Source organism: Enterobacter cloacae complex sp. S3 (assembly GCF_014930495.1).
Classification (GTDB): Bacteria; Pseudomonadota; Gammaproteobacteria; order Enterobacterales; family Enterobacteriaceae; genus Enterobacter; species Enterobacter asburiae_B.
In genome coordinates this window covers 1-56424 of record NZ_JADBRD010000052.1, presented here as the reverse complement: position 1 = coordinate 56424, position 56424 = coordinate 1, and the positions used below count along the sequence as shown (strand labels likewise).

At 56.4% G+C, this 56424-nt stretch carries 58 protein-coding genes (1 of these 58 only partly in view); 17 read left to right on the top strand and 41 right to left on the bottom strand.

What is annotated here, in order from left to right; all coding sequences use genetic code 11:
* A protein-coding gene (gene aphA, locus IM317_RS22015) for an acid phosphatase AphA (protein ID WP_032662578.1) crosses the window boundary here: on the bottom strand, positions 1-207 show its beginning. It extends 507 nt beyond the left edge of the window; 207 of the gene's 714 nt are visible here — the first part of the coding sequence; it begins with the start codon at positions 205-207; its stop codon lies beyond the left edge, outside the window.
* A 217-nt stretch (positions 208-424) separates the two neighbouring features.
* Positions 425-1618: an aromatic amino acid transaminase gene (gene tyrB / locus IM317_RS22010; protein WP_033144415.1), complete on the bottom strand. Its 1194-nt coding sequence runs from the start codon at positions 1616-1618 to the stop codon at positions 425-427.
* A gap of 206 nt (positions 1619-1824) precedes the next feature.
* On the opposite strand from tyrB, the gene IM317_RS22005 reads away from it, so the two are divergent.
* The 6 genes from IM317_RS22005 to IM317_RS21980 all read left to right on the top strand — a co-directional run bounded on the left by IM317_RS22005 (position 1825) and on the right by IM317_RS21980 (position 4774).
* Complete coding sequence (locus IM317_RS22005) at positions 1825-2382, top strand: DUF2589 domain-containing protein (RefSeq protein ID WP_023334176.1); 558 nt, start codon at positions 1825-1827, stop codon at positions 2380-2382.
* A 75-nt stretch (positions 2383-2457) separates the two neighbouring features.
* Positions 2458-3060, top strand: coding sequence for a DUF2589 domain-containing protein (locus IM317_RS22000; RefSeq protein WP_033144414.1), 603 nt, complete (start codon positions 2458-2460; stop codon positions 3058-3060).
* Positions 3060-3509 (top strand): lysozyme, encoded by a 450-nt coding sequence (locus tag IM317_RS21995; protein ID WP_033144413.1) that lies wholly within the window; start codon positions 3060-3062, stop codon positions 3507-3509. Before IM317_RS22000 ends, IM317_RS21995 begins: the two co-directional genes overlap by 1 nt.
* Before the next feature lie 18 nt (positions 3510-3527).
* Positions 3528-4010 carry a ribonuclease domain-containing protein gene (locus IM317_RS21990; protein ID WP_033144412.1) on the top strand — a complete coding sequence of 161 codons (483 nt, stop codon included), beginning with the start codon at positions 3528-3530 and terminating at the stop codon, positions 4008-4010.
* A gap of 65 nt (positions 4011-4075) precedes the next feature.
* Positions 4076-4483 carry a hypothetical protein gene (locus IM317_RS21985; RefSeq protein ID WP_033144411.1) on the top strand — a complete coding sequence of 136 codons (408 nt, stop codon included), beginning with the start codon at positions 4076-4078 and terminating at the stop codon, positions 4481-4483.
* Positions 4484-4774 (top strand): hypothetical protein, encoded by a 291-nt coding sequence (locus IM317_RS21980; RefSeq protein ID WP_033144410.1) that lies wholly within the window; start codon positions 4484-4486, stop codon positions 4772-4774.
* Positions 4775-4859: 85 nt separating this feature from the next.
* Here the strand turns inward: IM317_RS21980 and IM317_RS21975 are convergent, their stop codons facing one another.
* Entirely contained in the window at positions 4860-5453 is a 594-nt protein-coding gene (locus tag IM317_RS21975; protein ID WP_223998077.1) for a response regulator transcription factor, read from the bottom strand.
* 317 nt (positions 5454-5770) lie between these two features.
* On the opposite strand from IM317_RS21975, the gene IM317_RS21970 reads away from it, so the two are divergent.
* Positions 5771-6901 carry a hypothetical protein gene (locus tag IM317_RS21970; protein ID WP_032662597.1) on the top strand — a complete coding sequence of 377 codons (1131 nt, stop codon included), beginning with the start codon at positions 5771-5773 and terminating at the stop codon, positions 6899-6901.
* Positions 6902-6952: 51 nt separating this feature from the next.
* Here IM317_RS21970 and alr read toward each other — a convergent pair whose 3' ends face one another.
* Positions 6953-8032, bottom strand: a complete 1080-nt coding sequence (gene alr / locus IM317_RS21965; protein WP_033144408.1) for an alanine racemase — start codon at positions 8030-8032, stop codon at positions 6953-6955.
* A gap of 16 nt (positions 8033-8048) precedes the next feature.
* Positions 8049-9461, bottom strand: a complete 1413-nt coding sequence (gene dnaB / locus IM317_RS21960; protein WP_033144407.1) for a replicative DNA helicase — start codon at positions 9459-9461, stop codon at positions 8049-8051.
* 66 nt (positions 9462-9527) lie between these two features.
* On the opposite strand from dnaB, the gene IM317_RS21955 reads away from it, so the two are divergent.
* The gene (locus IM317_RS21955; protein ID WP_033144406.1) at positions 9528-10511 is read left to right on the top strand and encodes a quinone oxidoreductase; all 984 of its coding nucleotides are present in this window, start codon (positions 9528-9530) and stop codon (positions 10509-10511) included.
* 184 nt (positions 10512-10695) lie between these two features.
* On the opposite strand, the gene pspG is transcribed toward IM317_RS21955, so the two are convergent.
* From pspG to IM317_RS21935, 4 genes are all read right to left on the bottom strand, one after another.
* A complete protein-coding gene (gene pspG / locus IM317_RS21950; protein WP_023310044.1) occupies positions 10696-10938 on the bottom strand; it encodes an envelope stress response protein PspG in 243 nt (80 codons plus the stop codon).
* Between the two features lie 136 nt (positions 10939-11074).
* On the bottom strand, positions 11075-12070 hold the full coding sequence (dusA, locus tag IM317_RS21945; protein WP_033144405.1) for a tRNA dihydrouridine(20/20a) synthase DusA: 996 nt from the start codon (positions 12068-12070) through the stop codon (positions 11075-11077).
* A gap of 82 nt (positions 12071-12152) precedes the next feature.
* Complete coding sequence (locus IM317_RS21940) at positions 12153-13463, bottom strand: conjugal transfer protein TraF (RefSeq protein WP_033144404.1); 1311 nt, start codon at positions 13461-13463, stop codon at positions 12153-12155.
* 172 nt (positions 13464-13635) lie between these two features.
* Positions 13636-14124: a cupin domain-containing protein gene (locus IM317_RS21935; RefSeq protein WP_023310041.1), complete on the bottom strand. Its 489-nt coding sequence runs from the start codon at positions 14122-14124 to the stop codon at positions 13636-13638.
* Positions 14125-14239: 115 nt separating this feature from the next.
* On the opposite strand from IM317_RS21935, the gene zur reads away from it, so the two are divergent.
* A complete protein-coding gene (gene zur, locus IM317_RS21930; RefSeq protein ID WP_008503369.1) occupies positions 14240-14752 on the top strand; it encodes a zinc uptake transcriptional repressor Zur in 513 nt (170 codons plus the stop codon).
* Positions 14753-14824: 72 nt separating this feature from the next.
* Here the strand turns inward: zur and IM317_RS21925 are convergent, their stop codons facing one another.
* The 4 genes from IM317_RS21925 to IM317_RS21910 form a co-directional block, all read right to left on the bottom strand.
* Complete coding sequence (locus tag IM317_RS21925) at positions 14825-15034, bottom strand: CsbD family protein (RefSeq protein ID WP_014830284.1); 210 nt, start codon at positions 15032-15034, stop codon at positions 14825-14827.
* 120 nt (positions 15035-15154) lie between these two features.
* On the bottom strand, positions 15155-16492 hold the full coding sequence (dinF, locus tag IM317_RS21920; RefSeq protein WP_033144403.1) for an MATE family efflux transporter DinF: 1338 nt from the start codon (positions 16490-16492) through the stop codon (positions 15155-15157).
* A gap of 63 nt (positions 16493-16555) precedes the next feature.
* Entirely contained in the window at positions 16556-17164 is a 609-nt protein-coding gene (lexA, locus tag IM317_RS21915) for a transcriptional repressor LexA (RefSeq protein WP_023310039.1), read from the bottom strand.
* Between the two features lie 108 nt (positions 17165-17272).
* Positions 17273-17641: a diacylglycerol kinase gene (locus tag IM317_RS21910; RefSeq protein WP_023334158.1), complete on the bottom strand. Its 369-nt coding sequence runs from the start codon at positions 17639-17641 to the stop codon at positions 17273-17275.
* A 154-nt stretch (positions 17642-17795) separates the two neighbouring features.
* Between IM317_RS21910 and plsB the strand changes: the two genes are divergently transcribed.
* On the top strand, positions 17796-20216 hold the full coding sequence (plsB, locus tag IM317_RS21905; protein WP_033144402.1) for a glycerol-3-phosphate 1-O-acyltransferase PlsB: 2421 nt from the start codon (positions 17796-17798) through the stop codon (positions 20214-20216).
* Between the two features lie 119 nt (positions 20217-20335).
* Here plsB and gntU read toward each other — a convergent pair whose 3' ends face one another.
* From gntU to IM317_RS21880, 5 genes are all read right to left on the bottom strand, one after another.
* Positions 20336-21676 (bottom strand): gluconate transporter, encoded by a 1341-nt coding sequence (gene gntU / locus IM317_RS21900; RefSeq protein WP_010436459.1) that lies wholly within the window; start codon positions 21674-21676, stop codon positions 20336-20338.
* Between the two features lie 3 nt (positions 21677-21679).
* Positions 21680-22207, bottom strand: a complete 528-nt coding sequence (gene gntK / locus IM317_RS21895; protein WP_008503362.1) for a gluconokinase — start codon at positions 22205-22207, stop codon at positions 21680-21682.
* A gap of 126 nt (positions 22208-22333) precedes the next feature.
* Positions 22334-23329: a gluconate operon transcriptional repressor GntR gene (gene gntR, locus IM317_RS21890; RefSeq protein WP_021242747.1), complete on the bottom strand. Its 996-nt coding sequence runs from the start codon at positions 23327-23329 to the stop codon at positions 22334-22336.
* 101 nt (positions 23330-23430) lie between these two features.
* Positions 23431-24126 carry a pirin family protein gene (locus IM317_RS21885; protein ID WP_003861565.1) on the bottom strand — a complete coding sequence of 232 codons (696 nt, stop codon included), beginning with the start codon at positions 24124-24126 and terminating at the stop codon, positions 23431-23433.
* Between the two features lie 122 nt (positions 24127-24248).
* The gene (locus IM317_RS21880) at positions 24249-25286 is read right to left on the bottom strand and encodes an oxidoreductase (protein ID WP_033144401.1); all 1038 of its coding nucleotides are present in this window, start codon (positions 25284-25286) and stop codon (positions 24249-24251) included.
* A 256-nt stretch (positions 25287-25542) separates the two neighbouring features.
* Between IM317_RS21880 and yhhY the strand changes: the two genes are divergently transcribed.
* On the top strand, positions 25543-26031 hold the full coding sequence (gene yhhY, locus IM317_RS21875) for an N-acetyltransferase (RefSeq protein WP_033144400.1): 489 nt from the start codon (positions 25543-25545) through the stop codon (positions 26029-26031).
* Between the two features lie 88 nt (positions 26032-26119).
* On the opposite strand, the gene ggt is transcribed toward yhhY, so the two are convergent.
* Positions 26120-27865, bottom strand: a complete 1746-nt coding sequence (gene ggt, locus IM317_RS21870; RefSeq protein WP_072196567.1) for a gamma-glutamyltransferase — start codon at positions 27863-27865, stop codon at positions 26120-26122.
* Between the two features lie 123 nt (positions 27866-27988).
* On the opposite strand from ggt, the gene IM317_RS21865 reads away from it, so the two are divergent.
* Positions 27989-28366: a DUF2756 family protein gene (locus IM317_RS21865; RefSeq protein ID WP_033144399.1), complete on the top strand. Its 378-nt coding sequence runs from the start codon at positions 27989-27991 to the stop codon at positions 28364-28366.
* Here IM317_RS21865 and ugpQ read toward each other — a convergent pair.
* From ugpQ to livK, 10 genes are all read right to left on the bottom strand, one after another.
* A complete protein-coding gene (gene ugpQ / locus IM317_RS21860; RefSeq protein WP_029742186.1) occupies positions 28350-29096 on the bottom strand; it encodes a glycerophosphodiester phosphodiesterase in 747 nt (248 codons plus the stop codon). The two genes, IM317_RS21865 and ugpQ, sit on opposite strands and share 17 nt — an antisense overlap.
* Positions 29093-30163 carry a sn-glycerol-3-phosphate import ATP-binding protein UgpC gene (locus IM317_RS21855; protein ID WP_033144398.1) on the bottom strand — a complete coding sequence of 357 codons (1071 nt, stop codon included), beginning with the start codon at positions 30161-30163 and terminating at the stop codon, positions 29093-29095. The genes ugpQ and IM317_RS21855 overlap by 4 nt, the downstream gene beginning before the upstream one ends.
* Before the next feature lies 1 nt (position 30164).
* Entirely contained in the window at positions 30165-31010 is an 846-nt protein-coding gene (gene ugpE, locus IM317_RS21850; RefSeq protein WP_033144397.1) for a sn-glycerol-3-phosphate ABC transporter permease UgpE, read from the bottom strand.
* Complete coding sequence (gene ugpA, locus IM317_RS21845; protein WP_033144396.1) at positions 31007-31894, bottom strand: sn-glycerol-3-phosphate ABC transporter permease UgpA; 888 nt, start codon at positions 31892-31894, stop codon at positions 31007-31009. The genes ugpE and ugpA overlap by 4 nt, the downstream gene beginning before the upstream one ends.
* A gap of 125 nt (positions 31895-32019) precedes the next feature.
* Positions 32020-33336: a sn-glycerol-3-phosphate ABC transporter substrate-binding protein UgpB gene (gene ugpB, locus IM317_RS21840; RefSeq protein ID WP_023310025.1), complete on the bottom strand. Its 1317-nt coding sequence runs from the start codon at positions 33334-33336 to the stop codon at positions 32020-32022.
* A 351-nt stretch (positions 33337-33687) separates the two neighbouring features.
* Positions 33688-34401, bottom strand: a complete 714-nt coding sequence (gene livF / locus IM317_RS21835; protein ID WP_008500102.1) for a high-affinity branched-chain amino acid ABC transporter ATP-binding protein LivF — start codon at positions 34399-34401, stop codon at positions 33688-33690.
* 1 nt (position 34402) lies between these two features.
* Complete coding sequence (gene livG, locus IM317_RS21830) at positions 34403-35170, bottom strand: high-affinity branched-chain amino acid ABC transporter ATP-binding protein LivG (RefSeq protein ID WP_023310024.1); 768 nt, start codon at positions 35168-35170, stop codon at positions 34403-34405.
* Positions 35167-36444, bottom strand: a complete 1278-nt coding sequence (locus tag IM317_RS21825) for a high-affinity branched-chain amino acid ABC transporter permease LivM (protein ID WP_033144395.1) — start codon at positions 36442-36444, stop codon at positions 35167-35169. Before IM317_RS21825 ends, livG begins: the two co-directional genes overlap by 4 nt.
* Positions 36441-37367 (bottom strand): high-affinity branched-chain amino acid ABC transporter permease LivH, encoded by a 927-nt coding sequence (livH, locus tag IM317_RS21820; RefSeq protein ID WP_008500099.1) that lies wholly within the window; start codon positions 37365-37367, stop codon positions 36441-36443. The genes IM317_RS21825 and livH overlap by 4 nt, the downstream gene beginning before the upstream one ends.
* Before the next feature lie 46 nt (positions 37368-37413).
* Entirely contained in the window at positions 37414-38523 is a 1110-nt protein-coding gene (livK, locus tag IM317_RS21815) for a high-affinity branched-chain amino acid ABC transporter substrate-binding protein LivK (protein WP_033144394.1), read from the bottom strand.
* Between the two features lie 424 nt (positions 38524-38947).
* Between livK and panM the strand changes: the two genes are divergently transcribed.
* A complete protein-coding gene (gene panM, locus IM317_RS21810; RefSeq protein ID WP_033144393.1) occupies positions 38948-39331 on the top strand; it encodes an aspartate 1-decarboxylase autocleavage activator PanM in 384 nt (127 codons plus the stop codon).
* A gap of 177 nt (positions 39332-39508) precedes the next feature.
* Here panM and livJ read toward each other — a convergent pair whose 3' ends face one another.
* From livJ to ftsY, 6 genes are all read right to left on the bottom strand, one after another.
* Positions 39509-40609, bottom strand: coding sequence for a branched chain amino acid ABC transporter substrate-binding protein LivJ (gene livJ, locus IM317_RS21805; protein WP_072163886.1), 1101 nt, complete (start codon positions 40607-40609; stop codon positions 39509-39511).
* Between the two features lie 197 nt (positions 40610-40806).
* Positions 40807-42072 (bottom strand): 4-aminobutyrate--2-oxoglutarate transaminase, encoded by a 1266-nt coding sequence (locus IM317_RS21800; RefSeq protein ID WP_029741816.1) that lies wholly within the window; start codon positions 42070-42072, stop codon positions 40807-40809.
* A 136-nt stretch (positions 42073-42208) separates the two neighbouring features.
* Positions 42209-43066, bottom strand: a complete 858-nt coding sequence (rpoH, locus tag IM317_RS21795; RefSeq protein ID WP_033144392.1) for an RNA polymerase sigma factor RpoH — start codon at positions 43064-43066, stop codon at positions 42209-42211.
* A 251-nt stretch (positions 43067-43317) separates the two neighbouring features.
* A complete protein-coding gene (gene ftsX, locus IM317_RS21790; RefSeq protein WP_032662628.1) occupies positions 43318-44373 on the bottom strand; it encodes a permease-like cell division protein FtsX in 1056 nt (351 codons plus the stop codon).
* On the bottom strand, positions 44366-45031 hold the full coding sequence (gene ftsE / locus IM317_RS21785) for a cell division ATP-binding protein FtsE (RefSeq protein ID WP_025758973.1): 666 nt from the start codon (positions 45029-45031) through the stop codon (positions 44366-44368). Before ftsE ends, ftsX begins: the two co-directional genes overlap by 8 nt.
* Before the next feature lie 2 nt (positions 45032-45033).
* The gene (gene ftsY, locus IM317_RS21780) at positions 45034-46494 is read right to left on the bottom strand and encodes a signal recognition particle-docking protein FtsY (RefSeq protein WP_033144390.1); all 1461 of its coding nucleotides are present in this window, start codon (positions 46492-46494) and stop codon (positions 45034-45036) included.
* A gap of 127 nt (positions 46495-46621) precedes the next feature.
* Here ftsY and rsmD point away from each other — a divergent pair, with 127 nt between their 5' ends.
* Together rsmD and IM317_RS21770 are read left to right on the top strand one after the other, a co-directional pair.
* Positions 46622-47224 carry a 16S rRNA (guanine(966)-N(2))-methyltransferase gene (gene rsmD, locus IM317_RS21775; RefSeq protein WP_023334140.1) on the top strand — a complete coding sequence of 201 codons (603 nt, stop codon included), beginning with the start codon at positions 46622-46624 and terminating at the stop codon, positions 47222-47224.
* Positions 47208-47489, top strand: a complete 282-nt coding sequence (locus IM317_RS21770; RefSeq protein ID WP_010436509.1) for a DUF1145 family protein — start codon at positions 47208-47210, stop codon at positions 47487-47489. The genes rsmD and IM317_RS21770 overlap by 17 nt, the downstream gene beginning before the upstream one ends.
* 60 nt (positions 47490-47549) lie before the next feature.
* On the opposite strand, the gene IM317_RS21765 is transcribed toward IM317_RS21770, so the two are convergent.
* A complete protein-coding gene (locus tag IM317_RS21765) occupies positions 47550-47906 on the bottom strand; it encodes a DUF2500 domain-containing protein (protein ID WP_033144389.1) in 357 nt (118 codons plus the stop codon).
* A 129-nt stretch (positions 47907-48035) separates the two neighbouring features.
* On the opposite strand from IM317_RS21765, the gene IM317_RS21760 reads away from it, so the two are divergent.
* Complete coding sequence (locus tag IM317_RS21760; RefSeq protein WP_029741976.1) at positions 48036-48662, top strand: lysoplasmalogenase; 627 nt, start codon at positions 48036-48038, stop codon at positions 48660-48662.
* A 76-nt stretch (positions 48663-48738) separates the two neighbouring features.
* Complete coding sequence (zntA, locus tag IM317_RS21755; protein WP_033144388.1) at positions 48739-50910, top strand: Zn(II)/Cd(II)/Pb(II) translocating P-type ATPase ZntA; 2172 nt, start codon at positions 48739-48741, stop codon at positions 50908-50910.
* Between the two features lie 87 nt (positions 50911-50997).
* Here the strand turns inward: zntA and ubiA are convergent, their stop codons facing one another.
* The 5 genes from ubiA to malK all read right to left on the bottom strand — a co-directional run bounded on the left by ubiA (position 50998) and on the right by malK (position 56149).
* Positions 50998-51867: a 4-hydroxybenzoate octaprenyltransferase gene (gene ubiA / locus IM317_RS21750; RefSeq protein WP_033144387.1), complete on the bottom strand. Its 870-nt coding sequence runs from the start codon at positions 51865-51867 to the stop codon at positions 50998-51000.
* 12 nt (positions 51868-51879) lie between these two features.
* Positions 51880-52377, bottom strand: coding sequence for a chorismate lyase (gene ubiC / locus IM317_RS21745; RefSeq protein WP_023334136.1), 498 nt, complete (start codon positions 52375-52377; stop codon positions 51880-51882).
* 180 nt (positions 52378-52557) lie between these two features.
* Positions 52558-53511 (bottom strand): maltose operon protein MalM, encoded by a 954-nt coding sequence (malM, locus tag IM317_RS21740; RefSeq protein ID WP_033144386.1) that lies wholly within the window; start codon positions 53509-53511, stop codon positions 52558-52560.
* 113 nt (positions 53512-53624) lie between these two features.
* On the bottom strand, positions 53625-54968 hold the full coding sequence (locus tag IM317_RS21735; protein WP_033144385.1) for a maltoporin: 1344 nt from the start codon (positions 54966-54968) through the stop codon (positions 53625-53627).
* Between the two features lie 71 nt (positions 54969-55039).
* Positions 55040-56149, bottom strand: coding sequence for a maltose/maltodextrin ABC transporter ATP-binding protein MalK (gene malK, locus IM317_RS21730; RefSeq protein WP_023310005.1), 1110 nt, complete (start codon positions 56147-56149; stop codon positions 55040-55042).
* Positions 56150-56424: the final 275 nt, after the last annotated feature.

Sequence of the window (56424 nt, the reverse complement as noted above, 5' to 3'; positions counted from 1 at the left end):
GTCAAAACCCACGGCCATTGGCGCGCGGCCGATCAGGCTGTTTTCGATTTGAGCCACGGAAACCCAGTGAATGGGCGCCTGCTCGGCGAGAATGGCGGCGGTGGTGCCGGTGTAAAGCGGCGTCGGGGCAGAAGCTCGCGCGACGACGGCGCTGTTAAGCGAGAACAATAAGCAGGCGGCGCTGAGCGCCAGTGTGATCTTGCGCATATTTTCCCCTGAATATTCAGTTTGTTATCGTTTTAATTTGAGCGGATGGTCAAAAAACTATCCGACCATAACCCCAGCGGGAGGTGAAGGGAAGGAGTTTTTGCTTATGAAGCGGAATAAAAAGAAGACGATCACAGAATGCCGGGCAACGTTTTTGTGCGGCCTGATACCCTCACCCCAGCCCTCTCCCACGGGGAGAGGGTCGGTTGGTAAGTGCTTACATTACAGCAGCAAACGCCTGCGCCACGCGATGAACGTTGCTGGCATTCAGGCCCGCCACGCACATACGGCCGCTGGCGATCAGGTAGACGCCGAACTCTTCCCGCAGACGATCGACCTGCGCCGCGCTCAGACCGGTATAGCTGAACATCCCGCGCTGCTTGAGCAGATAGTCGAAGTTATGTCCCGGCACGGCCTCTTTCAGCACGTTAACCAGCTCCTGACGCATGGACAGGATGCGCTTACGCATCGCTTCCACTTCGGCAAGCCAGGACGCTTTCAGCTGTTCGTCACCGAGAACCGTCGCCACCACCTGCGCACCAAAGTTTGGCGGGCTGGAGTAAATACGGCGCACCGTCGCCTTCAGCTGGCCCAGGACGCGACCCGCCGCTTCGGCGTCTTCACAGACCACGGACAGACCGCCAACGCGTTCACCGTACAGGGAGAAGATTTTAGAGAAGGAGTTGCTGACCAGCGCTGGCAGCCCGGCGCTGGTCACGGCGCGGATGGCGTAAGCATCTTCTTCCATGCCCGCGCCAAAGCCCTGGTAGGCAATGTCGAGGAACGGAATCAGGTCGCGGGCCTTCAGTACCTCAATCACCGCATCCCACTGGGCGTTGGTGAGATCCGCCCCGGTCGGGTTATGGCAGCATGGGTGCAGCAGCACAATGCTGCGCGCCGGCAGGGTGTTCAGTTTTTCCAGCAGCGCTTCGACGCGCACGCCGTTCGTTTCGCTGTCGAACCACGGATAGGTCGCCACGTTGAAACCTGCGCCCTCGAAGATCGCAACGTGGTTTTCCCACGTCGGGTCACTGACCCATACGCCTGAATCCGGGAAGTATTTTTTCAGGAAGTCTGCACCCACTTTCAGCGCACCCGAGCCGCCCAACGTCTGGATGGTCGCCACGCGCTTTTGCGCGAGCACCGCGTGATCGGCACCGAATAACAGCGGAGCGATGGTGTTGCGGTAGGCGTTTAACCCTTCCATCGGCAGATAAAGAGAAGCACCGTGTGGAACAGCATTCAGACGCGCCTCAGCTTCGGCAACGGCTTTTAATTGAGGAATGATGCCATCCTCGTTGTAATACAGACCGATGCTGAGGTTCACTTTGTCGCTGCGAGGATCTTCTTTGAAACGCTCCATTAAGGAGAGGATAGGGTCGCCGGCATAGGCGTCAACTTTCTGAAACACGCGATGGTTCTCCGGAATTCGATGAGGCAGGGATTTCAACAATAAACCGGAATATCACTCAACACCACCCCTTAAGATTATCCTGCGATCGGCATAGGTTTTTTGCGTCCTCTCGCCATGACATTTACCCAATATTTTCCCCTTCTCGCTTTCCGTAATGTGGCTCCTGCGCAACCGCGCATTCACTGATTCAAGGAGTTCACATCATGGATTCACAATTTATTGGTTCAGTTATTAACGCCCTGCCGCTGGAACATATGATCGGCGGTCCGCTGCAGGCGATGATCAAAGCACAGGTCCAGGCGAGCAAGGCCTATACCGACTTCCTGCTCTCCGTCTGTATTAAAGACGGCAAAGCTGTCGCGATCGAGTTCGATTACGACGAAACCGTGGTAGACGAACAGGGGGTCAATAAAGGCAGCGTGACTCGCAAGATGAGTATTCCGCTCCTGGCGGCGGTCACCCACCCTATCATCTGCATTGAGGACGGCACTATCGACTTTGAGCTGGAAGTGAGCCAGAGCGAAGCCAGTTCCAGCAGCACCGAAGCGGAGGCCTCCGTGGAAGCGTCCGTCGGCTGGGGTGTTTTCAAAGCGAAAATGACCGGCAAGGTCTCCCATAAATCGGAGCAGACCCGTTCGACCGATACACGCGCGAAATATTCCATTCATACCCAGATTAAACGCCAGGAGCCACCTGAAGCTCTGCAGCGCGTGATTGATTACCTGACCAACGCCAAAACCAAGCCTGTCGCCGCGCAATAATCTTCCACGCCGCGACATACGTGCGATTCCGTAACGCAGGGGCTACCCGGGTAGCCCTTTTTCCAGGAGCGAAATATGTCTTTTAAAAAATGGCTGCGCGGCGGCAAGGATGAGGAGCCGGAAAACAGGGCGGGCAAAGAGGATGAAGGCACGCCACCGGTACAGGAAAACACGCCTCCAGCGCCTCCAGCCGATATTCCCGGCGTGCCGATCTCGCTTGAAGATATCACGCGTGGGATGCAGTACGCGGCCACTGCGGCCAACGAACTGATTGCTCAGCAGTATATGAAGGCATTGGATCCCTTTTTCGAACCCGCAGAAGACGGTTCGTTAATTCCACGCACGGTACAGCTGGCGCTGGATGAAAAGCACTACTTTGACCTGCCCTTAGTCGCGCTTTCGACACCGCGCGGGCTGATGCTGGAAAAGATGAAGGTCAACCTGACGATCCGTACGGAAGGCATGCAGGCGCCTTCCCGCCAGTCCGGTGAAAACGAATTTGGCCGCTTTCACGTCAGCCTTTCGCCTTCCAGCGATAACAAAGGCGGGCGTGACAGCCGCCACGTCGATGTAGAGATGCAATTTACCGCACTTGAGCCACCGGAAAGCGTCATGCGTTTGATTGACGAATACACCAACAAGGTGATTCCCCGCCCGAAAGCAGAGGAGACTCCGTAATGCAAAAAAAACCAGAACGTACAGGTGACAAGGGCATTCAGCTTATTTGCCAGTTTGAAGGGCTGAGGCTGGAGCGTTATCGCGATGCCGTAGGTTTATGGACCATCGGCTACGGCCATTTGATCCTCAAAGAGGAGATGGAAAAGCTCACCAAAATTACCACCGGTGAAGCCAAAGATCTGCTGCGCAAAGATCTGAAACGCACCGAGGACGGCGTGAAAAAACTGCTGAACAACGCTTCGACACAGAACCAATTCGACGCGCTGGTTTCGTTCGCCTTCAACCTTGGCGTGGGCAATTTAAAGAAATCCACGCTGCTCAAAAAATTCAACGCTGGCGATATCCAGGGCGCCGCACTGCAGTTCAAAAGCTGGAATAAGGCAGGCGGTAAGGTTTTGACCGGGCTTACCCGACGCCGCGAGGCGGAAATGAAGCTATTTCTTAGTTAATTCAACAGGAAAATTACAATGAAACCACTATCCATAGTGAAAATGGCCGTACTGTCTGTTTCGTTATTCAACGTGTTACAGGCAACCGCCGCCATGCCAACCTGCGAAGAGGAAATAAAGGAAGCCAACGCCTTTTTATCTTCTCAGGGTATGGTGCCCGTCAATAACGTGACCGATCTGGCGACAACGCTTCGTCATATAAAAAATTTTGGGCGCCTGCCCGACCGCTATATCACCTCGGATGAGGCCAAACGCCTCGGCTGGTCGGGAAGTGAAAGCGAATCGCTTTGGGGTCTTAAACCCACCAATCAAAAATGGATCGGTGGCGATAAATACAGCCATCGCGCTCTTCCTGCCAGTCAGCCCTGGCTTAGCGCGGATGTTGATGTCGTGAAGGGATATCGCTCTCCCAAGCGTTTGATTTACAGCCTGTCAGGGCAACAGCGTTTTATTACGACCGATAAGTATCAGCATATTGTTGAGCTGGATCCCTGCCAATAATAAGCGCCCGTTACGATAATAAATCCCCTTTTCCGAGGGGATTTATCCTTGCAGAGGATGAACGTATGTCTGACATCTATCTCCCGACCCTCATCAGTGAAGCCTTGCTGGCTTTTTCAGGTTTATTTGGCGGCGTCAGTATCTCGTTTTTCTGGCAACCGCAGCGATTGCACCAGCACAGCCGATTTATGGCAGGCATTATTTTTGGTGGAATCAGCATGGGCGCGGCCGTCGCATTAGGTGGATTAGCAGCCCGCTGGTTAAAGATAGACCTTAATCAGGCCGATATCACGCTTGGTTTAGGGTATATCCTCGGGGCAATGAGTAATGGCCTGATCGTCTGGCTGGCAAACTTTTTTCGCCGGCATGAGCAGCGCGATATTTTTGATGTTGCAAGCGTCATTAAAAGTAAAGTCAGACATGAGTCACTTTCTCCGCCTGATTTAACCCACAACAAACCCGATGGAGAATAAATGCTTAACATAATGAATGGCTGGGTGCTTCCCTTTATTATCTTCGTCGACCTGGTAACATCGCTGCTGATTTTGTTTGCCGCCTATAGCCGAAGAGTCCATGCCCTGCCGGTAATGTGTAAAATTGGCTTAGCCGCCCTCGCCTTTGGTTTTTTTGGTGAGAGCAGCTTAAACATGAAATTTATTCTTACCGGTGCTGATATACTGAGTGACAGCTTTCCATTCTGGCTATTGCAGGACTTCGGAACGCTGGTGGTGGTGATATATTATTTCAAATCTCAGTACCGTTAAAAAAACAAAGCGCAACAGAGGTCCATCTGTTGCGCTTTTCTTTTAACGCATTTTGGCTGCAGCCCTTCGCTTTGCTGAAAATCGGCTAATTAGTCATATATTTAAAATAGAGCATTGCGGCCTGTGTCCGATTGTTGACCTGTAGTCGGTGAAAGATGGATTCCAGATGCACTTTGACCGTACCTGCGCTGATATTCAATTGCCGGCTGATCTGCTTATTTGTTCCTCCATTCGCCAGCAGCTTAAGAACTTCCTTCTGCCGACGACTCAGGGAATAGATTGGCAAACCGCCAGTGGGTTGTTCTCGCTGGACCACGGCTTGCTCCGGAAAACAGACCACCCCCGAGGAAACCATGCAAAGTATCTGGCTGATTTTCTCCGCGGGGAGATCCTTGGTAAAAATGCCCTTAATGCTTTGGCGGATGTAGAAGTTGAATATCTTATCCGTCGTTTTTCGTAACATCACCACGATCGGTAGCTCAGGCCAGTTTGTCATCAAATTAGTGATAAAATCACGGCACTTCATTTCACCATCCAGCAAAATAATGCTGACCGGCATAGAGGTTAAAATTGCGTGTGCATCTTCAAAGTTGTTCGCTGCAAAAACAGTGCATTCCGGCATGACGCGTTCCAGCTCTGTTTTCATACCGTGAATGAAGATCGGTAATTCATCGATCATTAATATATTCATCGTAGCATAACCCCGTGTGAAATCTATTTTCTTAGGTTATTCAACCAACTTATTCCGAAATTAAGTATGCGTGCTATTACAAAACTGTAAAAACAGCATTCGGCATAAGGCAAACGTCATATACCCAAAGCAAAAAGTTAAGCAGTACTACACATTAAACATAGCCATATTTAATTAAGAACGATCTTATCGTTATTAAAAACAGCCTGGGCTCAATAGCATATTCCCAGAAATATTGCTGGCACTTATTATTTTACTGCACGCGTGCCATCCACCTACATATTAATATTTCAATGAGGTCATTTATGACAATACTAACAGTGTATTTCTGTGGTACTGGATCTAATAAATTTGATGAGTCTCATGCTAATTACTGGAACGGCGAGCTCATCTCTTCTCTGGCAGCCAATAACAAGGGTAAAGAGTTCGCCGAATGGGTCATTCTTGATGGTCCGGGGAGCGGCAATCTACAAAGCGATGAGCTTTGGGTCAAAAGCGGAGAATATTCTCAGCTTCGCGCCCAGCTTCTGGGCAGCGGCTGGAATGAGAATGTTCAGCATGCGATCAATATTATCAAAGGACACGTTGACTGGCAGCGTGAGAAGCTCACAAAAGAAAACTATGAGCAGCTTAAAAAGGCGGGCGTACCGATTCAGGACGTTGAGGTTACCGGCTCATTTTGGTGGCGCAAATATGACTATGGCGATCGTAAAGTGACCCAGCAGGCGCTGCAGCAGCAAATCATCAAAACCTTCCGCCAGGGTCAGATCCTGCCCACTCAGGTGAACCTTGTTGGGTGGAGCCGGGGCGGAATTAGCTGCCATATGCTTGCCAATGCAATGCTGGCCGACCCCCTTTTAACGACGATTCCGGTGAATATTTTTGCGGTCGATCCGGTTCCGGGTATGGGTAATTTCCAGGCGGACAAAGTCACTCTGGGCAGCAACGTGAAGGAGTATGTGGCTTTCTATGCCAGACATGAGCGATCAAAAGGTTTCTCGTGCGTCATTCCACAGACCGATAGCGCGACAAAAGTCCATATTTATCCCATGTCTGGTCGCCACGCTACGCTGGTAGGGAATGCTTCGGCCAATGGGAATAGCGGGGAAAAAGTGGTCCATGAGCCCGGCACGATCGTGCGTCATTTTGCAGAAGTTTGCCTGCAAAGATGGGGCGTCACGCTGGATAAAAAGCTCAATCTGGATGGAGTGCAGCTGCTGGAATTGCATCAGGCCATTCAGCGTAACGCTCCGCTATTCGCCGAAATGCAGAAAACGGTGTACACCATTTCGGAAAACGATGGGGGGGAGCGTTATGTCTCGTTGGGCAGCACCGGAAAACGGTTCTCGTCCATCCAGGGTTCGCGCTTCAGTCCGGAGTCAGGGCTCGCGTCGGATTATTTGACTAATCAGGCGATCTATAACGTGTTGAAATAAGCGTTACGCGTCCAACGGCAGCTAATGCCGTTGGACGACTATCTGCGAGTCTCAGTCGATGTACTTCATCGCAACCCTTGACGTCAGGCGCGTGATAAGTTCGTAAGCACTCACTTTCGTAATTTCAGCAATGCGTTCGACGGGCAAACCTTCACCCCACATCACGACATCGTTGCCGGGCTTATCCTGGGCTTCAGGCCCCAGATCGACACAAATCATGTCCATCGCCACGCGGCCGACGATCTTCACCTCGCGACCGTTGACCAGAACCGGCGTACCCGACGGCGCGGCGCGCGGATAGCCGTCACCATAGCCCATCGCCACCACTCCGAGACGGGTATCACGCTCGCTGGTCCAGGTACCGCCGTAGCCCACCGGCTCGCCCGCTTTATGGTCACGCACGGCAATCAGGTTAGAGACCAGCGACATGACCGGCTGGAAGCCAAAGTCCGGCCCCCAGGGTTTGTTCTCCAGCGGCGACACGCCGTAGAGAATGATGCCCGGTCGCGCCCAGTCGAAGTGCGACTGCGGCCACAGCAGAATACCGCCGGATGCCGCAATCGAGCGCATCCCCGGCTTGCCTTCGCAAAAGGTGTTAAAGATATCCAGCTGGCGCTCGGTCGCACCGCACTCGGGCTCATCGGCGCGGGCGAAGTGGCTGACGATATTCACCGGCTGGCGCACGTTTTTGCACCGGCATAAACGCTGATAAAACGCTTCCGCGCTTTCCGGACGCACGCCCAGACGATGCATGCCCGTGTCGAGCTTCATCCAGACGGTCACCGGCTCGCTCAGTTCGGCGGTTTCGAGTGCGGTTAGCTGTTCTTCGTTATGTACCGCCGTGTGCAGATGCTGGTCAGCAATGGTCGGTAAATCTGTGGCTTCGAAAAAGCCTTCGAGGAGCAAAATGGGTTGAGTAATGCCGCCCGCACGCAGGCGGAGGGCTTCTTCAAGACGGGCGACGCCAAAGGCGTCGGCATCGGGGAGCGTTCGCGCGGTCTCAAGAAGACCGTGTCCGTAAGCGTTCGCTTTCACGACTGCAACGAGCTTGCTGGCAGGCGCCAGTTCACGCAGACGTTGCAGGTTGTGTCGCAGAGCGCGGCGGTTAATAACAACAGTTGCCGCTTGCATTTGAATTCCTTAGAAATTACTCATCATCATATTGAGGACCGGCATAGTTGTCGAAACGCGACCACTGTCCGTTAAAGGTCAGACGCACCGTCCCGATTGGGCCGTTACGTTGTTTACCAATAATAATTTCGGCGATCCCTTTCAGGTCGCTGTTCTCGTGATAAACCTCATCACGGTAGATAAACATGATTAAGTCGGCATCCTGCTCAATGGAGCCGGACTCACGCAGGTCAGAGTTGACCGGGCGCTTGTCGGCACGTTGTTCCAGAGAGCGGTTCAGCTGAGACAGCGCGACGACCGGTACGTGCAGCTCTTTGGCTAACGCCTTGAGCGAGCGGGAAATCTCCGCGATTTCCAGCGTACGGTTGTCGGAAAGCGACGGGACGCGCATCAGCTGAAGGTAGTCGATCATGATGAGGCCGATGCCGCCGTGTTCACGGGCGATACGGCGCGCGCGGGAACGCACTTCCGTCGGCGTCAGGCCGGAGGAGTCATCGATATAGATGTTACGTTTTTCCAGCAGAATGCCCATGGTGCCGGAGATGCGCGCCCAGTCTTCATCATCGAGCTGGCCGGTACGAATGCGGGTCTGATCCACGCGCGACAGCGACGCCAGAGAACGCATCATAATCTGCTCGGAGGGCATCTCAAGGCTGAAGATCAATACCGGCTTATCCTGCAACATCGCCGCGTTTTCGACGAGGTTCATCGCAAAGGTAGTTTTACCCATCGACGGACGCGCGGCGACGATAATCAAATCCGACGGCTGCAGACCGGCGGTTTTCTTGTTCAAATCGTCATAGCCGGTGTTTACCCCGGTCACACCGTCGTGCGGCTGCTGGAACAGCTGTTCGATACGGGCAACGGTGGCGTCGAGGACATCGGCGATGTTTTTTGGACCTTCGTCTTTATTGGCGCGGCTTTCGGCGATTTTAAAGACGCGGGATTCAGCCAGATCGAGCAGGTCTTCGCTGGTGCGACCCTGCGGATCAAAACCGGCTTCGGCGATCTCATTCGCCACCGAAATCATCTCGCGGACGACGGCTCGTTCGCGCACGATATCGGCATACGCGCTGATGTTCGCCGCACTAGGCGTGTTTTTTGACAGTTCCGCCAGATAGGCAAACCCGCCGCAGCTGTCGAGCTGACCAAGGCGCTCCAGCGATTCCGCGAGCGTGATCAGGTCAATTGGGCTGCCCGACTCCTGCAGACGCGCCATTTCGGTAAAGATGTGGCGGTGCGGGCGGGTGTAGAAATCTTCCGCCACGACGCGCTCGGCGACGTCGTCCCAGCGCTCGTTATCCAGCATTAAACCGCCCAACACCGACTGTTCCGCTTCAATCGAGTGCGGCGGGACCTTTAACCCTGCGACCTGGAAATCACGCTCGCGAGATTCAGTCTGTTTGTTGAAGGGTTTGTTTCCTGCCATAGTGAATGGAGTTACCGAGATAAAGAGTGGGTCGAAAGATTACCATATTTTTCTTACGGAGGGAGCATGGCAACGCGCATTGAATTCCAGAAACACGGTGGGCCAGACGTACTGAAAGCGGTGGAGTTCACCCCTGCCGCGCCTGGCGAAAACGAAGTGCAGGTTGAAAACAAAGCCATCGGCATTAACTACATCGACACCTATATTCGCGGAGGTCTCTACCCGCCGCCGTCAATGCCGAGCGGCCTGGGCACCGAGGCCGCCGGGGTCGTCGTCAAAGTGGGCAGCGCGGTTAAGCATATTAAAGAGGGCGACCGCGTGGTGTACGCGCAGTCTGCGCTGGGCGCTTACAGCTCCGTCCACAACATTCCGGCGGATAAAGCCGCCCTGCTGCCTAACGCCATCTCCTTTGAGCAGGCGGCGGCCTCGTTCCTGAAAGGTCTGACGGTTTACTACCTGCTGCGCAAAACCTATGAAATTAAGCCCGACGAGCAGTTCCTGTTCCATGCCGCAGCGGGTGGCGTCGGGCTCATCGCCTGTCAGTGGGCAAAGGCGCTGGGCGCGAAGCTGATCGGCACCGTCGGAAATGCACAAAAAGCGCAGCGCGCGCTGCAGGCGGGCGCCTGGCAGGTGATTAACTATCGTGAAGAGAGCATTGTTGAGCGGCTGAAGGAGATCACCAGCGGCAAAAAAGTGCGCGTGGTGTATGACTCGGTGGGGAAAGACACGTGGGAAGCGTCGCTGGACTGTCTGCAGCGCCGTGGTCTGATGGTCAGCTTCGGCAATGCATCAGGCGCGGTAACCGGCGTTAACCTCGGTATTCTGAATCAGAAAGGTTCGCTGTATGTGACTCGCCCTTCCCTGCAAGGATACATCACCAACCGGGAAGAACTTGAGGAAGCCAGCAACGAGCTGTTCTCGCTGATCGCCAGCGGCGTCATCAAAGTGGATGTGGCAGATGCGCAGAAATTCGCGCTGACCGATGCGCAGCGTGCGCATGAGGTGCTGGAGAGCCGGGCAACGCAGGGGTCGAGCTTGTTGATTCCCTGAGCCCCAAAAAGAAATTGGGCTTCCCGTGGGAAGCCCTTTCTTTTTTTAGTTCGGCTGTATGTAGGGTACAGCTCGATGAATTCTTTAACGGCAGTCATAGTGACAGATTCGATAACTAAATCCTATTCTGTTCTAAGCCATGCCGCCGGAAAAGTTACAAGTATGTGACGAACCCCTCAATACCTTAGTAACGGAAGCGGTTATTGCGCTGATAACTGGGCACTTTTGGCGCTTTAATCGCCCGAATCACCCACACGACCGCAATGGCCAGCAGTAGCCACGGCAATAGTTTGATCGTCAGCGCAAACAGTCCGCCAATAAACATGACCACCGTCGCCACCACGATAGCCGCCAGAATGCCGAGCAGCGAAACGCCTGTCGCTAACAGCATGACAAAAAAGCCAATCACAAAAAGTAGTTCCAGCATGGTGATCTCCCACGAGTTCCCGAGTAATGAAGTAAGCATTACAAGAATCATGCCAGTATTAACCTGTTGTTATTAAAGCAAAACGCCCCGCGAACGTTCGCAGGGCGTGGTGAATTTGACGAACTTTTAGCGAAAGTTATCGCTTGTCTGCCACCAGTCGCAGCGCATGTTCCAGCACCTCAATATCGGCTCCGGCTTTATGCGCATTCTCGCTCAGGTAGCGGCGCCACTGACGCGCGCCCGGAATACCCTGGAACAGGCCAAGCATATGGCGGGTGATATGGCCAAGATAAGTGCCATTGCTCAACTCGCGCTCAATGTAGGGGTACATCGCACGCACGACGGCAACCGGATCGGTGTCCGCGCCTTCGATGCCAAAGATTTCGCGATCGACCGTCGCCAGAATGCCCGGGTTCTGATACGCCTCGCGGCCGACCATCACACCATCCATATGCGCCAGATGCGCTCTGGCCTCTTCCAGCGACTTGATGCCGCCGTTGATGGACATCGTCAGGTGCGGGAAGTCACGCTTCAGTTGATACACGCGCGGATAGTCCAGCGGCGGGATCTCACGGTTCTCTTTCGGGCTGAGGCCGGAGAGCCAGGCTTTTCGCGCGTGGATGATGAACATCTCGCACTCGCCTTTCCCGGATACCGTGTTGATGAAGTCGCACAGGAATTCGTAGCTGTCCTGGTCGTCAATGCCGATACGGGTTTTGACCGTGACCGGAATGGAGACCACATCGCGCATCGCCTTGATACAGTCCGCTACAAGCTGTGCATTCCCCATCAGACAGGCGCCAAACATGCCGTTCTGCACGCGGTCGGACGGGCAGCCAACGTTCAGGTTGATCTCGTCGTAGCCGCGTTCTTCCGCCAGCTTCGCGCACTGCGCCAGCGCGGCCGGATCGCTGCCGCCCAGCTGCAGGGCAACCGGATGCTCTTCTTCGCTATAGGCCAGATAGTCGCCCTTCCCGTGAATGATTGCGCCCGTGGTCACCATTTCGGTGTACAGCAGCGTATGGCGGGAGAGCTGGCGCAGGAAGTAGCGACAGTGTCTGTCCGTCCAGTCGAGCATCGGCGCAATGGAGAAACGGTGTGCAGGGAAAGCGGTCTGTAATTCTGACGACATGGCGAAGTTTTAAGCATCTGGTGGAAAAGGGGCGCTACTATAGCACAAAGAAAAGCCGGAGGCGCAGCGCCTCCGGTGGACTTTAGAACGTCATGCTCAGCTGAGCCCCGGCGCCCCAGGTTTCGTCCTCGCCGTACAGGCCCATCAGGTCAACATGAACGGTACTGAACGGCGCGAAGCCGACACCGCCGGTAAAGACATTGCTGTCGTTACCCTTCACGTCCGCGCGATAGCCCGCACGCACCGCCAGCCAGCTGAGCGGCGTAACCTCAGCACCGACGCCCACGTACTGCGACGTATCTTCGCTCTTGAAGCCTTTGGTTTCCGTCAGATCGCCATCGGCGGTCAGCGTCACCAGGTCGTTATGCCAGGCGGCGCCGGCGGTCACCAGCGGACGGATCTGGTAGGTGTCTTTGTAGCTCACCACTTCTCCCGTCCGGCCGTTGCGGATACGGATATCTTTGGTGTCGATATCGCGCGACATCAGGTTTTGCCCGCTCACGCCAACCGTCCAGTGTTCGCCGAAATCAGCCGCAATACCGGCATCGACGTTAAAGCCCGTGTCGTCCGTGCGGTAGCGGCTGTCGTTCCACTTGTTACTGTCGTAATCGTAGATTGACGTGGTGTAGTTATAGACCCAGGTTTTTTGCAGTTTTGGCGTCACCCCCACGGAAACCGGGACGCCGCCGAGGTCAAACTGACGGGCAACGGCAACACCATAGTCGGACACAATCGCTGCCCGGCCAGACGCCGTTGAGTTGAGATTTTTAGTGATCTGATCCGTGCCGTTCAGCGCAGCGTCCAGGGCAACACCGGCAGCCACCACCTTGCTTTGTTGAATACCGCGCAGATAATCAATATCTTGCTGATCGATAGACGAACTCACCCGGCCATGGGCGTAGCCTTTCGCCATAAAGGCCACGGAAAGCACATCGTTAGGGATACTCACGGCAAGCCCGGCACCTGCCGTCGCGCGTGCGGTTTTACCCTTGAGATAGTCCAGCTCATCGGCCAGATCTTTGGCCGCGCCCTGGAATTGATTAATGGAACCTAACGGATTGGTGATGATCTCCCTTGGCGTGAGGTCATCAACCACATCCTTATAGTGATTGATTTTGTCGTTGATGGTATCAATCTCGTCCTGAAGATTGTCCTCATCCGTCACCTGTACGCCAACGGACGGCAAAATGACCGTCACATCATCGTCCGGTTTTGCCTTTGCCAGCAACGCGGGGTTGATTAACGCCCCGCTACCATAGCTCCCGGAGGCAACGCCAGTGCCACCCATTGCGTCGCTACGTGATTCTGTCCAGGTATTGGCTGCTCCCGCCTGATTTGCCATAAACAAGGAAACAGCGATACTAACCACCGAAAATTTAAAATTTTTTTTCACAGTATGCCCGTTATAGTCTGTTATGAAATAACCCCTGTCTGTTATCACCCAAACAGGAACGAACTATTGCTGTGAATAAGTAGTAAAAGACCCGCTATTTCTATCCCTAAGTAAAACTCCCTTACGGCCTGTTATATTTTGTGACGGCCCTCAATATTTATAGAAGAGGAAATTATTTTTTCCCAGGTTTTCCATCATGCGGTCCAAAAAACTGGGGCGGGTGGTCTACCCAGCGATCCTCACGCGTGGCGGCATACACGGGGTTAAGCGGATAGTAGATGCGGTTGTGCTTTTTGTTGGCCTCGCCAACGACCAGTAACCGCACCTCTTCGTCCGTGTTGTTGATAAAGGTGTGGCAAATACCGGTTCCGGCAGGAAACCCCACGCTGTCGCCCGGTTCAAGTTTCCATAAATAGCCATTAATCCACGCTTCTGGATGACCTTCGAGCACATAAACGAACTCTTCTTCATCGCTTTCCGCATGCGGATAGGACGTCCTGCGCCCGGGCGGTAAACGCTCGTGATGGATACCAATGCGCCCGAGCCCAAGCTTGCGAGCCAACGGGGCGCCGATAGAAAAACGCTCATCGCTATCTGGATAGGTCGAATCATCCGCGCCTTCAACGTCGCGCCAGTGCCGAATACAGTCAGGTTTTTTCATTGTTTATTTCCCGTTTTGCAATGGGTCAGGTATAGCACAGACTGGCGGACCTCGGCGTTTTTACCAGAACATGATAAAGTGAGGGTTTTCCGTCCTATAACATCCGGGGTGCTAAATGGATAAGTCCACAAAAGAGCTGTTAGCGCAGGCCGAAAAGCTGTGTGCGCAACGCAATGTGCGCCTGACTCCGCAGCGCCTTGAAGTCTTACGTCTGATGAGCCTGCAGCAGGGTGCTATCAGCGCCTACGATCTGCTGGACCTGCTCCGCGAAAGCGAGCCGCAGGCGAAACCTCCGACCGTGTATCGCGCCCTGGATTTCCTGCTGGAACAAGGATTCGTGCACAAAGTTGAGTCCACAAACAGCTACGTGTTGTGCCATCTGTTCGATCAGCCCACCCATACATCGGCGATGTTTATCTGCGACCGCTGCGGCGTGGTGAAAGAAGAGGCTGCGGAAGGCGTGGAAGATATTATGCATACGCTGGCGGCGAAAATGGGTTTTGCCCTACGTCATAACGTGATTGAAGCGCACGGACTGTGCTCTGCCTGCGTGGAAGTGGAAGCCTGCCGTCATCAGGACGCATGTCAGCACGACCACTCTATTCTTGTGAAGAAAAAACCGCGTTAGCAGTAGTAAAAGCAAAGGCGGCTCATGGCCGCCCTCAGGGTGTACTTCCTTGTACTTGCGGGTATAGCCCGGTTACCAGCGGTAGTCGTTGCGTTTTTCCCAGTCGCCCACTTCTTTTTCCGCCTGGTCTTTTGCGTAGCCGTAACGCTCCTGGATTTTACCGACAAGCTGATCGCGTTTACCTTCAATGACGGTCATATCGTCATCGGTCAGCTTACCCCACTGTTCTTTCGCTTTACCTTTGAACTGCTTCCAGTTGCCGCCGATTTCGTCTTTATTCATCATCGTGTCCTCTTAGTTAAGCGTCGGGTCGTAACGTCCGTTACGTTCTTTTCTGCTGGACGTGATAATTATTGTAGTTAAGGATTCGGCAGTTGATTTGATATTCGGAATCTTTAACCGTCACGATATATCGTGACGTGAAGGGAACCAGGTATTGTTTTGCCAGTGGCGGTGCCAGATAAAAGCCAGCGATATCCCTCGCAGCGAGAGGAAAACGGCCAGGGCCAGCCACAAACCGTGATTACCCAGCCAGGGAAGCGTCAGCAGCGTCAGACCAAACCCGGCCGCCGCGACCGCCATGCTGTTACGCATTTCCGCTCCGCGCGTCGCACCAATGAACATACCGTCCAGCAGATAACACCAGACGCCGACCACCGGTAAGATGACTTGCCAGATGAGATAGTGACTCGCCAGCTCGCGCAGCGCAGGAAGAGACGTAAGCAACGCGACGATTTGCTCACCAAAGCAGGCGTAAACCAGGCCGAACGCCAGCGCCACCAGCCCAGACTGGCGGCAGGCTGCCCGCCAGACGTCCCTAAGCTGCCCGCTTTCGCGCGCCCCGTACGCCTGCCCGGAATGCGCTTCTACCGCATAGGCAAATCCGTCCAGCGCGTAGGCGGTAAAGGTCAGCAGCGTCATCAATACCGCGTTGACCGCGACGATTTCTGGCCCCAGTCGGGCCCCGAAAACCGTCAGCGCGCCGAAGCAGAGCTGAAGCAGCAGCGAGCGCAGCATGATGTCACGATTGAGCGCCAGCAGCCTACGGATATTGCCGCGCCATGCGGTTTTGAACAGCGCCAGGGAGATCCCGCGCATCGCCAGCACGCGCCAGACCATCCACAGACCGATAATCAAGGTTCCGTATTCGGCAATCGCCGTCGCCAGCGCCGCGCCCTGCACGTTCATATGCAGGCCCATTACCAGCCAGACATCCAGCACAATGTTGAGAAGGTTGCCTACCACCAGCAAAATCACCGGTGCACGGGCGTACTGAACGCCCAGTAGCCACCCCAGCAGAACCAGGTTTGCCAGCGAGGCGGGCGCGCTGAGCCAGCGAATTTCAAGGAAACGGCGCGCCTGAGCCAGTACCGCCTCGCTGCCGCCGACAACATGGAGCGCAAGGTCGATCAGGGGCGTACGTAATAAAACGATTAACACTCCCGCGCCAAGCGCAAGGATCAGCGGCTGGACCAGCGCGCGCGCCAGACGCAGCGGATCTTTTGCACCATAAGCCTGTGCCGTGAGCCCGGTGGTGCTCATGCGCAAAAAGAGCAGCAGCATAAACAGGAAGCTGGTTGCCGTCGCGCCAATCGCCACGCCGCCAAGATAAACAGGCGAATCAAGATGACCAATAACGGCAGTATCGACCAGCCCCAGCAAGGGCACGGTGATATTGGAGAAAATCATCGGCAGAGCGAGACGCCACAATGCCTTATCTGATTCCGTCAGCAGTGACATGAAAAATACCGGGAGTGGAGAATGAAGCAGGCTACAGCGGCGCCATAGCCTGTCAGGAAGAGATTACAGCCATTCACCGTTGCGAATGACCCCAACCGCCAGTCCTTCGATAGAGAAGTTGTGTTCGCGGAGATCGACCACAATCGGGGAGAACTCGTTGTTTTCAGGCAGCAGCTGAACGGTGTTACCCTGTTTTTTCAGACGCTTGACGGTAACTTCATCATCAATGCGCGCGACAACTACCTGGCCGTTACGCACATCCTGCGTTTTGTGCACCGCAAGCAGATCGCCATCAAGAATACCGATGTCTTTCATCGACATACCGCTAACGCGCAGCAGGAAATCTGCGCTCGGTTTGAACATGCCAGGATCGACCTGGTAGTGGCCTTCAATATGTTGCTGTGCCAGTAAAGGCTCACCGGCGGCAACACGGCCTATCAGCGGAATACCCGTCTCTTCTTCCACCAGCAGGCGGATACCGCGTGACGCGCCTGAAACAATCTCAATCACGCCTTTACGCGCCAGCGCTTTCAGGTGTTCTTCGGCAGCATTCGGAGAACGGAAGCCCAGACGCTGCGCGATTTCCGCACGCGTGGGTGGCATACCCGTCTGGCCGATATGATCCCGGATGAGATCAAACACCTCTTGCTGCCTGGTCGTTAACGCTTTCATTCCGCCCCCTGGGTGTATATACAGTTATGCTGTGAGTATATACAGTCAAAGGCGATTTTGGAACCAAAAACTGCACAAAAAACCAGGGACTTAATTATTCCTCGAGGCTCATCGGAAATGCGACCAAAGCAGCGTGACCCAGGTGATAACGGCAGTGATAATCGCCAGCAACACGGCAGCAGACCCCATGTCTTTTGCGCGGCCAGAAAGCTCGTGGAAATCTGAACCAATGCGATCAACAACGGCTTCAATAGCGCTATTAAGAATTTCCACTATCATCACCAGAAGCACGGAACCGATTAGAAGTACGCGGGTAATAGCATCAACATCAAGGAAACAGGCGATGATCACCGCGATGATAGCGGCGACGCCCTCCTGGCGAAAGGCGGCTTCGTTGATCCACGCGGCACGGAAACCTTTCCATGAATAGCCGGCGGCTTTGATGATACGCGTTAACCCAGTGGTATTATTGGCCATTAAAAGAACCTTTTATGAAAAAAAGCGTCAGTAACAGGAACTGTAGCGCGTTTCGCTACAGCCTGAAGTATGACGGGTAACAACAGAAATTTTGCGCGCTTTCTGTTATCCTTGCGCCGCAATTGCATTATTAACCAGAGGCTTTACATCGTTTATGTCCGGCTGGCCACGAATTTACTACAAATTACTTAATTTACCATTAAGCATCCTGGTAAAAAGCAAGTCTATCCCAGCAGAACCCGCGCTGGAATTGGGGCTCGATACCTCGCGTCCTATTATGTACGTTTTGCCTTATAACTCGAAGGCAGACTTACTGACGCTGCGCGCCCAGTGTCTGGCGCATGACTTACCGGACCCGCTTGAACCGCTTGAAGTTGACGGTACGCTGCTGCCGCGCTACGTGTTCATTCACGGTGGACCGCGCGTGTTTACCTACTACACGCCAAAAGAAGAGTCCATCAAGCTGTTCCATGACTATCTCGACCTGCACCGCAGCAACCCCGATCTGGATGTGCAGATGGTGCCGGTGTCGGTGATGTTTGGTCGTCGTCCGGGCCGTGAAAAAGGTGAAGAGAACCCGCCGCTGCGCATGCTTAACGGCATTCAGAAGTTCTTCGCGGTCTCCTGGCTGGGACGCGACAGCTTTGTGCGTTTCTCCCCTTCCGTTTCGCTGCGTCGTATGGCGGACGAGCACGGTACCGACAAGATAATCGCGCAAAAACTGGCGCGCGTGGCGCGTATGCACTTCGCCCGCCAGCGCCTCGCTGCCGTAGGGCCGCGTCTCCCGGCGCGTCAGGATCTGTTCAACAAGCTTTTGGCCTCCAAAGCGATTGCCCGCGCCGTTGAAGACGAAGCGCGCAGCAAGAAAATATCGCATGAGAAAGCCCAGCAGAACGCCATTGCGCTGATGGAAGAGATTGCAGCGAACTTCTCTTACGAGATGATTCGCCTGTCCGATCGTATTCTCGGCTTTACCTGGAACCGCCTGTATCAGGGCATCAACGTTCATAATGCTGAACGTGTGCGTCAGCTGGCGCACGATGGCCATGAGATTGTCTATGTTCCCTGCCACCGCAGCCACATGGACTACCTGCTTCTTTCCTACGTGCTCTATCACCAGGGGCTGGTACCGCCGCACATTGCTGCCGGTATCAACCTGAATTTCTGGCCAGCAGGTCCGATTTTCCGCCGCCTGGGCGCGTTCTTTATCCGTCGCACCTTCAAGGGCAACAAGCTCTACTCCACCGTGTTCCGCGAATATCTGGGCGAGCTGTTCAGCCGCGGCTATTCCGTGGAGTACTTCGTGGAGGGCGGTCGTTCCCGTACCGGACGTCTGCTCGATCCGAAGACCGGCACGCTGTCGATGACCATTCAGGCGATGCTGCGCGGAGGAACCCGTCCAATCACGCTGGTGCCAATCTACATTGGCTATGAGCACGTGATGGAAGTGGGCACGTACGCCAAAGAGCTGCGCGGTGCGACCAAAGAGAAAGAGAGCCTGCCGCAGATGCTTCGCGGCTTGAGCAAGCTACGCAATCTCGGTCAGGGCTACGTGAACTTCGGCGAACCGATGCCGCTGATGACGTATCTGAACCATCACGTTCCCGAGTGGCGTGAATCCATCGATCCTATCGAAGCGATTCGTCCGGCCTGGCTGACGCCAACGGTCAACGGCATCGCGTCCGAGTTGATGGTGCGTATTAACAACGCCGGTGCGGCTAACGCCATGAACCTGTGCTGTACGGCGCTTCTGGCTTCGCGTCAGCGCTCGCTGACCCGCGAACAGCTCACGGAGCAGCTGGATTGCTATCTGGACATGATGCGCAACGTGCCGTATTCCGTTGATTCAACCGTGCCTTCTGCTACCGCCAGTGAGCTTATCGATCACGCGCTGCAGATGAACAAGTTTGAAGTCGAAAAGGACACGATCGGCGACATCATTATTCTGCCGCGCGAGCAGGCAGTGCTGATGACCTACTACCGCAACAACATCACCCATATGCTGATGCTGCCGTCACTCATGGCGGCTATCATCACCCAGCATCGCCGTATTTCGCGTCAGGAGCTATTGCGTCACGTTGAGACGCTCTATCCGATGCTGAAAGCGGAGCTGTTCCTGCGCTGGAGCAAAGACGAGCTGGCGGGCGAACTGGACAAACTGACGGAAGAGCTGCGTCGTCAGGGGCTGATCACCGTCTCAAACGACGAGCTGCACATCAATCCGTCGCGTTCCCGAACCCTGCAACTGCTTGCGGCCGGTGCGCGCGAAACGCTGCAGCGCTACGCCATTACGTTCTGGCTGCTGAGTGCGAACCCGTCTATCAACCGCGGCACGCTGGAGAAAGAGAGCCGGACGCTGGCACAGCGCCTGTCCGTTCTGCACGGCATTAACGCCCCGGAGTTCTTCGACAAAGCGGTCTTCAGCTCTCTGGTCCTGACGCTGCGTGATGAAGGCTACATCAGCGATACGGGAGATGCCGAGCCGGAAGAGACGCTGAAGGTGTACCAGATGCTGGCCGAACTCATTACGTCGGATGTGCGTTTGACGATCGAGAGCGCGACGCAGGGCGAGTGATGTGAAAAAGCCAGGTTGGTGGTTTCACCTGACCCGGCCTGGCGTTCTGCATAATATAAAGGCCCGGTAAGCGTTAACGCTACCAGGCCTTATTTTTGAGCCTTGTTAAATCACCGCATTCAGCTCAGCAGTGTGAAAGCAATCATCCCGACAATGGCGCCCGTTGTGCCAAGGATGGTTTCCATCAGCGTCCAGGTTTTCAGGGTTTGCGCTTCGGTGGCGCCGGTAAATTTACCGAACAGCCAGAAGCCCGCGTCGTTAACGTGAGAGACCACAATCGAACCGCCCGCGATACAGATAGACAGCGCGGCCATCTGCGCACCGGAGTAGTTCAGCTGTTCAATCACCGGCATCACCAGACCCACGGCGGTTAAGCACGCCACGGTTGCGGAACCCTGGATGATGCGCACCGCCGCGGCCAGCACGAAGCAGGTGACCGCAATCGGCAGGCCCATCCCGGTCAGCGCTTCGCCCAGAGCTGGGCCTACGCCGGAATCCACCAGCACCTGCTTGAACACGCCGCCAGCGCCGATCACCAGCAGGATAATGCCCGCCGGCTGCAGCGCGGCACCGCAGATCTCCATCACCCGGTCTTTTGGCATTCCCTGACGCATCGCCAGGCCGTAAATCGCCACCAGACACGCCACCAGGATCGCCGTGAACGGATGACCGATGAACTCGAACCATTCGTAGGCGCTGGAACCCACCGGCACAAAGCGCGCGGCGATGGTTTTCAGTCCCACGAGAACCAGCGGGAGCAGGATCAGCGACAGACTGAAGCCGAAGGACGGCATTTTGCCCTCGCCCAGGTGCGGCTCGGTGATGTCATCCGGAATGTGTAGCTCAACGTAACGGCTGATGAAGTTGCCCCACAGCGGACCGGCAATAATCATCCCCGGTATTGCCGCGCACAGGCCAATCAGGATCATCCAGCCAAAGTCAGCGTGCATCTGGGACGCCAGCAGCATCGGCGCAGGCCCAGGCAGCAGAAACGCTGCGGCTGCCGCCACGCCCGCAAACAGCGGAATAACCAGCTTCACGAGGTTAGTGCCGGTATGGCGCGCCATGGAGAACGCGACGCTTATCAGCAGCACAACGGCCACTTCGAAGAACAGCGGCAGCGCGCAAATCAGGCCAGCCAGACCAATCGCGTAGTGCGCGCGGCTGTGGCCAAAGGATTTCAGCATCTTGACGGCAATCTGGTCGACCGCGCCCGTCTCGTGCAAAATCTTGCCAAACATCGCGCCAAGGGCGACCACAATCGCCAGGAAGCCCAGCGTGCCTCCCATCCCTTTTTCCATCGTCGCGGCGATCTTGTCGAGCGGCATACCGGAAAAGAGACCTGCACCTATAGAAACCACCATCAAAGCGACAAAAGCGTGCATACGCGCCTTCATCACTAAAAACAGCAGCAGCAACACGGAACCCACTGCTGTCAAAACTAGCGTTAATGTACTCAAAACTTACTGCCTTTTATTAATGACCTCGATGGTGCTGGCAACAACACCTTCCAGTGACTGATCGATATCAACCACTAAGACGTCTTTCTCATCTTCACCCGGCTCCTGCAGCGCTTCGAACTGCGTCACCAGCATCTGGGTTTTGAAGAAGTGACCTTTACGCGCCTTCAGGCGGCTTTCAATCACCTCGAAGTCCCCTTTCAGGTAGATGAAAGAGAGGTTCGGGTTACCGTCGCGCAGCAGGTCGCGGTAGGTTTTTTTCAGCGCAGAGCAGACAATCAGGGAGACTTTGTTGGTGCGCTGCATGGCGAACGCGGCGTCATTCAGCGCCTGCAACCACGGTTTGCGGTCGTCGTCGTTCAGCGGCTCGCCGGAGGCCATTTTCATGATGTTGCTGCGCGGATGGAGGAAGTCGCCATCAAGGAACGCAGCCTGGAGTTGATGCGCCACTTCGCTGGCTACGGCTGATTTCCCGCTACCGGAAACGCCCATCAGGACGTAGACGTGGTGATCGTGATTAGTCGTGCTCAAAGGGTGTCCCTCAGTCAATTGTTACGGGTAACAGTTATCGGTAACATTGTCCTGCCGGGGCAAAAGAGAAGCAATATCCAAACGTGCGCGAAGTGAATAAGTGTGAGCTACTTCAAATTTGTCAGTTCAAATAGATCCACCCGGTGACAAGGTGAAACCTAAATCTAACATTTTTGGGGTAACCGTCTCGCCACGAATGCGCGCCAGCAGGCGTTCTGCGCCAATGCGGCCCATACGTTCACGCGGGGTCAGGACGCTCGCCAGACGCGGCTCCATCACCTGGCCGATGTCGTGGCCGTGGAAACCGGCAATTGCCATATCATCCGGGATCTTGAGCCCCAGACGCTGACACTCAAACGCCGCACCGACCGCAAGGTCATCGTTGGTACAGAAAATACCGTCCAGTTGCGGATACTCGCGTCGTGCCTGGCGCATCAGCTCAATACCCGACGTATAGGAAGAGGACTGTTCCACCATCACGCTGTACGGGGTTAGGTTCGCGTCGAGCATCGCCTGCTCGTATCCCTTCTGTTTGATGATAGTACGTTCATCAAGACGCGCACCCAGATAGGCGATATGACGATGACCGCGAGCGATGATCGCCGCCGTCATCTGGCGCGCCGCTTCGAAGTTATCGAACCCCACGGCGATGTCGAGGCACGGCGACTGGCTGTCCATCAGCTCCACCACCGGGATACCGGCCACTTCAATCATTTTGAGCGTGCGGGCAGTGTGGGTACGTTCCGTTAAAATCAGGCCGTCGATGTTCCAGGAAAGCATCGATTCAAGACGTTCCTCTTCCAGTTCCGGCTTGTACCCGTAGTGGGCGAGCATGGTCTGATAGCCAAAAGCATCGGTGACGCTTTCAATGCCGCGCAAAACTTCGGCGAAAACCTGGTTGGTCAGGGAAGGAAGCAGGACGCCCACCGCACGGCTGGTCGCATTGGAGAGAATATCGGGCGCGCGGTTGGGGATATAACCCAGTTCATCAAGGGCCGCGGCAATCTTGCCACGCAACGCCACGGAAACCTGTTCCGGGTTACGTAAAAAACGGCTGACCGTCATTTTGGTCACACCGACGCGATCGGCGACATCCTGAAGTACGGGGCGTTTCTTTTTCATCGTCCTGAGAAATCTTGAAGTGAGAGATTTGCTCAGTTTATCACGGACAAAGCCCATCCTTCCCCTGTCAAAGGGAAGGATGGGCATTTATTTATGATTTATTACACCGGCGGCAGGTCAAACAGCAGAATTTCACTTTCGCTGTCGGCATGCACGGAAAGCGCCTGCTCATCCCAGACGGCGAGGCCATCGGCGGTTGTCGCTTTGGTGCCGTTGATGGATACTTCACCTTTCACCACCTGGATCCAGACGCGGCGGTTGGCGGCAATCTGGTGCACAGACTGTTCGTCTTTCGCCAGCGCCCAGCGGTACAGTTCCATATCCTGATGCACCTTCAGAGAACCTTCACGCGCATCCGGGGACAGCACCAGCTGTTTGCCCTGTTTCGCGTCGAAGCGGCGCTGCTCGTAGCGCGGCGTGATGCCGGTCTCTTCTGGAATGATCCAGATTTGATACAGGTGCAGTTTTTCCGTTTTGCTCGGGTTGTACTCGGAGTGACGCACCCCGGTACCCGCGCTCATAATCTGGAACTCACCCGCCGGAACCTGCTCTTTGTTGCCCATGCTGTCCTGGTGTTCCACCGCCCCTTCCAGCACATAGGTCAGGATTTCCATGTCTTTGTGCGGGTGGGTACCGAAGCCCTGGCCTGCATCAATCACGTCGTCGTTAATCACGCGCAGTGCGGAGAAGCCCATGAAGTTCGGGTCGTAGTAGTCGGCAAACGAGAATGAATGCCATGAGTCCAGCCAGCCATGATTCGCGTGACCACGTTCGTTTGCTTTGCGTAAGTAGATCATTGTTTCACCCTCAGTTCGTTTCGATGGAGTAAGTGTGGACGCAAACCGCCTGGGATCATAGAGGGTGAAAATTGACTCCTCTGTTCAAAAATTATGAACAAGCGCAGAGGAGCCGTTTTTGCTTATTTCGCGAGAGTTACCGTGGCAGGAGAAGCCTGCTCGAAGGCCCGTTCGAGGATTTCCAGGTTGGTCAGAACGTCAGATTCCTTGACGTAATTCGGCGAGCCGGTTGTGAGGGTTTCGTATAGCGCATCGTAGACGCGGCCATAGTCGCCAATTTCCGGTTTCAGCTCTTCCCTGACCGTTACGCCCTCATCGTTCACATACTCCAGCACGCCCACGGAATTATCCGCCGCAAAGCCCGGTTCACCCGGCATGATGTTGGCCTTCAGGCTGGTCTCCTGCTGGTCGATGCCGTACTTAATGAACGATCCTTTGGTGCCGTGAACGATAAATTTCGGATAGTCGATTTTCACCAGATGGCTGGTTTTGACGATGGCCTTCAGGTCGCCGTAGAACAGCTGCGCTTCAAAGGTGTCGTCCGGGTTGGCTTTGTTACGCAGGCTGCGGATGTCATACGCCACGTGGTCCGGTCGGCCAAACAGAGAGATGATCTGGTCCATCGTATGCACGCCCAGACCATAGAACGAGCCGTCCTGCGGCAGGCCGGGTTGGGTTTCCGCCACCGGACGGTAGTAATCGAAGTGGCTTTCGATTTCCACAATGTCGCCCAGCTTGCCGCTTTCAATCGCCTTTTTCGCCGTCAGGAAGCAGCTGTCAAAGCGACGGTTCTGATACGGCGTAACGGTCAGGCCTTTACTTTTCGCCAGCGCGAACAGCACTTTTGCTTCGGCGATAGTTGGGGTGAACGGCTTTTCCACCAGCACGTTTTTACCCGCTTCCAGCGCGCGTTTCGCATAGTCAAAATGGCTGTCGGCGTGGGTGCAGACAACAACCAGTTTGACCTGCGGATCGTTAAGTACTTCATCAAGATCGCTGGTGAAATGGATATGAGAATACTGCGGGGATTGCTCTTCCGGCTTCGCGCGGCGGCGGAAGATGTGCGCGACGTGCCAGCTGTCTTTACGGTTGAGAACATACGGCAGGTGGTAGCGGGTCGTACTTTTACCAAATCCAATAAATGCGCAATGTAGTGTCATGGCTCAGTCCTTTTGGAAGGTTACTGAGTCTAACCATAACAAAAAAAAAGCCAGCTAAAAGCTGGCTAAAGTAATACTGGAAGCAATGTGAGCAATGTCGTGCTTTCAGGTTCCCGTAGCGGTCTTCCTGAATGCAGAGCAATAATAATCATTCTCATTCGCACTTGTCCAATACTTTTTGCAAAAAATAGCGGTTGACTCAAATTTTAAAGTCATTGATGTTGAAAGGGACGTTTAACTGACTGAGGAATAAGGAATGAGTGAGATAGTGATACGCCATGCGGAACCGAAAGATTATGACGCCATTCGTCAGATCCACGCCCAGCCGGAGGTGTACCACAACACACTACAGGTTCCTCATCCCTCTGAGCAAATGTGGCAAGAACGGCTATCCGACCAGCCCGGCATCAAGCAGCTCGTCGCCTGCATAGAAGGTCATGTCGCCGGCCATCTGTGCATCGTCGTCGCGCAACGCCCGCGCCGCAGCCATGTGGCTGATTTTGGGATTTGTGTCGGCGCGCAGTGGCAAAACCGGGGCGTTGCCAGCGCTCTGATGCGCACCATGATTGATATGTGCGATAACTGGCTGCGCGTTGACCGCATTGAGCTGACGGTATTTGTCGATAACGAACCGGCGATTGCGGTGTACAAAAAACACGGGTTCGAAATTGAAGGCACCGGCAAACGCTATGCCCTGCGCAACGGTGAATATGTGGACGCGTATTATATGGCGCGAATGAAGTAGTTTGTTGCCCTCACCCTAACCCTCTCCCACAGGGAGAGGGAATGAAAAACGTAGGCCGGGTAAGGCGAAGCCGCCACCCGGCAAACCATCAATACCCCGCCGATAAATCATCCACCGACCGCGGGTCCGACGCGCCAAACAGCGCCCCGTCCGGCCCGACCATAATGCTCTGGGTGCTGCCCATCGCCTCCTTCACCGCCACCTTCTGCCCGCGCTGTTCCAGCAGCTTGATGGTGTCCGGGCTAAAGCCCTTCTCGACGCGCAGCTCGTCCGGCAGCCACTGGTGATGGAAACGCGGAGCGTTGGTCGCTTCGGCGACGTTCATCCCAAAGTCGATGCTGTTCACCACCATCTGCAGCACGGTAGTGATAATACGGCTGCCGCCAGGGCTGCCGGTCACCAGCCAGGTTTTCCCGTCTTTCACGACAATGGTGGGCGACATAGAAGACAGCGGACGTTTCTTAGGCCCTACTGCATTCGCATCGCCGCCCACCAGCCCGTAGACGTTCGGCACGCCCGGTTTGGCAGAGAAGTCATCCATCTCGTTGTTCAGCAGAATACCGCTGTTGCCCGCCACAATCCCGGTGCCGAAGGTGGTGTTGAGCGTGTACGTCACCGCCACCGCGTTACCGTCTTTATCCACCACCGAGAAGTGGGTGGTCTGGTTGCTTTCATACGGCGCCAGCTTGCCGGGGCGGATCTCGCTCGACGGTTTAGCCTTGTTGATGTCGATCTGATCGGCAATGGATTTGGCATACGCCTTGTTGGTCAGCGCCTGCCACGGCACCTTCACGAAGTCCGGATCGCCGAGATATTCCGACCGGTCGGCGTAGGCGCGTTTTTCCGCTTCCGCCATCACCTGCATGGCGTCCGCGCTGCCGAAGCCGAACTTGTTCATATCGAAGTTTTCGAGAATATTGAGGATCTGCACGATGTGGATCCCGCCGGAGGACGGCGGCGGCATGGAGAAGACCTCGTATCCGCGATAGGTACCGCTAATCGGCTCGCGCTCCACCGCCTTGTATTCCGCCAGATCCGCTTTGGTGATGAGCCCGCCGTTTTTCTGCATCTCTTCGGCAATCTGGTCGGCAATTGCCCCTTTGTAGAAGGCATCCGGACCGTGCTCAGCAATCAGCTCCAGGCTTTTGGCGAGGTTCTTCTGCACCAGCCTATCGCCCTTCTTCAGCGGCTCACCGTCTTTCCAGAAGATGGCCTTGCTGTTTTCGTGATTCGGAATCACTTCGCTGCCGTAGGTCTTGAGGTCGTCCGCCAGCGCATCGTTTACCACAAAGCCGTCGCGCGCCAGCTTGATGGCAGGCTGCACCACCTTGTTCAGCGGCATCGTGCCGTATTTTTCCAGCGCCAGCGAGAAGCCCGCAACGGTGCCCGGCGTGCCGGTGGCGAGATGCGAAGTCAGGGATTTTTTGCTGTCAGGGTTACCCTGATCGTCGAGGAACATATCGCGGGACGCCTGAGAAGGCGCCATTTCGCGGAAATCGATGGCGGTGGTTTTGCCGTCTTTAGTGCGCAGCATCATAAAGCCGCCGCCGCCCAGGTTCCCCGCCTGCGGATGCGTCACCGCCAGCGCATAGCCGACGGCGACCGCTGCATCCACCGCGTTACCGCCCTGCCTGAGAATATCGACGCCCACTTTGGTTGCCAGCGCATCCACCGACGCCACCATGCCATGGGTTGCCCGCACGGGATGAAAAACATCTTCCTCCACGCCGTAAGAGACCGGAGGCGCCGCTGGCGGGTTGGCCGCCACGCTAAATGTACCGCCTGCCATCAGCGCGGCGATGGCGACCCAGCGCAAAAACGTTGGTTTCATCATTATTGTTCTCCAGGTGAAGGGATCCATATTCCCCGCTTAAGCCTGGTTCACAACTCCTAAAAAATCATCGTCATGGTGAAATCGGGGTAAACTTAAGAGAGACCTCAAAAGGAGGAAATGACAATGAAACGCTTATGGATCCTTACGGCGCTGATCCCGTTTGCCGCGCTCGCACAGCCACTCAACACCATGAACAACCCGAACCAGCAGGGTTACGTTATCCCGAGCCAGCAGCGTATGCAGACGGAGATGATGAGCCAGCAACAGCAGCAGAAAGGAATGCTTAATCAGCAGCTTAAAACGCAGACCCAGATGCAGCAGCAAAGCCTGCAAAATCAGATGAACGCCAACACCCAGCGCGTGCAGCAGGGGCAGGTGCGCGAGCAGCCGCTGCCGAATAAAAACGGCGGGATGTTAGGAGGAATGACGTCGTCAGGCAGCGGACAGCAGCACATGCTGCCGCCGCAGTCGAATGGCAGTATGCTTAATCCGCAGAACTAAAGTCCGGGCCGATCAGGTCGATTGCATCGGTACAGATGCTGTCCACGCCCCAGCGCAGCAGTTCGGCTGCGCGCTGGGGTTTGTTAACCGTGTAGACCAGAATATGCAGGCCCGCGTCCTTCAGCATCTTCACCCGCGCTTCATCCAGCAGCCTGTGGTTGAGATGGATAGAAACGCACGCTAAGCGTGCCGTCAGCTCGCGCCAGTCCTCGCGCCACTCGTCAAGCAGCAGCCCGCGCGGCAGCTCCGGCACGGCCGCCTGTGCGGCCTCCAGCGCATCGATTTCAAATGATGACAGCAGCGGAGCGGTCATCCCTTCCCACAGCTCGCGCGCGGCCAGGGCAATGACTTTGCCCGTCAGCGGCCCGGTGCCGGTGGTCGGTTTGATTTCGATATTGGCCATCATGCCGTGCTGGCGACAGCGATCGGCCACTTCCGCCAGCAGCGGCAGCGGTTCGCCTTTGAATTCGCCGCTGTACCAGCTTCCGGCATCAACCTTCAGCAGATCGCGCCAAGGCAGCTCGCCCGCCACGCCCCAGCCGTTGCTGGTGCGTTCGAGGTTATCGTCATGCAGCAGGAAAATTTCGCCGTCTTTCGACAGCTTGGCGTCGAACTCGATCATCGTGTGACCGTAGCGCGCGCCAACGTCAATCGCCGCCAGGGTGTTCTCCGGCGCCAGCTTACCGCCGCCCCGGTGGGCGACGACGTGGGGATAAGGCCAGTTGCTCATACTCGTTGTCCTGTTTCACCGTCAAACAGGTGCAGATGGTTTTCCGGGAGGTGCAGCCACAGCGTGCTGCCTGCTTTCGGACGCTCCTGATGCGGCAGGCGCACCACCATTTTTTGTTCGCCCCAGCGCCCGTGCGCCAGGTTATCTGCACCCAACATCTCCAGCGTGTCCATCACCAGCGGCACGCCGCCGTCCGCCTGAGAGGTTAAAACGATATGCTCGGGGCGGATACCGAGCGTCATCTTACGCCCGGCGTAGCCACGATAGTACCAGTTGATCGGCAACGCCATCCCGCTTTCCAGCTCAAAATGCGTGCCCGCGCTGCTGATACGCCCTTCAAGCAGGTTCATTGCCGGGCTGCCGATAAAGCTCGCCACAAAGCGGGTGGCCGGTTTCTCGTACACTTCCACCGGAGTGCCAATTTGTTCGGCGATGCCTTTGTTCATCACCATCACGCGCTGGGCGAGGGTCATGGCTTCGACCTGATCGTGTGTCACATACAGGGAGGTGGTGTTCAGACGACGGTGCAGCTGCTGCAGCTCAAGACGCATCTGCACGCGCAGCTTGGCGTCGAGGTTAGACAGCGGCTCGTCGAAGAGGAATACCGCCGGATCGCGCACGATGGCGCGCCCCATCGCCACGCGCTGGCGCTGGCCGCCGGAGAGCTCGCGCGGTCGGCGCTTCAGCAGGCCGTCCAGCTCGAGAATGCGCGCCGCCTCTTTCACCCGCTCGTCGATATGGCCTTTGCCCATGCCGCGGATTTTCAGCCCCCAGGCCATGTTCTCTTCCACGCTCATGTGCGGATAGAGAGCGTAGTTCTGGAACACCATCGCGATGCCTCTGTCTTTCGGCTCCATCTCGGTGACGCGCTGGCGGTCAATCCAGATATCCCCGGAAGTCACGCGCTCCAGCCCCGCCACCATGCGCAGCAGGGTGGATTTGCCGCAGCCGGACGGGCCGACCATCACGATGAATTCTCCGTCCGCCACGTCGAGCGTCAGCGGCTGAATAACCTGGGTTTTGCCATCCCAGCTTTTGGTTACTGCCTGAAGTTTTAAACCTGCCATCTTATTTCTCGCTATCGACCAGGCCGCGGACAAACGCGCGCTGCATGGCTAAAACAATGACTACGGGTGGGATAAGGGTGAGCAGCATCGCCGCCATCACCTGGTTCCAGAGGGTGGTGCCTTCGCCGGTGGCGATCATGCCTTTGATGCCCGCCACGGCGGTACCGAGGTTAACGTCCTGAATAATCAGCAGCGGCCACAGGTACTGGTTCCAGCCGTAGATAAAGGTGATCACAAACAGCGCTGCGAGGTTGGTTTTCGACAGCGGCAGCACGATGTCGCGGAAGAAGCGCATCGGCGACGCGCCGTCGATGCGCGCCGCTTCAATCAGCTCGTCCGGCAGGGTCATAAAGAACTGGCGGAACAGGAAGGTGGCGGTCGCCGAGGCCATCAGCGGCAGGGTTAAGCCCGCGTAGCTGTCGAGCAGCTTCAGGTTGGCGATCACTTCTACCGTCGGGAAGATACGCACCTCTACCGGCAGCATCAGGGTGATAAAAATCATCCAGAAGAAGAGGTTACGCAGCGGAAAGCGGAACCAGACGATGGCGAAGGCCGAAAGCATCGACACCGTAATTTTGCCGACCGTAATGCCAAACGCCATGATGAAGCTGTTGAGCATCATCAGCCAGAACGGCGCGCTGTTGGCGCCCACGCCCTGAGTCCAGATGGTCTTCATGTTCTCGAACAGATGCCCGCCGGGGATCAGCGTCATCGGCGTGTCGAACACCGCTTTGGTGTCCAGCGTGGCGGCGACAAACGCCACGTACAGCGGGAAGAGGATGACGATAATCCCTAAAATCAGCATGGTATGGCTGAAAATCGTCAGCCCGCGACGGTTCTCAATCATTGGTAGCGCACCTTACTTTCGACATAGCGGAACTGCACCACCGTGAGGATGATGACGAGGAACATCAGCACGACCGACTGCGCGGCAGAGGCGGAGAGATCCAGACCGGCGAAGCCTTCGCGATAGATCTTATAGATAAGCGTCGTGGTCGCCTGCACCGGGCCGCCTGCGGTCGCCGCGTCGATCACCGGGAAGGTGTCGAAGAAGGCGTACACGAGGTTAACCACCAGCAGGAAGAAACTCACCGGGGCGATCAGCGGCAGCGACAGCCTGAAGAAACGACGAATGGGCCCTGCGCCGTCAATCGCCGCGGCTTCCACCAGCGAGCGCGGAATGGACTGCAGCGCGGCAAAGAAGAACAGGAAGTTGTAGCTGATCTGCTTCCACACCGAGGCGAACACCACCAGGAACATGGCCTGACCGCTGTTCTGGGCGTGGTTCCAGTCGTAGCCGAACTCGGCCAGGAAGTGGGTAATCAACCCGCGACCGGGGTTAAACAGGAAGATCCACAGTACGGCGGCGACGGCGGGAGCCACGGCGTAAGGCAGCAGCATCAGGGTTTGATAAATACGGCTGCCGCGCACCACGTAGTCCACCAGCGCGGCGAAAAACAGCGAGGCAACCAGACCGCTGACGGTCACCAGCGCGCTGAACTTCATCGTCGTCCAGAAGGAGTCCAGGTAGTAGCTGTCATGGAACAGCGCGGTAAAGTTGTCCAGGCCAACAAACTGGCTGGAGAGCCCGAACGGATCGACGCTTTGTACCGAGTACCACAGCGCTTCGCCCGCAGGCCAGATAAAGAAGATAACGGTGATGACCAGCTGCGGTGCGACCAGAAGATAGGGCAGCCAGCGGGAACGAAACACCGGACGGGATGATGACATAGGTTTGCTCTGTAGGTATTCCACCTCACCCCGGCCCTCTCCCCAAAGGGGCGAGGGAGAAAAGACGGCTCCGCGCAGTCCCCTCTCCCCTATGGGAGAGGGTTAGGGTGAGGGGCAGGTTTGAATTACGATTTGGTCGACTGCTCAAAGCGGCGCAGCAGCTGATTCCCGCGCTCTACCGCAGAGTCCAGCGCCTGCTGTGGCGTTTTCTTACCGGTCCACACGCTTTCCAGCTCTTCATCCACGATGGTGCGGATCTGCGGCATGTTGCCCAGACGCAGGCCTTTGGTGAACGGCAACGGCGGCTTGTTCAGCATCTGACGCGTCGCGATGTCCGCGCCCGGGTTCTTGCTGTAGAAGCCCTGCTCGCGGGTCAGGTCGTACGCGGCTTTGGTGATCGGCAGGTACCCGGTCTTCTGGTGCCATTCGGCGGCGTTTTCAGGCTTCGCCAGGAAGTCGAGGAATTCGGCTACGCCTTTGTAGGTGCCCTTGTCTTTACCCTGCATCACCCACAGGCTCGCCCCGCCGATGATGGCGTTCTGCGGCGCGCCCTTCACGTCAGCGTCGTACGGCATCATGCCCACGCCGTAGTTGAATTTGGCGTAGTGACGGATATCCGCCAGCGAGCCGGAAGAGGCGGTGGTAATGGCGCAGTCGCCGTTGTAGAACTTCTCGGTGGATTCGTCTTTACGTCCGAAGTAGCTGAAGTCGCCCTTCTTGTTCAGATCGGCAAGCAGCGCGATATGCTTCACCTGCTCAGGCTTGTTGAACTCCAGGACCGCGTCGGTGCCGTCGAAGCCGTTGTTTTTGGTCGCCACCGGCAGGCCGTGCCAGGCGCTGAAGTTTTCAATCTGGATCCAGCCCTGCCAGCCGCTGGCGTAGCCGCACTTCATCCCCGCCGCTTTCAGCTTCGCGGTGTACTCCGCCAGGTCCTGCCAGGTTTTGGGCGGCTGCTCCGGGTCTAAACCGGCTTTTTTGAAGGCGTCTTTGTTGTAGTACAGCACCGGCGTGGAGCTGTTAAACGGCTGAGACAGCAGGTGGCCGGTTTTGGAATCGGTGTAGTAACCCGCTACGGTCGGCACGAACTGCGACTCATCGAAGTTGATGCCCGCTTCTTTGAACACTTCATAGACCGGTTTGATGGCTTTGGAGGCCATCATGGTGGCGGTACCCACTTCATAAACCTGCAACAGCGCAGGTGCGTTACCGGTACGGAAGGCGGCGATGCCCGCGCTCAGGCTCTGCTCGTAGTTGCCTTTGTACACCGGCACAATTTTGTAATCCGGATGGGTGTCGTTGAAACGCTGCGCCAGGGAGTCAACTTCTTTACCCAACTCCCCTTCCATGGAATGCCAGAACGGAATGGTGGTGACAGCCATTGCGTTCGTCGCAAAAGCCAGACCCAGTGCCAGACCCAAAGCTGTGTGTCGTAACGATGTCATTGTCATCTCTCTTATTGTGCCGGATGCGCGATATCACGCGTTTTATGCTCGCGAGGTAACATGACATGCTCGAATGACAGAAAAATAACTGTTTGTTTACAGATAAGTGACAGCCAGGCGTCAGGGGGATGATGGTTGTGTGAAAGGGGCTGGGGGTGTGGTTTAGGTGCGGTCTGGTGCCCTCACCCCGACCCTCTCCCACGGGGAGAGGGAGAAAACATTAAAAAAGGCATCTTGCGTTGCCTTTTTGCTTTTACCTCGTGCGGTCTGGTGCCCTCACCCCGGCCCTCTCCCACGGGGAGAGGGAGATAACATTAAAAAAGGCAACTTGCGTTGCCTTTTTGCTTTTACCTATCCGCCCAGATACGCGCTCCGCACCGCTTCGTTCGCCAGCAGCGCGTCGCCGGTATCCTCCAGCACCACGCGGCCGTTCTCCAGCACGTAGCCACGATCGGCGAGCTTCAGCGCCTGGTTGGCGTTCTGCTCGACGAGGAAGATGGTCATCCCCTCTTTGCGCAGCTGCTCGATGGTGTCGAAAATCTGCTGGATGATGATCGGCGCCAGACCGAGCGACGGTTCGTCCAGCAGCAGCAGGCGCGGCTGGCTCATCAGCGCGCGGCCAATCGCCAGCATCTGCTGTTCACCGCCGGACATGGTGCCCGCACGCTGGATGCGGCGCTCCCACAGGCGCGGGAAGAGTTCATATACCCACTTGATGCGGGTCTGGTATTCATCGCGGTGAGCGAAGAAACCGCCCATCGCCAGGTTCTCTTCCACCGTCATGCGGGAGAAGACGCGGCGCCCTTCCGGAACAATCGCCACCGCCTCGCGCATGATTCTGGCGGTCTGCCAGTCGGTAATGTCTTTACCATCGAACACAATCCGCCCGCTGGTGGCGCGCGGGTCGCCGCACAGGGTGCCGAGCAGCGTGGTTTTGCCCGCGCCGTTGGCGCCAATCAGGGTCACGATTTCACCCTGATTGATATGCAGGCTGACGTCGTGCAGCGCCTGGATCTTGCCGTAGTGCGCGTTGACCTTGTCGAACGTTAACATCGCTTTTTCCATCTTATGCCTCACCAAGGTATGCGCGGATCACGTCCGGGTTGTTGCGGATCTCTTCCGGCGTGCCGTTTGCCAGCGGCGTGCCCTGGTTTACCACGTAGATACGGTCCGAAATGCCCATCACCAGCTTCATGTCGTGCTCAATCAGCAGGATGGTAGTGTCGTGACTGTCGCGCAGCTCGGCAATCAGCTCGTCCAGCTCTTTGGTCTCTTTCGGGTTGAGCCCTGCCGCCGGTTCGTCGAGCATCAGGATTTCCGGCTGCGTCACCATGCAGCGCACAATCTCCAGACGACGCTGGTCACCGTAGGCCAGATTGCTCGCCTGACGGTTGGCGTGCTGCAGCAGGCCAATTCGGTCGAGCCAGGTGGCGGCGCGGTCAAGCGCTTCATCCTGCGCGCGGCGGAAGGCCGGGGTTTTCAGCAGGCCGGAGAACAGCCCGGTTTTCAGCTGCTGATGCTGGGCCACCAGCAGGTTCTCAATCACCGTCATCTCGCGGAACAGACGCACGTGCTGGAAGGTACGCACCACGCCCATGCGGGCAATCTGCTGGCCCGGCAGCCCTTCCAGATGCTGGTCGCGCAGCATAATGGTGCCGCCCGTTGGCTTGTAGAAGCCGGTCAGACAGTTAAAGACCGTGGTTTTCCCTGCGCCGTTCGGACCAATCAGGGAGACAATCTCTTTCTTGTGCAAATCCAGATTCACGTTGTTGACCGCCAGCAGGCCGCCAAAACGCATCATCAGGCCGTTAACGGATAATAATGGCTGACTCATGCCTGCTCTCCTTTCGCTTGCCAGTTCTTCAGCTTCAGCTGTGGACGGGTCATCGGCAGCAGACCCTGCGGACGCCAGATCATCATCAGCACCATCAAACCACCCAGCATCAGCATGCTGTATTCGTTAAAGTCGCGCATCAGCTCGCGCGAGACCACCAGCAGGATGGCCGCGAGGATAACGGCGAACTGCGAACCCATCCCGCCGAGCACCACAATCGCCAGCACAAAGGCGGATTCGGCGAAGGTGAACGATTCCGGGCTAACGAAGCCCTGACGCGCGGCAAACAGCGTTCCGGCGAAACCGGCAAACGCGGCGCTGATGGTGAACGCGGTCAGCTTGATGCGGGTCGGGTTCAGGCCCAGAGAGCGGCAGGCGATCTCATCCTCGCGCAGCGCTTCCCACGCGCGGCCCAGCGGCATGCGCAGCAGACGGTTGATCACGAACAGGGTAATCACCACCAGCAGCAGCGCCACCAGATAGAGCCAGATCACGCGGTCGGACGGGTCATACTTCACGCCGAAGAAGTTGCTGAAGGTATCCCAGCCGCCTTCGCGGGCGGTACGGCTAAATTCCAGGCCGAAGAAGGTCGGTTTCGGGATCTGGCTGATGCCGTTCGGGCCGCCGGTCACTTCGGTGTTGTTGAGCAGCAGGATACGGACGATTTCGCCGAATCCTAAGGTCACAATCGCCAGGTAGTCGCCGCGCAGGCGCAGTACCGGGAAGCCAAGCAGGAAGCCTGCAGCGGCAGAGACCAGCCCTGCCAGCGGCAGGCAGGTCCAGAAGCCGAGACCGTAATAGTGGTTCAGCAGCGCGAAGGTATAGGCGCCGATGGCGTAGAAGCCGCCGTAGCCCAGCACCAGCAGGCCCGAGAGCCCCACGACCACGTTCAGACCGAGGCCGAGAATCACGTAGATCATGGTCAGCGTGGCGATATCCACGGTGCCACGCGACACCACGAACGGCCACGCCACGGCGGCCACCAGCAGCGCCACGAGGAACAGCTTCTGCTTAACCGTAGAACCGTCGATTGCCGGCAGGACGAATTTCGGCCCGGAGACGTTTTTCAGCGTCTTCTGGAACAGCGGACGCAGCAGCTGGAACAGGAACACTACGGCCGTGCCGATAAATACCCACTGCCAGCGGATGTCAGCTGCGGTATCGACAACCAGTTTGGTGCCATTCAGCTCAAGCTGGACGCCCATAAAGACGCTGGCCAGCACGAAGAACATGGCGGCAGAGAGCAGCGCCATTGCAAAATGCATCGGTTTCATACTTTCTCTACCTCCGGACGGCCCAGAATACCGGTAGGCATCACCAGCAGAACCAGAATCAGCAGGGCAAACGACACCACGTCTTTATACTCCGTGCTCAGGTACGCCGAGGAGAGCGCTTCGGCCACGCCCAGGATCAGGCCGCCGATCATCGCGCCCGGAATACTGCCGATACCGCCCAGAACCGCCGCGGTGAAGGCTTTCATCCCGGCCATAAAGCCGATGTACGGGTTGATCACGCCGTAGAACTGGCCGAGCAGGACACCCGCCACCGCCGCCATCGCGGCGCCAATCACGAAGGTCAGGGCAATCACGCGGTCGGTGTTGATGCCGAGCAGGCTCGCCATCTTCAGGTCTTCCGCGCAGGCGCGGCAGGCGCGTCCCATACGCGAGTAGCGGATGAACAGCGTCAGGGCGAGCATCGCAATAAAGGTCACGACCCAGATAACCAGCTGCATGGTGGTGATAGAGGCCGCGAAGTTTTCGCTGGCCCCCACAATCCACTGGCCATTGAACAGGCTTGGCAGCGCCACGTCGCGCGAACCTTCGGTCAGGCTGACGTAGTTTTGCAGGAAGATCGACATCCCGATCGCGGAAATAAGCGCAATCAGGCGCTTGGAGCTGCGCACCGGCCGGTAGGCCACGCGCTCAATGCTCCAGCCGTAGGCGCTGGCAATCACAATCGCGCCGACAAACCCGGCGGCGACCAGCAGCCAGCTGCTGTCGATGCCCATCATCATCAGGGCGGCGATAATCATAAAGGAGACGTAGCTACCGATCATGTACACCTCGCCGTGGGCGAAGTTGATCATGCCGATAATGCCGTAAACCATCGTATAGCCGATGGCGATCAGCGCGTAGGTGCTTCCCAGCGTAACGCCGTTAAACATCTGCTGCAGGAAATAGAGAAACTGCTCGGACATATGCAAACCTTTTTATACCCGCCCGTCATGCCGGGCGGTGGGATAATTATTTGGCGGCCGAGGATGAACCGTCGGCGTGCCACTTAAAGACACCAAACTCAAATCCCTTCAGATCGCCTTTCTCATCCCAGTTCAGCGGCCCAATCACGGTGTTCGCCCCGTGTGCTTTTAAATCTTTCACCAGCTCCAGCGGTTCTTTGCTGCCGGAGCGATCCAGCGCGGTGGCCAGAGACTGTACGGCCGCGTAGGTGATCCAGACGTACGGACCACTCGGATCTTTCTTCTGCGCCTTGAGCGCATCCACGATAGCCTTGTTGGCCGGATCCTGGTCATAGCGTTTTGGCATCGTCACCAGCATGCCTTCGGCAGAATCCCCCGCGATGTTTGACAGGGAGGCATTGCCCACGCCCTCTGGCCCCATAAACTGGGTTTTCAGACCGGTGGCGCGCGCCTGACGCAGCATCTGCCCCATCTCCGGGTAATAGCCGCCGTAGTAAACGAAGTCGATATTCTCTTTTTGCAGACGGGCAATCAGCGCGGAGAAGTCTTTCTCACCGGCGGTAATGCCGTCGAAGAAGACGATGTTCGCGCCGCCTTTTTTCAGGCCGTCCTGCACGGAGCGCGCCAGGCCTTCGCCGTACTGCTGTTTGTCATGAATAATGGCAATGCGCTGTGGCTTAACGCTCTCGAGGATGTATTTGGCGGCGGTGGGGCCCTGCGAGGAGTCCAGACCGGCGGTACGCATGATGTGCTGATAGCCGCGCTGGGTCAGTTCCGGGTTCGTTGCGCCTGGGGTGATCATCAGAATGCCTTCGTCTTCGTAGATATCAGACGCCGGCTGCGTGGAGGATGAGCACAGGTGGCCGATCACATACTGAATACCGTCGTTGACGATTTTGTTGGCGACCGCGACGGCCTGTTTAGGATCGCAGGCGTCGTCATATTCCACGCCCACCAGCTTGTCGCCTTTGATACCGCCCTTGGCGTTGATGTCTTTGATGGCCTGGCGCGCGCCGTTGAACTCCATGTCACCCCACTGGGCAACAGGGCCGGACATCGCCCCCACTACCGCAACTTTAATGTCGTCTGCCATAGCGGCATGCGAGATCGACAGTGCGACCATCCCCGCGATTAACGTCTTCGCGTTCCTTTTCATCTCTGAATCCCCATTCGTGATGTCGTGTTTATATTTTGTTTTATTATGGTTAAAAAGCATTCTGTACTTTTAATGAACAACGCTATTTTTACCAGTGCCTTTAATGGTTTAGCGCAGTTTTTTGTCAAAAACCAGACTAAAATCTCTATTTTTCAGGCGATTAAGCAAAGATAATATTCTGAAATCAGGCAGAGATAAACAAATAAAAGTGCAGTTTGCAGCATAAAATAACGGTACAAAGCGCCGAATAAATCACTACCGTTCAGGTTAAAATTCTGCTTATTTTTCGATCCATGTGTTTTCAAACTGCCCAACGCGTTGCCAAAAAACTAATCACCTGGTTAATGAGAATAAAAAGAGGAAGCCGCTGAGTGAATAAATTGAGTACACTGCCCCTACTCAATCTGATTTGGACAAGTGGCTAATGAAACTGACTATCGTGCGTCTGGTGACCTTTAGCGACCAGGATCATATCGACCTGGGCAAGATCTGGCCGGAATATTCCCCTTCGTCGCTGCGCGTTGATGAGACCCACCGCATTTATGCCGCGCGTTTTAACGAACGCCTGCTGGCAGCGGTTCGCGTAACCCTGAGCGGTACAGAGGGAGCGCTGGACTCGCTGCGCGTGCGTGACGTCACCCGTCGTCGCGGTGTGGGACAGTATTTAATTGAAGAAGTGATCCGCGAAAACCCGAGCGTGACCTCATGGTGGATGGCTGACGTGGGCGTGGAAGACCGCGGCGTGATGGCGGCGTTTATGCAGGCGTTAGGGTTTACGGCGCAGGATAGCGGGTGGGAGAAGCGCTAAAAGAAAGCCGGGTGGCGGCTGCGCCTTACCCGGCCTACATTCTCCACTGTATTTTCCCAAGCATTTCGTGTTGCAGGAAGGCGGCAAGTTATGAAATCCCCGGGAGCTTACATAAGTAAGTGACCGGGGTTGAATAACGCAGCCAACGCACCTGCGGCGCGAAAGGCGACGGGAAAATTATTTGGCGTCTGTCGCCGTACCGTTAGCATGCCAGTCAAACACGCCGAACTCGAAGCCCTTCAGGTCGCCCTTCGCGTCCCAGGAGAGTGGTCCCATGACGGTCTCGACGGTATTCGCTTTCAGCCAGGTGGCAATCTCAGCCGGATCGGCTGACTGGTTCAGGCCCGCCTGCAGAGACTGCAGCGCCGCGTAGGTGGTCCAGACGAACGCGCCGCTTGGATCCTGTTTCTTCGCCTTGATGGCATCTACGATAGGTTTGTTCGCAGGAACCTGGTCGTAGTTCTTCGGTTTGGTCACCAGCAGGCCTTCGGCTGATTCACCCGCAATGTTAGACAGGGAAACGTTCGCCACGCCTTCCGGGCCCATAAACTGGGTTTTCAGGCCCGCAGCGCGCGCCTGGCGCAGGATCTGGCCCATTTCCGGGTGGTAGCCACCGTAGTAAACGAAATCAATATTCTCTTTCTTCAGACGCGCCACCAGGGTGGAGAAGTCTTTCTCACCGGCGGTGATCCCGTCGAAGAACACCACGTCGGCATTCGCTTTCTTGAGGTTATCCTGCACTGAACGCGCCAGACCTTCACCGTACTGCTGCTTGTCATGAACGATGGCAATGCGCTTCGGCTTCACTTTTTCAACGATGTATTTAGCCGCCGTTGGGCCCTGGTCAGAGTCCAGACCGGTGGTGCGCAGGGTCAGCTTGTAGCCGCGCGCGGTCAGCTCCGGTGCGGTCGCTGCCGGGGTGATCATCAGAATACCTTCGTCTTCGTAGATGTCAGACGCAGGCTGAGTCGAGGAAGAGCACAGGTGACCGATAACGTATTTGATACCGTCGTTCACCACTTTGTTTGCGACCGCGACCGCTTGTTTCGGGTCACAGGCATCATCATATTTTACGATCTGCAGTTTTTCGCCCTTGATACCGCCCTTGGCATTAATGTCTGCAACCGCCTGCTCAGCGCCGGTAAATTCCTGGTCGCCGTACTGTGCTACCGGACCGGACATTGCGCCAACCACAGCCACCTTGATGTCTGCCTGTGCCATGGTGCTGAATGCCAACGCGATACATCCTGCCAGTAACGCTTTACCCTTCATGTTCATCCTGAGATTCCCCATTATTATGGTTATTACGATTGTTGTGATGTTGTTGTTCAGCGCTTTATGTCAGTTATAGGTGTGCTGTCCGCGCTTTTTCAGCATACTCTGCTAAAACATACCCGATTTTTATGATTTTGGAATAGCTAATTTGAAATGAATATATGATAAGCCCGGCAGGGATTTTCGCCGGGCATGTGGCTTTAACGTGTCAGCGACGCGGAGATAATGTCCAGCGCTTTACGGAACTGCGCTTCAGGGATAGTCAGCGGATACAGGAAACGAATGACGTTGCCGTAGACGCCGCAGCTCAGAAGAAGCAGCCCTTCCTGCAACGCACGCTCCTGCACCTGGCGGGTAAATTCCGGCGAAGGCTGGCCCGTTTGCGGGTCGTTAAACTCCACCGCCACCATCGATCCCTGCGCGCGAATGTCAGCGATATACGGGCAGTGTTCCTTCGCCTTGTTCAGCACTTCCACCAGGTGATGGCCAAGATGCGCCGAGCGCGTGCAGAGATCCTCTTCATCAATCACGTCGAGCACGGCATGCGCCGCCGCAATCGCCAGCGGGTTCCCGGCGTAGGTACCGCCCAGCCCGCCCGGTGCAGGGGCGTCCATGACCTCCGCACGGCCCGATACCGCTGAGAGCGGCATCCCGCCCGCTAGGCTTTTCGCCATGGTGATCAGATCGGGCTTCACGCAGTGGTGTTCCATCGAGAACAGCTTGCCGGTACGGGCGAAGCCGCTTTGCACCTCGTCGGCAATCAGCAAAATACCGTGGGTGTCGCACAGGGCGCGCAGCGCCTGCATAAAATCAGCTGGCGCAATGTTGAAACCGCCCTCTCCCTGAACCGGTTCGAGAATAATGGCCGCGACCTGGTCGGGTGCGATATCCGCTTTAAAGATGCGTTCCAGGCTTTTCAACGCTTCCGCCGTGCTGACGCCGTGCAGTTCATTCGGATACTGCGCGTGATACACCGAACCGGGGAACGGGCCAAAGCCGAGCTTGTACGGCGCAACTTTGCCGGTCAGCGCCATGGTCATAAAGGTGCGGCCGTGGAACGCGCCGCCGAAGGTGATAAGGCCGGGACGTTTGGTGTACGCTCGGGCAATTTTGACCGCGTTTTCGACCGCCTCTGCCCCCGTGGAGAAGAACGCGGTCTTGGCCGGACCGTCAACGGGCACGCGCTGGTTGATGCGCTCGGCAAGCGCCACATAGCCTTCGTACGGCACAATCTGGTACGCCGTATGGGTAAACGCGTGGAGCTGTTTTTCAATCGCGGAAATGACTTTTGGATGGCGATGGCCGGTATTCAGCACCGCGATCCCGGCGGCGAAGTCGATGTACTCGTTACCTTCCACGTCCCACACCGTGGCGTTTTCAGCTTTATCAGCATAGAAGTTACACATCACGCCGATGCCGCGCGGCGTCGCCTGTAAACGCCGGTCGTTCAGTTCGTTATTTTTCACCCTGTCCCCCTGAGAAAGTCGCCTGCTTAGCGCATCAGTAAGTGTTTGCCAGGGGGAGGGAATTCGCCAGAGCGGGCGCTAAAAAAACAAAACCCCCAGACTCTCATCCAGGGGTTCTCGGTGTACTTCGCGAAAATTACGCTTCGATAGCGGCGCGAAGTTTTTTCATGGCGTTCTTTTCAAGCTGACGGACACGTTCCGCAGAAACGCCGTAGCGGTCGGCCAGCTCCTGCAGCGTGGACTTGTTGTCTTCGTCCAGCCAGCGGGCGCGGATAATATCCTGGCTACGCTCGTCGAGGCCTTCCATCGCATGGGTCAGCTTGTTCGCGGCCTGATCTTCCCAGTTATCCTCTTCGATGCCATCAGCAAAGTTAGAGGTTTTATCCTGCAGATACAGAACCGGCGCCATCGGCTGGCTGTCAGATGCGTCGTCGTCGGAGGACATATCAAAGGTCATGTCCTGCGCGGCCATACGGGATTCCATCTCACGCACGTCTTTGCTGGATACGCCCAGCTCGCGCGCCACCATTTCCACTTCATCCTGGTTGAACCAGCCCAGACGCTGCTTGGCTTTACGCAGGTTGAAGAACAGTTTGCGTTGCGCTTTTGTCGTGGCGACTTTCACGATACGCCAGTTGCGCAGCACGTATTCATGAATTTCTGCTTTGATCCAGTGCACAGCGAAGGAGACGAGTCGCACACCCACTTCCGGGTTAAAGCGACGCACAGCCTTCATCAGGCCGATGTTGCCTTCCTGAATCAAGTCCGCCTGCGGCAGGCCATAGCCCGCATAGTTACGAGCAATGTGAACAACAAAGCGCAGGTGAGACAGGATCAGCTTTTTCGCTGCTTCCAGATCGCCCTGGTAATGCAGCTTTTCAGCAAGCTCCTTTTCTTCCTCGGCCGTTAACATCGGCCAGGTGTTCGCAGCCCGGATATAAGATTCCAGGTTACCAACAGGGGCTAAAGCTAAAGTTTGCATTTCTTTGGTCATTCATTCCTCTCAATGTTTCTTCTGGTCCTGGTCGTCCCCGTCAGGCAACAACCATGCCAAAGCGTTTGAGCAACGAGATTAGCATTCACTCTTTTATCAGACAGTGATTTTATCCACAAGTTCCAGGTGCAACGGTGAATAAATTACGCACAAATTGTGACATGAAGATGATAACAGGGGAAGCGACAACAGGGACGCTTTCCCTGCAGAGCGAGCATCTCGGTGCAGGGAAAGATTATATCACGCTTTTATTAGTCGGGAGTAAAGTGACGTAAATGTTGAACGGTTGCCAGCCAGGCTGCCACCCACCCAATCATCGAACAAACCAGCAGCAGCAACAGGCACTCATCGAAGCCTAACCCGCTGATATCAAACTTGGTTCCGAAAACCTGCGCCACTTCAGTCACGGCAGAAGAGAGCCGCATCACCAAAATTTCTGACAATATCAGTGAAAGAAATGCACCGGAAAAACCGAGCAATGCGCCACCGTAAAGGAACGGTCGGAGGATGAAACCATCCGTCGCACCAATCAGTTTCTGCACGTTAATGGTATCGCGACGGGCAAAGATGCTCAGGCGCACGCTGTTACCGATGACGAGGAAGACCGCCGCCACCATCAGCACGCCAATCATCGCCGCGACGCGTCCTACCAGCCCGGTCAGGGCAGCAAGGCGCGCAAACCAGCTGTCGTCCATGCGTACTTCATCAATGCCCTTAATGCGCGTGATGCGATCGCGCAGGGTGTTAAGCGAATCGGTCCCCTGGAAATCCAGCTTCGGGATCACCACCGCAACGGCGGGCAGCGGGTTCTCTTCGAGCATATCCAGCGCGCCGCCAAAGCCAGACCAGTTACGGAACTCGCCCAGCGCGTCTTCACGGGAGAGATAGTTGACCTTCTCCACGCCCTGCTCGGCCTGGATTTGCCCAACCACCTGTGCCGCGGCGTTATCGTCGAGCGCTTTATCCATATAGACCGTGATCTGCGGGGACGGATAATACTGTGAGGCCGCCTGGTTGACGTTTTTATAGACCATATAGCAGACGCTTGGCAGCGTCAGGGAGATGGCGATCACCATCACCGTCAGGAACGTCGCCAGCGGTTTGCTTTTCAGGTCCTGCAGCGCGCCGTGGAAGGCGTAGCGCACCTGCTCGTTAAACACGTTGGTTTTACGGGAGGCCGGTTTTGGCGCGGCCTTCTGGCGCTTCGGCGCATTACGATTGCCGTCACCACCGCCCTGCGGCTTACGGAAACGGTCAAACCGGTTTCCGAACTGCCGAATCTGGTTTATTGCATCACGCTTATTCACCGTGGCCTCCGTGCAAATGCCCGTCGCTCAGGGTCAGCATGCGGTACGAACGACGGGAAATGAGCCCGATGTCGTGCGTGGCCATCAATACGGTGACTCCTACGCGGTTGAATTCCTCAAACAGACGCAAAATCCCTTCGGACAGGGCATCGTCCAGGTTACCGGTTGGTTCATCCGCCAGCAGTACGGCAGGCTTGTTCACCACCGCGCGGGCGATGCCCACGCGCTGCTGTTCACCGCCGGAGAGCTGGATCGGGAAGTTCTTCGCTTTGTCCAGCAGCCCGACCTTATCCAGCGCCGCAGAGACGCGGCGGCGGATATCGTCATAGCTGGCGCCGGCAATAATCAGCGGGATGGCCACGTTATCGAAAACGGTGCGATCCATCAGCAGGTGGTGATCCTGGAAAATCATGCCGATCTGACGACGCAGGAACGGCACTTCGCGGTTTTTCAGGCGGCTGATCTCATGGCCGCCGAAAAAGATTTTCCCGGCGCTTGGCCGCTCGATCCCACAGATAAGCTTGAGCAGGGTACTTTTCCCCGCGCCGGAATGGCCGGTCAGGAATGCCATCTCGCCCGGCTGCAGGTGGAATGTTACCCCCTGCAGCGCTTGTCTCCCACCGAGATAGGCCTTGCTGACGTGTTCAAAGCGAATCATTGTTAGTCCTCTCGGGCAAATAATGCCTCAATAAAGTCGTCCGCTTTAAACGGACGCAAATCCTCAATACGCTCGCCCACACCGATGTAACGGATAGGAATACCGAACTGGTCGGCCACGGAGAAGATCACCCCGCCTTTCGCGGTGCCGTCCAGCTTGGTCAGCGCGATCCCCGTCAGTCCTACCGCTTCATTGAACAGCTTCGCCTGGCTGATGGCGTTCTGTCCGGTGCTGGCATCAATGGTCAGCATAATTTCATGCGGCGCGTCTTCGTCCAGCTTCTTCATGACGCGAACGATTTTCTTCAACTCTTCCATCAGGTGCGATTTGTTCTGCAAACGCCCTGCGGTATCGGCAATCAGCACGTCCACGTTGCGCGCCTTCGCCGCCTGGATGGCATCGAAGATCACGGACGCGGAATCCGCGCCGGTATGCTGGGCAATCACCGGAATGTTGTTGCGCTGGCCCCAAACCTGCAGCTGCTCAACCGCTGCCGCGCGGAAGGTATCGCCCGCCGCCAGCATAACCGATTTGCCCTGCTGTTCGAACTGACGCGCCAGCTTGCCGATGGTGGTAGTTTTACCCACGCCGTTCACGCCAACCATCAGAATAACAAATGGCGTTTTGCCTTCAATATTAAGCGGTTCGTCAACTTTTGCGAGAATTTCACCCATCTCGTCTTTCAGCAGGCCGTACAGCGCTTCGGCGTCGCGCAGCTGTTTGCGGCTCGCCCCTTCGGTCAGATTGGCGATGATCTTACGGGTGGTTTCCACGCCGACGTCCGCAATCAGCAGCTGTTCTTCCAGCTCTTCAAAGAGATCGTCGTCGATCTTCTTGCCGCGGAACAGACTGATAAATCCGGAACCTAAGTTTTCTTTGGTTTTGAGCAGGCTGCGCTTCAGGCGCGCGAAGAAACCTTCTTTGGTCGGTTTTTCCTGCTCCTGTACGCTCTCTTCTTCCGGCTGTTCTTCCACCGGCACGACGATGACCGCCTCTTCCGCGGCTTCTGCCGCCAGCGCCTGGGCTTCCAGCTCTTCGTCGGTCAGCTCTGGCTCGAGTGCCGCTTCTTCTTCCACCGCCTCAACAATTTCAACGGTTTCCGCTTCCGCCAGCCACTCTTCGGCAGAAACCTCTTCGGCTTTCACCTCTTCCGGCAGCGGCAGCTCTTCGTGCTCGATAACGGCCTGTGGCGTTTCGGTAATATCCTCAACGATAACCGGTTCTGGCTTCTCGCTCTCCTGAACCTGTTCCGTGACCTCAACCACCTCTTGTGCAAAGGTTTCAATCTCTTCTTTGCTGTGCGCCGTTTCTTCCGCTTCGACAACCGCGGCGGTTTCTACAGGCGTTTCAGGCTGTGACTGCTCTTCAACGGCTTGTTGCTCTTCGGTTTTCTGTTCTGTTTCTTGCTCTTTTTCACCGAAGCCCAGCCAGGAAAAGAAGCCACGTTTTTTTTGTTTTGCCATCTGCGACTACACTCCTCGCGGCGCTATATACATGGAAGCTAAAAAAATGATGAAATAGTCTAACACTTTACTTAATTGACATCACCGCCCGCAATCGCAGGCCAATTGTTAACAGAGCTTTCCTGAGATGAAGAAACCCAACCGCGCCCCGGCCGGTCAAATTCGTATTATCGGCGGTCAGTGGCGAGGCCGGAAATTACCGGTGCCGGACAGCCCCGGTTTACGTCCTACTACCGACCGCGTGCGCGAGACGCTGTTTAACTGGCTGGCCCCGTCAATGGTAGACGCCCACTGCCTGGACTGCTTCGCCGGAAGCGGCGCGCTCGGCCTGGAAGCGCTGTCGCGCTATGCCGCCAGCGCCACGCTGCTGGAGATGGAGCGCGGCGTTGCGCAGACGCTGCAGCAAAATCTGGCGACGCTGAAAGCGAGCAACGCTAAAGTCGTGAACACCAACACGCTGAGTTTTCTTGCGCAGAAAGGCACGCCGCATAACGTGGTGTTTGTCGATCCGCCGTTCCGCAAGGGGCTGCTGGAAGAGACGTTATCCCTGCTTGAGCAAAACGGCTGGCTGGCGGATGACGCGCTAATTTACGTTGAAAGCGAAGTGGAAAACGGTCTGCCGCCGGTTCCCACTCACTGGGATCTGCACCGCGAAAAGGTCGCAGGCCAGGTCGCTTACCGTCTTTATCACCGTCAGGCACAAGGAGGATCCGATGCCGGTACTGATTAACCTGGGACGTTTGCTGATGCTGGGCGTCTGGGCGTTTTTAATTCTCAACCTGGTACACCCCTTCCCGCGCCCGATGAATATTTTCGTTAACGTCGCGCTGATTTTCACGTCGTTTATGCACGCCCTGCAGATGGTGATGCTGAAAAACGGCCTGCCGAAAGACGGCCCGCAGATGACGGGCTGGCAGCAGCTGCGCGTGTTTATTTTCGGCGTGTTTGAACTGCTGGTGTGGATGAAGAAGTTTAAGGCGCAGGTGAAGAAGTAAGGCGCGGCCTGATGCCCTCACCCTAACCCTCTCCCACGGGGAGAGGGGACCGTTCGTGCATTATTCCGTCCTGAATCCTTCAAACCGCGTCCCTTTGTAGCTCAACGTCCCTTTCTCCCCCACCGTCAGCTGATGGTACTGCTGCGCCTCCAGGCGGAAGGTTATCTCCAGGCCGCCTGCTTCCGGCCTAAAGCTCGCTTCATAGCGCATTGCTGTGCCCGCAGGCGTCACCTGCTGCTGGCGCGAGCGGCGGTCGTTGAGGGGCTTCTCACGCTTGTTCGTCACCACCACGCGCTTTTGCATCAGCGGTGCGGCATCGTTATCCGCCTTCTCGCGGCGCTGCTGCACGAAACGGAACGAGGCGGCAATGACGATAATCGCCACCACGATAATGAAAAAAAGCGGCATCTTGCTCATTCGACAATCCCATCAGATTTTGCGGAATTCAGGATACCTTGCCTCCCCCGCCATTGCCAAACGCCCGCCCGCGTCACTACACTGGATCAGAAACTGATTATTCAGACTTAACAGATACAGGGAGTTAATATGCTTTGGTCATTTATCGCTGTCTGTTTTTCCGCATGGCTTTATGTCGATGCATCGTACCGCGGTCCCACCTGGCAGCGCTGGTTGTTTAAACCGGTCACGCTGTTGCTCCTGCTGCTGCTGGCCTGGCAAGCGCCGATGTTTAACGCCGTCAGCTATCTGGTGCTCGCCGGGCTGTGTGCATCCCTGATTGGCGATGCCTTAACCCTGCTGCCGCGCCAGCGCCTGCTGTACGCCGTTGGGGCGTTCTTCCTCTCCCATCTGCTGTATACCATCTACTTTGCCAGCCAGATGACGCTCTCCTTCTTCTGGCCGCTGCCGCTGGTGCTGCTGGTGATTGGCGCCCTGCTGATTGCGGTGATCTGGTCGCGTCTGGAAGAGATGCGTTTGCCGGTCTGTACGTTTATCGCCATGACGCTGGTGATGGTGTGGCTGGCGGGCGAACTGTGGTTCTTCCGTCCGACCGCTCCGGCGATGTCCGCGTTCTTCGGCGCCGCGCTGCTGCTGATCGGGAATGTCGTCTGGCTGGGCAGCCACTATCGCCGCCGCTTCCGGGCGGATAACGCGATAGCCTCCGCGTGTTACTTTGCCGGGCATTTCCTGATTGTGCGTTCGCTGTATATCTAAATAGCGCTTGACTCTGGAGTCGACTCCAGAGTGTATGCTGCGGTTAATGAGAAAATTATCATTGCCGGAGACTGCCATGTCGACTCCAGAAATACCTAAAAAAGTTCCTCAATTCTCGGCACTTAAGCTCAGCCCGGCTCCGTCGAAAGACGACTGCTGCTGCGAAGGCGCGTGCAAAACGCAAGCTCAACCCCTTCCTGAAAGCGGCAACCGCTACAGCTGGGTCGTCAACGGCATGGACTGCGCGGCCTGCGCCCGCAAGGTGGAAAACGCCGTCAAGCAGGTGCCGGGCGTGAGTCACGTTCAGGTGCTGTTCGCCACCGAAAAGCTGCTGGTCAGCGCCGATAGCGACGTCAGCAAACAGGTTGAAGCCGCCGTCAGCAAGGCGGGCTATACCCTGCGTAGCGAAACGGCGCCCGTTGAAAAAGCCTCCTCCCTGAAAGAAAACCTGCCGCTCATTACCCTCATCATCATGATGGCCCTGAGCTGGGGTCTGGAGCAGATTAACCATCCGTTCGGCAATCTGGCGTTTATCGCCACCACGCTGGTCGGGCTGTTCCCGATTGCCCGTCAGGCGCTTCGCCTGATGAAAAGCGGCAGCTGGTTTGCAATCGAAACGCTGATGAGCGTGGCGGCGATCGGCGCGCTGTTCATTGGCGCGACGGCAGAAGCGGCGATGGTGCTGCTGCTGTTCTTAATCGGCGAACGCCTTGAGGGCTGGGCGGCGAGCCGCGCGCGTAAAGGGGTCAGCGCGCTGATGGCGCTGAAGCCGGAAACCGCCACTCGCGTGATAAACGGCACGCGTGAAACGGTCGCCATCAATACGCTGCGCCCGGGCGACGTGATTGAGGTGGCCGCAGGGGGGCGTCTGCCCGCAGACGGCGCGCTGCTTACCGCCACCGCGAGCTTTGATGAAAGCGCCCTGACCGGGGAATCCATTCCGGTAGAGCGCGCCGCGGGTGAAAAAGTGCCTGCTGGCGCCACCAGCGTCGACCGTCTGGTGCAGCTCACCGTGCTTTCCGAGCCGGGCGACAGCGCCATCGACCGTATCCTGAAGCTGATTGAAGAGGCCGAAGAGCGCCGCGCGCCGGTCGAACGCTTTATCGATCGCTTCAGTCGGATTTATACCCCTGCCATCATGCTGGTTGCCCTGCTGGTCACCGTCGTCCCGCCGCTGTTCTTTGGCGCCCCGTGGGAGGGCTGGATTTATAAAGGGCTGACGCTGCTGCTGATTGGCTGCCCGTGCGCGCTGGTGATTTCCACCCCGGCGGCGATTACCTCAGGTCTGGCGGCGGCGGCGCGGCGCGGCGCGCTGATTAAGGGCGGCGCGGCGCTGGAGCAGCTGAGCCAGGTTCAGCATATCGCCTTCGATAAAACCGGTACGCTGACCGTGGGCAAGCCGCAGGTGACCGGCGTGTATCCTCAGGAAACCAGTGAAGATGAGCTGCTTACACTGGCCGCCGCCGTTGAACAGGGGTCCACTCACCCGCTGGCGCAGGCGATTGTGCGAGAAGCGCAGTCGCGCGGGCTGAACATCCCTCCGGCAACCGCCCAGCGGGCGCTGGTCGGGTCAGGGATTGAGGCCACCGTTGACGGTAAAAATGTGCTGATTGTCGCGGCAGGCAAGTCTTCCAGTCCAGAGGTTGAGGCGTTAGAACAGACCGGACAAACCGTCGTGACCGTCCTGCAGGACGGTGTCGCGAAGGGAATGCTGGCGCTGCGCGATACCCTGCGCGATGACGCCAAAGAAGCCGTAGCGGCGCTGCACAAGCTGGGCGTGCAGGGCATTATACTCACCGGTGATAACCCTCGCGCGGCGGCAGCGATTGCCGGTGAGCTGGGGCTGGAGTTTAAAGCCGGATTGTTGCCTGCGGATAAGGTCAGCGCCGTGACGGAACTGAACGCTCGCGGGCCGCTGGCAATGGTCGGTGACGGGATTAACGACGCCCCGGCGATGAAAGCGTCCACCATTGGTATTGCGATGGGCAGCGGGACCGACGTGGCACTGGAAACGGCCGACGCGGCATTGACGCACAACCGCCTGACCGGGCTGGCGCAGATGATTAGCCTGGCGCGGGCGACGCGGGCCAACATCCGTCAGAACATCGGCATTGCGCTCGGTCTGAAAGGGATTTTCCTCGTGACGACCCTGCTCGGCATGACCGGACTGTGGCTGGCGGTGCTGGCGGATACCGGGGCAACGGTGCTGGTGACGGCGAACGCGCTCCGGCTGCTGCGTCGGCGATAAAAAAAGCCCGGTGGCGCTAACGCTTACCGGGCCTAGATGTCCTGCTAACTCGTAGGTCGGGTAAGGCGAAGCCGCCACCCGACTTTTTTATAAGACATAGCTCATCGCCAGGCCTAAAAACAGCACCAGACCGACGTAGTTGTTGTTCATAAACGCTTTAAAACAGGCGTCACGTTCACGCTTCGCAATCAGCTTTTGCTGGTACGCAAACAGCAGTCCCGCCACCAGCACGGACCAGTAAAACTCCCAGTTCAGCCCGTTCAGGCGGCCGATCGCAACCATCAGCGCCAGTACCGCGACCTGCAGGATGCCGATAATCAGCTTGTCCTGACGACCAAAGAGGATGGCGGTGGATTTGATGCCAATTTTCAGGTCATCGTCGCGGTCTACCATCGCGTATTGCGTGTCATACGCCACGGCCCAGAGAATATTCGCCAGGAACATCAGCCAGCAGCTGAGCGGTAAGGACTCACTAACCGCCGCAAACGCCATCGGAATCGACCAGCCAAACGCCGCGCCCAGCACCACCTGAGGCAGGTGGGTATAGCGCTTCATAAACGGATACACCCAGGCCAACGCCAGCGCCGCAACGGAAAGCAGAATGGTCATGGTGTTGAGGGTCAGCACCAGCATGAAAGAGAGCAGCACCAGCACAATGAACAGCACGCGGGCTTCTTTCCCGGTGACCTGCCCGCTGGGTAACGGACGACCGGCAGTACGCTTAACATGACCGTCGAATTTACGATCGGCATAGTCATTCACCACGCAGCCAGCCGCACGCATCAGCCAGACGCCGGCAACGAACACAGCCAGGATCCACAGCGGCGGCACGCCCGGCGTGGCGAGCCACAGCGCCCACAGGGTCGGCCACAGCAGCAGTAACGCGCCAATGGGTTTATCGGTACGCATTAAGCGGTGATACGCCAACAGCTTATTCTGCGTCAGGCTCCACTCCATTTTTTCTTCCTCTTAGTACAACGGTGATGCCGGTAAAAAAAGCTCCGTCAGAATTAACGGTTTACCGCTCAGGCGAAGGCGGGAACGACGCCCCCAGAGTTCGGCATCACGACCAATCTCAATAAAATCCCGGGTAAGCTCAGACGAGGTAAAAAGGTAACGCCCCAGAGGCGTTTTCCCCAGACGTTGCAGCGCCAGCTCTGGCCCGGAAAGGGTGGACTCGGGCACCACCGTCCGCCCGGCAAGCCACGGCTCACCATCAGCGCAGAGTAAAATTTCGCGCAGCCAGTAGCGTGGCTCTTGCGGCAGCAGCGGCAGCTCGCTGGCGATCTCATCGCCAGAGACAAACCCTTCCTGAATCAGGGTCACCGTGACCGTTTTACCCTGTTGCTCAAAACGTTTCGTCATGGAATCTTCCAGCAACAACCAGTCCAGTTGCTGCGGATCAAGCGCAGGTATTTGGTCGAAATAGCGCAGCGCACGCAGTTGCGTTAGCGCAGGGTGTGACATGCCAGACTCTCCGATACATAACGTAATGGCATTGTATCGCAGAAACACGGATTGAGGGGGGCCAAACGTTATTTAACGATCACGATCGCAACATGGGCGCAACAGCCTGGCGGCTACGAAAAAAAGTGCGCCCACTCAGGCGCACCAAACTACTAACAAATCAGCACTGTGGGGAAACGGTTACCCCTTGCCTTTTACACTGCTGATAAAGGTGGAACGGGCAGTGGTTGAACCTAAACGTTCGGCTTCATCAAGCAGTTTCAGCGCTTTATCGACATCGCCGCGCTTCACCGCCTGCTTAATGGCGTTGTTGAAGTACTCTTCGGTGTCGTTCAGTACCGGCTCGGCTTTCTTCACCGGGGCAGGCGCTGCGGTCGCTACCGGTGCGGCTGCCGTGGCAGCTGGCGCGGTATAGGCAGGAGCAGCTGTGTTACCTACAGTGACAGGGCCGGAACCGGAAGAGCCAAACAGCGGGCCGACCAGCACGCTTGAACCGCTGTTCGTTTTCACCTTCAGCTTTAACGTTCCGTCGGTGACGTGACGAGCAATCGGGTCTGGAATATCAGGAATCGCGTTACCGGTACCTTTTGCGTAGGCTTTAGCCGGATCGAGCAACGTGGTGGTCTTCTGAAGATCTTGCTCAGTGGTAAAGACCAGGACGTAGAGTTTTTGCTGGCCCAGCGCTGGCGTAAGGCGCATGACGCCTTCCAGACGGTCGGCGCTCATCACGCCGGGCTCCTGATACGTAAAGTATTCACTTGGGAAAAAGGCAGATGGCGTCATGTTCTGATCGAGAATTAACACGTTTGGTGCAAATACACTCGTCTGCTTATTAACTTCACTGGTCAAGGTAATGGCCAGTTCACCAATATTGGCGGGTACGCTATACGCAGCGACAGGGCCGGTAATACCCGGAACATTAAGTGACTGACCAGCCGTTGAGAGCTGGGTGGTCTGGGTTTTAGACTGATCGACAGGGGTCCAGACAAGCTGTTGCAATGCCGCTGTCGGAATGGCTGGCGCGGATGTTGTGTTTTGCGGAACGAAATTGACGTTAGCGAGCGTTACAGCAGGCGCGCTTGCCAGCAGCCCTGCGGTTAAACAAAGGGCAAGGAGAGTTTTGTTCATTTTCATTGTTATCACCTCAAAATGCACAGGTTCAGCGGTAGCCAGGCAATAGCGCGCCGTCCCAAGGATTGAGGGGCTTGCGCCCCTCAGTTTGGTCATTACGTCAGGTTAAGACGGGATTACCACCAGATTTCCATCTGGGCGCCGAAGGACCACTCGTCGTTGTCGCCACGACCGAAGGAACCACCGTTAAAGCCATCTTTGACTGCTTTACCAAAGTTCGCGTTGTTGGAAGGGTTACCGGTGTAGTCGTAGCCCCATTTTTCATCCCACTTGGCATAGGTTGCGAAGACGCGAATTGCTGGACGTGACCAGATGCTGTCACCTGCCTGCCACTGTTGCGCCAGGGTGATTTTGTACTGGTTGTTGGTTTCGCCAGTTTCCTGTGATTTGACGTTGTCGTAGCCAACTTCCAGCAAGGTGCTCATGATTGGCGTCCATTTGAACATTGGACGAACGCCCACGGTCCACCACTTGGTGCCGTTGTTATTATCCCAGTCGATATCCTGATACATACCAACGTACATCAGGTCCCAACGATCGCCCAAAGAGATTGCACCATGATCCAGGATACGCAGCAGGCTACCGTTATTGTTGATGTCATAGGCAAAATGTGAGTTAGGATCGATACCTACACCAGAACCTTGAGACAGGCCTTTACCCTGAGCAGTCATTGAATCGGTGGCATACTGAACCACAAATTTGTTATAGCCCTTCAGCATGCTCTGGGTATGTTCGGCAGTGAACATCCAACCATCTTTAGACGCGCCGTCAACCAAACGATAATCATCACGTGGGTTAGCACGACCGTAGTCAACGCCCAGTTCCAGTGTACCCCCTGGGTTGATTTCCATCTGAGCTAAACGAACATCGAAAACATCGTTCGCCGTTTTTTGGTTGTAATCATAAATGCTATCGCTACCAAAGGTAGCAGAGCCGCCTGTTTCAGTGGAGCGTGTCGCGGCTAAAGACAGTTTACCGAAACCTAGATCGATGTTTTCAAGACCAGCACCAGGCCCTGAAATATCCCAGTAGTAGAAGTCGATCATGTGGACGTCATGACGCTGATAGAAGCGCTTACCGGCCCAAATAGTAGAACCTGGCAACCATTCAATCAGGTTTTTACCCTGCACGTTTGCTTCACGGAACGCCGGGCTGGTGGCTTCCCAGTCGTTTTCCTGGTTAACTGAATAAGCTACGTTGGTGTCAAAATAGAAGCTTTTATCGCCCTCTTTCCACACTTCCTGGCCCAGTTTCAGTTCAGCGTAGGTTTCACATTCGTTACCGAGACGGTATTTACTTTGAGCACCGGTTGCCTGGAAGCATTGTTGTTGACCACCACTACCCGTCCAGCCGATACCGGAACGAGCATAACCATGGAAATCCACGGCCATTGCCTGAGCAGACATTACGCCCGCTGCGACGGCAACTGCCAGAGGAAGTTTGCGCAGAGTAATCATCATTCTATCTCCTGAGATCATTGCTTTTCTTTGAACACTTCACCTGTCGGTTTCGTGTCTTCTTTTGGGATTGCTTAAACGCCTGGCTCTTTGTGCAACCGACGACATGCAGTGCCATCCTCACGGAACAGATGGCAACGCTCTGGCGGCAAGCCGATAGCGAATGTGGCACCCTCTTCTACCAACACCACGTCGTTCTGGCGGTAGACCAGGTTCTGACGGATGGCGGGGATCTGGATATGAATCTGTGTTTCGTGACCAAGCTGTTCGACGACCTGAACGTCACCTTCCAGGGTCACATCAGCGATGTGGCTCGGCAGCAGGTGCTCAGGACGAATACCGAGGGACATGTTTGCCCCGACCTGTACGTTGGCGCTGTCGACCGGCAGCCAGACCTGCTGGCGGTTTGGCAGCTCCACCTGTACCTGTTCAATGGCTGTCGCGGTCACTTTGACGGGCAGGAAGTTCATCTTTGGCGAGCCAATAAAGCCCGCAACAAAGCGGTCTGCCGGGTAGTGATACAGCTCCAGCGGTTTACCCACCTGCGCCACGCGGCCGGCATCCAGCACCACGATTTTGTCGGCGAGGGTCATCGCTTCCACCTGATCGTGGGTGACGTAAATCATCGTGCGGCCAAGACGCTTGTGCAGACGGGAGATTTCAATACGCATCTGGACGCGCAGGGCGGCATCCAGGTTAGAAAGAGGTTCATCGAGCAGGAACACGCGCGGTTCGGCCACCAGCGTACGGCCAATCGCCACACGCTGACGCTGACCACCGGAAAGCGCTTTTGGTTTACGCTCCAGCAGGTGGGCCAGCTGTAACACTTCCGCCACCTGCGTCACGCGCTGGTTAATGACCTCTTTCTTCGCGCCGGCCAGCTTCAGGCCGAAGGACATATTTTCGGCAACGGAAAGGTGTGGATAGAGTGCATAAGACTGGAACACCATACCGACGCCACGTTCGGCAGGCGGGATGTCGTTCATTCGGGTATCACCAATCAGCAGGTCGCCGCTGGTAATCGTTTCAAGACCGGCAATCATACGCAGCAGAGTAGATTTACCACAGCCTGATGGGCCAACAAACACCACGAATTCGCCTTCGTTGATGTCCAGATTGATGTCTTTCGACACCACAACGTCACCCCAGGCTTTCGTTACATTACGCAGCTGTACGCTCGCCATGCCCTTCTCCCTTCGTTACAACCTGTCACCGACAGAAACATTCAAGATAAGTTCACTATGGGGTATCCATTACTTTCCCGAATCCTCCACCCCCCGCCTTTTTTATGGGGGAGGAGGCGGGAGGATGAGGGAGCAGGCTCTGCGACCGCCGTGGGCGGGCTGAGGCAAAATTCGTGAAGCCGCCTGCAAAATTCGGTGGGTTTTTATGTGCGCCAGCACTCATAACTTAAATTTATGCAACGGAGATCACACAAACGGGGGGTGGGGCGTAGGGG

Bases quoted from the DNA above. Each gene is read 5' to 3' on its own strand.
- ubiA (WP_033144387.1), bottom strand. From the start codon at position 51,867: ATGGAGTGGAGCCTGACGCAGAATAAGCTGTTGGCGTATCACCGCTTA.
- dusA (WP_033144405.1), bottom strand. From the start codon at position 12,070: ATGTCGTCAGAATTACAGACCGCTTTCCCTGCACACCGTTTCTCCATT.
- gntR (WP_021242747.1), bottom strand. From the start codon at position 23,329: ATGAAAAAGAAACGCCCCGTACTTCAGGATGTCGCCGATCGCGTCGGT.
- malK (WP_023310005.1), bottom strand. From the start codon at position 56,149: ATGGCGAGCGTACAGCTGCGTAATGTAACGAAAGCCTGGGGTGACGTT.
- rpoH (WP_033144392.1), bottom strand. From the start codon at position 43,066: ATGACCAAAGAAATGCAAACTTTAGCTTTAGCCCCTGTTGGTAACCTG.
- IM317_RS21985 (WP_033144411.1), top strand. From the start codon at position 4,076: ATGTCTGACATCTATCTCCCGACCCTCATCAGTGAAGCCTTGCTGGCT.
- ftsY (WP_033144390.1), bottom strand. From the start codon at position 46,494: ATGGCAAAACAAAAAAAACGTGGCTTCTTTTCCTGGCTGGGCTTCGGT.
- ugpA (WP_033144396.1), bottom strand. From the start codon at position 31,894: ATGTCATCATCCCGTCCGGTGTTTCGTTCCCGCTGGCTGCCCTATCTT.
- livK (WP_033144394.1), bottom strand. From the start codon at position 38,523: ATGAAAAGGAACGCGAAGACGTTAATCGCGGGGATGGTCGCACTGTCG.
- ugpE (WP_033144397.1), bottom strand. From the start codon at position 31,010: ATGATTGAGAACCGTCGCGGGCTGACGATTTTCAGCCATACCATGCTG.
- alr (WP_033144408.1), bottom strand. From the start codon at position 8,032: ATGCAAGCGGCAACTGTTGTTATTAACCGCCGCGCTCTGCGACACAAC.
- IM317_RS21765 (WP_033144389.1), bottom strand. From the start codon at position 47,906: ATGAGCAAGATGCCGCTTTTTTTCATTATCGTGGTGGCGATTATCGTC.
- ggt (WP_072196567.1), bottom strand. From the start codon at position 27,865: ATGATGAAACCAACGTTTTTGCGCTGGGTCGCCATCGCCGCGCTGATG.
- yhhY (WP_033144400.1), top strand. From the start codon at position 25,543: ATGAGTGAGATAGTGATACGCCATGCGGAACCGAAAGATTATGACGCC.
- plsB (WP_033144402.1), top strand. From the start codon at position 17,796: ATGTCCGGCTGGCCACGAATTTACTACAAATTACTTAATTTACCATTA.
- lexA (WP_023310039.1), bottom strand. From the start codon at position 17,164: ATGAAAGCGTTAACGACCAGGCAGCAAGAGGTGTTTGATCTCATCCGG.
- IM317_RS21970 (WP_032662597.1), top strand. From the start codon at position 5,771: ATGACAATACTAACAGTGTATTTCTGTGGTACTGGATCTAATAAATTT.
- IM317_RS21880 (WP_033144401.1), bottom strand. From the start codon at position 25,286: ATGACACTACATTGCGCATTTATTGGATTTGGTAAAAGTACGACCCGC.
- livH (WP_008500099.1), bottom strand. From the start codon at position 37,367: ATGTCCGAGCAGTTTCTCTATTTCCTGCAGCAGATGTTTAACGGCGTT.
- livG (WP_023310024.1), bottom strand. From the start codon at position 35,170: ATGAGTCAGCCATTATTATCCGTTAACGGCCTGATGATGCGTTTTGGC.
- IM317_RS21885 (WP_003861565.1), bottom strand. From the start codon at position 24,126: ATGATCTACTTACGCAAAGCAAACGAACGTGGTCACGCGAATCATGGC.
- IM317_RS22005 (WP_023334176.1), top strand. From the start codon at position 1,825: ATGGATTCACAATTTATTGGTTCAGTTATTAACGCCCTGCCGCTGGAA.
- ftsE (WP_025758973.1), bottom strand. From the start codon at position 45,031: ATGATTCGCTTTGAACACGTCAGCAAGGCCTATCTCGGTGGGAGACAA.
- livJ (WP_072163886.1), bottom strand. From the start codon at position 40,609: ATGAACATGAAGGGTAAAGCGTTACTGGCAGGATGTATCGCGTTGGCA.
- IM317_RS21855 (WP_033144398.1), bottom strand. From the start codon at position 30,163: ATGGCAGGTTTAAAACTTCAGGCAGTAACCAAAAGCTGGGATGGCAAA.
- dnaB (WP_033144407.1), bottom strand. From the start codon at position 9,461: ATGGCAGGAAACAAACCCTTCAACAAACAGACTGAATCTCGCGAGCGT.
- malM (WP_033144386.1), bottom strand. From the start codon at position 53,511: ATGAAAATGAACAAAACTCTCCTTGCCCTTTGTTTAACCGCAGGGCTG.
- livF (WP_008500102.1), bottom strand. From the start codon at position 34,401: ATGGAAAAAGCGATGTTAACGTTCGACAAGGTCAACGCGCACTACGGC.
- ugpB (WP_023310025.1), bottom strand. From the start codon at position 33,336: ATGACATCGTTACGACACACAGCTTTGGGTCTGGCACTGGGTCTGGCT.
- IM317_RS21825 (WP_033144395.1), bottom strand. From the start codon at position 36,444: ATGAAACCGATGCATTTTGCAATGGCGCTGCTCTCTGCCGCCATGTTC.
- IM317_RS21955 (WP_033144406.1), top strand. From the start codon at position 9,528: ATGGCAACGCGCATTGAATTCCAGAAACACGGTGGGCCAGACGTACTG.
- rsmD (WP_023334140.1), top strand. From the start codon at position 46,622: ATGAAGAAACCCAACCGCGCCCCGGCCGGTCAAATTCGTATTATCGGC.
- IM317_RS21910 (WP_023334158.1), bottom strand. From the start codon at position 17,641: ATGGCCAATAATACCACTGGGTTAACGCGTATCATCAAAGCCGCCGGC.
- IM317_RS21990 (WP_033144412.1), top strand. From the start codon at position 3,528: ATGAAACCACTATCCATAGTGAAAATGGCCGTACTGTCTGTTTCGTTA.
- IM317_RS21735 (WP_033144385.1), bottom strand. From the start codon at position 54,968: ATGATGATTACTCTGCGCAAACTTCCTCTGGCAGTTGCCGTCGCAGCG.
- zur (WP_008503369.1), top strand. From the start codon at position 14,240: ATGGATAAGTCCACAAAAGAGCTGTTAGCGCAGGCCGAAAAGCTGTGT.
- IM317_RS21975 (WP_223998077.1), bottom strand. From the start codon at position 5,453: ATGATCGATGAATTACCGATCTTCATTCACGGTATGAAAACAGAGCTG.
- IM317_RS21925 (WP_014830284.1), bottom strand. From the start codon at position 15,034: ATGAATAAAGACGAAATCGGCGGCAACTGGAAGCAGTTCAAAGGTAAA.
- IM317_RS21980 (WP_033144410.1), top strand. From the start codon at position 4,484: ATGCTTAACATAATGAATGGCTGGGTGCTTCCCTTTATTATCTTCGTC.
- IM317_RS21995 (WP_033144413.1), top strand. From the start codon at position 3,060: ATGCAAAAAAAACCAGAACGTACAGGTGACAAGGGCATTCAGCTTATT.
- ugpQ (WP_029742186.1), bottom strand. From the start codon at position 29,096: ATGAGCAACTGGCCTTATCCCCACGTCGTCGCCCACCGGGGCGGCGGT.
- pspG (WP_023310044.1), bottom strand. From the start codon at position 10,938: ATGCTGGAACTACTTTTTGTGATTGGCTTTTTTGTCATGCTGTTAGCG.
- dinF (WP_033144403.1), bottom strand. From the start codon at position 16,492: ATGTCACTGCTGACGGAATCAGATAAGGCATTGTGGCGTCTCGCTCTG.
- IM317_RS21935 (WP_023310041.1), bottom strand. From the start codon at position 14,124: ATGAAAAAACCTGACTGTATTCGGCACTGGCGCGACGTTGAAGGCGCG.
- panM (WP_033144393.1), top strand. From the start codon at position 38,948: ATGAAACTGACTATCGTGCGTCTGGTGACCTTTAGCGACCAGGATCAT.
- zntA (WP_033144388.1), top strand. From the start codon at position 48,739: ATGTCGACTCCAGAAATACCTAAAAAAGTTCCTCAATTCTCGGCACTT.
- ubiC (WP_023334136.1), bottom strand. From the start codon at position 52,377: ATGTCACACCCTGCGCTAACGCAACTGCGTGCGCTGCGCTATTTCGAC.
- IM317_RS21770 (WP_010436509.1), top strand. From the start codon at position 47,208: ATGCCGGTACTGATTAACCTGGGACGTTTGCTGATGCTGGGCGTCTGG.
- IM317_RS21865 (WP_033144399.1), top strand. From the start codon at position 27,989: ATGAAACGCTTATGGATCCTTACGGCGCTGATCCCGTTTGCCGCGCTC.
- IM317_RS22000 (WP_033144414.1), top strand. From the start codon at position 2,458: ATGTCTTTTAAAAAATGGCTGCGCGGCGGCAAGGATGAGGAGCCGGAA.
- IM317_RS21760 (WP_029741976.1), top strand. From the start codon at position 48,036: ATGCTTTGGTCATTTATCGCTGTCTGTTTTTCCGCATGGCTTTATGTC.